Origin of the sequence: Hydrogenophaga sp. A37 (genome assembly GCF_002001205.1) — a bacterium.
Classification (GTDB): Bacteria; Pseudomonadota; Gammaproteobacteria; order Burkholderiales; family Burkholderiaceae_C; genus Hydrogenophaga.
In genome coordinates this window covers 55936-101028 of record NZ_MUNZ01000144.1, presented here as the reverse complement: position 1 = coordinate 101028, position 45093 = coordinate 55936, and the positions used below count along the sequence as shown (strand labels likewise).

Below are 45093 nucleotides of genomic sequence, written 5' to 3'. Positions count from 1 at the left end.
GGTTTTATGGGCCTGCGTTCATTAGCGCCCATGTGACGTCGGTGAAGCTCTGTGCGTTGGCGCACGCACATTTGAAGAACCGACTTTTATGATGGAAATAGGGCTGTGCTCTGTAAGCACAGCCCTATTCCAGTGAACACCTCGCCGACCACGCCACCTCCGCCATCCGCTCCCCAGCGGGATCGGTCGCCGTGGGCCCGTCGGCCTGCCTTGTGGGCATCGGCGGGTGTGGTCGGTCTGCTGGTGGCGGGCATCGCGTGGGGCGAAATGGCCGGTTGGCCTTTTTTGCGACAGCCGATGGAGCGCGCCATGACGGGCGCCGCCAAGGTACCCGTGAGCTTGCAGGGTGCGGTGAAGCTGCACCTCATCTGGCGACCGCGGCTGGAAGTCGGCCACCTGCACGTGGCATCCGACCCCCGCTTCAAGGCCCCGCACCTGCTGGATGCGCAGCGCATCGCGCTGGCCTGGCGCTGGGGCGATGTGTGGCGCTGGCAGCGGGGCGACAGCCTGCACATACAAGCCCTGCGTGCCGACCTGCTCGATGCGCATCTGATCCGCACCGCCGACGGCAAGGCCAACTGGCCGATGGGTGCAGAAAAGACGCCCTCGCCAGAGACCGAGGCTTCTGCCCTGGCGGCGCTGCCGAGTTTCGGCAACCTGACCGTGGGCCAAGGGCAGATCGCCTGGGTTGATGCCGTGCAGGACGCTGACGTGGCCGTGAAGGTGCGGGGCCGCGAAGGCAGCGCGGCCAGCGGCCCGGACACGGGCTACGAGGCCTCCCTCACGGGGCGCTACCGCGCCTTGCCGCTCAAACTGGCGGTGCGCGCCGGCAGCACACTGCCCTTGTTGCAGGACCCGGACACCGCTGCCGACGCCACCTGGGTGCCGGTCCGGATTGAGGGCACGGTCGCGGCCACGCGCGTGCTGTTCGACGGCCAGGCCGCTTCGCTGCTGGGCACGCCGCGAATGCAGGGCCAGGTGGAAGTGGCCGGCCCCTCGCTGGCGGACGCGGCCAAGCCTTTGGGCCTGACCTTGCCACGCACACCGGCATACGATTTGCGCGGTGAACTGCAGCAGGACGCCGGTGTCTGGCATTTCAAGACGTCGCGTGCCCACATCGGCAGCAGCCGCCTCCAGGGCGATCTGCAATACCAACAGCACACCCAGCCGCCGCGCCTCTCAGGCACGCTCACCGGCCCCAGGCTCGCCCTGGCCGATCTGGGCCCCGCCATTGGCGGGGACGGCAAGGAGGACACCTCGACGGCTGGCGGCGACCAGGGCAACCGCGCCCTGCCGCAACGCCGCTTCGACTTGCCCTCGCTGAAAGCCATGGATGCCGACGTCCAGGTGGCGATTCAGGAGCTGGATTTCGGTACCGAGGCGATGGCGCCCATGCGGCAGCTGAAGACTCACCTGCTCCTGGATGAAGGGGTGCTGCGGCTGGAGTCGCTGCAGGCGGTGGTGTCGGGCGGACAGTTCAAGGGCATGACGGCGCTGGACAGCAACGCCAGCCCCGCGAAATGGGAAGCCCGCCTGGCGTTCGAAGGCATCGACATGGCGGGTTGGATCCGCGGTCTGCGCCCCGATTCGGCAGAAGGCAAGGCCCCGCCTGCCACCGCAACCACTGCGCTCAAACGCGAGCGCAAGGAGGCGCGCCAGGGCGGAGAGCAGCCCGTGCAGTCCTACCTCACGGGCGAGCTGGTGGGCAACTTGCATCTGCGCGGGGCCGGCAACTCGACCGCCGCCATTCTGGGCTCAGCCGACGGCCCGTTGTACCTCGCGCTGCGCGAAGGCAGCCTCTCTCACCTGATCACCGAAGCCATGGGCATTGATGTCGCTGAGGCACTGGGGGTGATGATCACAGGGGACCGCCCCTTGCCCCTGCGCTGTGCCCGGTTTGATCTGGTGGCGCGCGACGGCGTCGTCCAACCCACCCAGGCCGTGATCGACAACAAGGACAGCACGGTGTGGGTCACCGGCCAGGTCAGCCTTCGCGACGAGTCGCTGAATCTGCACGTGGTCACTCGGTCCAAAGACTGGTCACCGCTGTCGCTGAGAACGCCCGTTACCGTGACCGGCACGCTGGCCGACCCGGCCGTGGGCATCGAACCCAAGCGGCTCGCAGGGCGCGTGCTCGGCGCGCTGGCCCTGGGGGCGGTGGCAGGCCCTGCGGCCGCCGTGCTGCCGCTGATCGAAACCGGCAGCCCCGGCGCCAAGGACCCGTGCAACCCGCCGGGCGCAGCGGGTGCACCGCCACCGCCACCGCCACCGCCACCGCCTTCGCCTTCGCCTTCGCCACCAACTCCGATCCGAAGGTGACGTGGGCCCATCAGCCCTCCACCCGAAACTGCTTCGCCGCAAAACCCCAGACCATGCGCGACGCGTCCGGCCCCTGCCGGTCGCTGAACGCCTGGCTCGCGGCGCCGCCGCTCCACGCGTGGGCCAGGCCGTTCACGGCAACCAGCGTGGCCACGGTGCTGCCCCGGCGCTTGAAGTCGGTGACCGACATCGGGTAGCGCTTGCCCCGCTGCACGCTGCGCGCCTGGCCCGCCTTCGCCCCGGCCGCGTCGGCCCAGACCTGGGCCGCGGCCAGGCCGTTTTTGGGCGAGACCACGCCGTCGCCGTCGCCGTGGATCACCAGCAAGGGCGGCCAGTGGGCCTCCATCAGGCTCGGCGTGGCCGCCAGCGGCATCGTGGCGCGATGGCCGTGCATAGCACCCAGCGCCGACAGCGAGGAGTGCGCGGTGCCCGGCGGAATGCCCGAATGCATGATCACCGCCTTGAAGCGCCCCGGGTGCCGGGTGACCACCAGGGCGGCCATGCTGGCACCGGCCGACAGGCCGGCGATGGCCACGCGCGCCTTGTCCACCGGGTACAGCAGGCAGACCTGGTCCACCGCCTTCATGATCAGCGCGGCTTCGCCATAGGCACGGCCGCTGCCCGTGTCGAACCAGTTCCAGCAGCCCTGCGCATTGGCGAGACGGTCCTGCTCCGGGTAGAGCACCATGAAACGTTCGCGCATCGCGATGCGGTTCATGCGCGTGCTCGCCGCGAAGCTGTTGGCGTCCTGACCGCAGCCGTGCAGCATCACCATCAGCGGCAGGCGCTCGCCGAACTGAACCTCCGGCGGGCGGTACAGCCGAAAGCGCCGGGCACCGGCCGCGCCCATGGAGACGCCGGGAATCCAGGCCCCGGCACCGGGTGGCGGTGTGCGCCTGGCCACAGCGGGCTTCAAGGCCTTGTTGAGCGCCCGGGTGCCGGACGCGGTCGCCAGCCGCGTCATCGCGTTGAGGCTGCGCTCGAAACTTTTGGCCCAGGTGGACGTGCGTGGTCGTCGTTTCATGTGGGTCATTCTGCATGGCGTGGAACGTCCACGGCAGCCATGTGATGCATGTGCGAAAGCGCACAGACCCTGCGCGCTCACAGGCGTATTTTGGTTCCGCGAACGGCGTGGCGAGCGGGTGTGAAAACGGCCCGGCGCGGCGCTCGCTGGACCCCTTTCCGTGGCACGGCCCCGCGCCGCCCGCTGATCGCTCATCCCCCTCTCAACCCGAGGTTCATCCCATGAAAACAGACCCACAGACCAACGCGGCGCTCTCCCACATCGCCGAGCTGATAGAAGACATTCCGGCCGCCATGCTCACCACGGTGGAGATCGACGGCAGCCTGGCCAGCCGGCCGATGGCGCCACTGAAGATGGACACCAACGGCGCGTTGTGGTTTTTCACCGACCTGCGCTCGCCAAAGGTTGACCACCTGAGCGTGGTCAATCTCAGCTTCTCCGACGCATCGAACGGCACCTACGTGTCGTTGTCGGGCCGCGGCACGATCGACACCGACCGCAGCCGCATCAACAGCCTGTGGACGGCCTACGCCAAACCCTGGTTCCCGGACGGTCCCGACTCGCCGAACCTGGCACTGCTGAAGTTCGTTCCCGACGCAGCGGACTACTGGGATTCGCCCAACAGCAAGATGGTCCGCACTTTCGGCGTGATCGCGTCGATGGTGGCGGGCAAGCCCATCGCGATGGGGGAACATGGCTCGCTCACCGGCCTGTCGGCGGGGGCTTCGGCCGCACCGGTGGCAAAACATGCAGCCTCGGCCAAAGCCGATTGAGCCGGCTGAGCCTGCGAAAGGCCCACTGGGCGCCTACCAGGCCAAGCGCAACTTCGCGCTGACGCCGGAGCCCGCGGAAGGCGGCCCCACCACTGGCCCGTCCGTGGCCGCTGGGTTGAGCTTCGTGGTGCAAAAACACTGGGCCAGCAGCCTGCACTACGACTTCAGGCTGGAGCTCGACGGCACATTGAAGAGTTGGGCCGTGCCCAAGGGGCCCAGTGTCGACCCGAGCGTCAAACGCATGGCCGTGCAGGTGGAAGACCACCCGCTGGCCTATGCGAGCTTTGAAGGCACCATACCGACCGGACAATACGGCGCGGGCAAGGTCATCGTGTGGGACGCGGGCACCTGGCACCCTCTGGAGGACCCGCAACAAGGGCTGCTCGAGGGCAGCCTGAAGTTCGAGTTGCGGGGCCACAAACTGCACGGGCGATGGGCGCTGGTACGCATGAAGGGCAAAGACGAGAAGCGGCCGGCCTGGTTGCTGATCAAAGAGAAAGACCCCCACGCCCGGGCCTCCGCGGAATTCAGCGTGGTCGACGAGCTGCCGGACAGCGTGAAGTCCCTCGGATCCCCTTCCCTCCCCGGCTTGCCCGCCGAGGCCACGCCATCGGTTCTGCCCCGCACGCTGGCGCCCCAGCTCGCCACGCTGGTGACCGCCCCGCCACCGGACGCGGCCGAGTGGCTCTACGAAATCAAATTCGATGGCTATCGCATGCTGGTGCGCAACGACGCCGGGGGCGCGCGTTTCCTGACCCGCAACGGGCATGACTGGACCGACAGGCTGCAGCCGCTTCAAAGCGCCTTCGAAGGCCTCCAGCTCCCGCCGGGCTGGTACGACGGCGAGATCGTGGCGCCCAACGAAGCGGGCATTCCCGACTTCGGCGCGCTGCAGCAGGCGTTCGACACCCAGCAGACGGTCCCTGTGGTGCTGTACCTGTTTGATGTGCCCTACGCCGCGGGGCACGACCTTCGCCACGCCCCCCTGCAAGCACGGCGTCAGTTCCTGAAGGCGCTGCTTGCGGCGTCGAACACGGACCTCGTCCGCTTCAGCGAGGCGTTTGATGCCACGCCTCAGACCGTGGTCGCATCGGCCTGCAAGCTGGGCCTGGAGGGCGTGATGGCCAAACGCCTCAGCAGCCCCTACCGCTCTTCGCGCTCGGCAGACTGGGTCAAGCTGAAGTGCAGCCAGCGGCAGGAGTTCGTGATCGGTGGCCACACCGCTCCCCAAGGTGCTCGCAGCGGCTTCGGCGCGCTGCTGCTCGGTGTGCACGATGCAGAGGGCGCGCTGCAATACGTCGGCAATGTCGGCACGGGCTTCAGCGAAAAGGCCTTGAAAGATCTCAAGAAGGCCCTGGATGCGAGGGCGCGAAGCACGAGCCCTTTCGTCGCCGCCGACTCGAAGATCGACGGCCAGCCACAGTGGGTCGAACCGACCCTGGTCGCCGAGGTGAGTTTCGGGGAGTGGACACACACCGGCCGCATCCGGCATGCCGTGTTCCGGGGCCTTCGGGACGACAAGGACGCCCGCACCATCGTGCGCGAGAAGGCGCTGCGCCTGTCGTCCGCCCCGGCGCCGAACCCTGCGCCTGCGCGCAAGGCGCCTGCCATGTCCAGCCAGGTTCAGGTGACGAACCCGAGACGGGTGATCGACGCCAGCACGGGCACGAGAAAGTTCGAACTGGTCCGCTACTACGACCTGATCGCCGACCTGATGATGAAACACCTGAAGGGTCGACCGGTGTCGCTGCTGCGCGCGCCCGACGGTGTGGGTGGCCAGCTGTTCTTCCAGAAACATGCGGACACCGGGAAGCTGGCCGGCATCAAGCAACTGAGTCCCGAGCTCGACCCCGACCACCCGCCGTTGATCGAGGTGGCCAGCCATCGGGGCCTGCTGTCGGCCGCGCAATGGAACGTGATCGAGTTCCACACGGTGAACGGCAGCGCCGCGTTCTACGAGCACCCGGACCGCATGGTGTTCGACCTGGACCCCGGTGAAGGCGTGGCCTGGTCCCAGGTGCAGGAAGCCGCGGAACTGATGCATGCGTTCCTGACCCAGCTGCGCCTCTCGTCGTTCCTGAAGACCAGTGGCGGCAAGGGGCTTCACGTCGTGGTGCCCCTTAAGCGCCTGCACGACTGGGCCACCGTCAAGGGGTTTTCTCAGGCCGTCGTGGCGCACATGGCGAACACGATTCCGCAGCGCTTCGTGGCCCGCAGCGGCCCGAAGAACCGCGTCGGCAAGATCTTCATCGACTACCTGCGCAACGGGCAAGGCGCCACCACGGTCTGCGCCTGGTCGGCGCGCGCGCGGCCGGGACTGGGCATCTCCGTCCCCGTGACCTGGGAAGAACTGCCCTCGCTGCGCGGCGGCGACCACTGGTCGGTCAAAACGGTTCAAGAACGCCTGGCCGTGGGGAATAAACCCTGGGCCGGCTATGCCAGGTCCGCACGCGGTCTCAAGGCGGCGATGTCAACCCTGGGCCACACGCCGCCTGCGGCCTGAGAGGCTGAGTCGCTCTTGAACCCTCCGCTCTTCATTCACCCACTGTCGGTCCTGTGCCGAACAAGGAGTTCCCATGCCCCGTGTGATCTGGAAAGGCGCCATCACCTTCGGCCTCGTGCATGTGCCCGTGGCCCTGTACCCGGCCTCGCAAGATGTCGGCATCGACTTCGACTGGCTCGACAAACGATCGATGGACCCGGTGGGCTACAAGCGCGTGAACAAGCGCACGGGCAAAGACATCCAGGCCGACAACATCGTCAAGGGCATCAAACAGGACGATGGCGACTACGTGATCCTGAGCGAAGACCAGATCAAGGCGGCCTACCCGAAGTCGACACAAACCATCGAAATCGAAGCCTTCGTCAAGGCCAGCGAGATTCCGTTCACGCTGCTGGAGACGCCCTACTACCTTGAGCCCTTGGGCAAGGGCGAGAAGGTCTATGCCCTGCTCCGGGAGGCGATGTTCGAGGCCGGCGTGATCGGCATCGCTCGGGTGGTGATGCACACCAAGGAGCGCCTGGCGGCGCTGATTCCTTCCGGTGCGGCCTTGGTGCTCAACACCATCCGCTGGGCCAACGAAATCCGCCCCATGGAGGACCTGAAGCTGCCGGCCGAAGGCAAGACCGCTGCAGGCCTGAAACCGGCTGAACTGAAGATGGCCGCACAACTCATCGCCGACATGACCGGCCCTTGGAAGTCGGACGCCTATGCAGAGCAGTTCAGCGATGCCATCGAGGCGCTGGTGAGGAAGAAGGTCGAAGCCGGCGAGACCGAAACGGTGACGAAGCTGGAAGACGCGCCCTCTGAGGCGGTGGCGAGCAACGTGGTGGATCTGACCGAGCTGCTGGCCAAAAGCCTGAGCAAACGCCAGCCCGGAGGCCCCGCCGACGGCACAGCCGCCGGCCCCACGAAGAAGGCCGCGGGCAAGACCCGACGGCGGGCTTGATGCTCCCGGCGAAGGGGCGGGTCAGGGCGGCGGTTCTGTGGAACGTTCTTCGCCCAGCACGATGCGCGCGCCGCGTTGGTAGGTCCAGTAGGCCAGCGCCCAGTTCAGCAGCACGCTGATGCGGTTGCGAAAGCCGATCAGGAAGAACACGTGCGCGGCCAGCCAGAACCACCAGGCCAGCAGGCCCGAGAACTGGAGGCCGCGCAGGTCCACCACCGCCGCCATGCGGCCGATGGTGGCCAGGTTGCCCTGGTCCGCGTACTCGAACGGCCGCGCGCTGCTGCCAGAGAGCCCCGCGCGGATGCTGCGGGCCACATGGGCGCCCATCTGCTTGGCCGCAGGCGCCACGCCGGGCACAGGGCGGCCGTCGGCCCGCGACAAGGCAGCCAGATCGCCGGCGACAAACACCTCCGGGTGACCGGGCAGCGTGAGGTCGGGGTTGACCTTCACGCGGCCGGCCCGGTCCAGCGGCGCGCCCAGCATCGCGCCCAGCGGCGACGCGGCCACGCCCGCGGCCCACAGCACCGTGCGACAGGGCACGAAGTGGTCGCCCAGGCGGTAACCCTGGTCGGTGATGTCGGCCACGGGTGTGCCGCAGCAGACCTCCACACCCAGCGACTCCAGCTGGGCTTTCGTGCGCTGCTGCAAGGCCGGCGGGAAGCTGGCCAACGGCGCCGGGCCGGCCTCAATGAGGCGCACCAGGGCCTGCCGCGGGTCGAACTGGCGGAACTCTTCGCGCAGCGTGTGGCGCGCCAGCTCGGCCAGCGTGCCGGCCAGTTCCACGCCCGTGGGCCCGCCGCCCACGATGGCGAAATGCAGCCATGCCTGCCGTTCGTCCTCGCTGGTGGCGGCCTCTGCCTGCTCGAAGGCCAGCAGCAAGCGGCGGCGAATGGCGAGTGCATCGTCCAGCGTCTTGAGGCCCGGCGCATGGGCGGCCCATTCGTCGTGGCCGAAGTAGGCGTGGGCCGCGCCGCTGGCCACCAGCAGCCGGTCGTAGTGCAGGGTCTGCGGTGCCACGGGTTCGCCCAGTTGAACCGTCTTTGCCGAGACGTCGATGCCGGTCACCTCGGCCATCAGAACCCGCACATTGCGCTGGCGGCGCAGGATGTGCCGCAGCGGCGCGGCGATGTCAGGCGCAGAGAGGCCCGCCGTGGCGACCTGGTACAGCAAGGGCTGAAAGAGGTGGTGGTTGGCCTTGTCGACCAGCGTGATGCGAACCGGTGCCGACGCCAATGCGCGTGTGCACCAGAGGCCGGCAAAGCCGCCACCGATGATCACCACATGCGGCGTGGCCGGGCTCCGTTCAGCATCGGGAAGTGGGTGCGTTGAAATGACGAATCCTTTGAACGGTGGAGGGGCGCATCGGCGGCCCTGGCCCGTTCATTTTCCGTCTCTTGCGCTACGCGTCAACGACATACCGTTCGCAACGCGCTGCGTGCAGCACCTCCTCGGGATGCAGTGCCACCTCGTCGGCGGGCGTTCGACCGCCGAGGGCCTCGGACGGGCAGGCAAACCACTGTGCGGTTTCCCAGGGGTCCAGCACACCACGGAATTCCTTCAGCACCTGCCGGACGCCCGCGCGAAGCGCCATGTCGGGGCCACTGAACTGAAACAGGGGCAACCAGGTCTCGTGTTGCCACTCGAAGTGGACCACCTCACCTTCGACGATCCACCTCGCCAGGGTGCCGATGTTCAAACCGGACCGGCTGGCCAGGAGGGGCATCAGATCGTGCCCCTGAGCCAACCCGCCGCTGAGCCGAAAGCCGTCCAGCATGTTCAGGAATTGTTCGTTCTGGCTCGTGTTCGGGCTACCACCGGCGTCGACGAACGGGGCGGCCCGGAGCATGGACATCTTCTGCATGACTGCCTCCTGTGAAGTGCGCCGAACCTGTGGCGGTCCTGTGTTGATGCGCCGACTTTGAACAGCACCGGTTCCAAGCCTGCATTGGCGCACGGCCTCCACCCCTGGGTCTGTGCGATAGGGGACTGATCGCACCTGTTTGGCCGGGACCACTGCCGCGATGGGTTCGATGCCGCACAGACACCGCCGACACAGGCAAAGAGCATGGCGTTTCCGTGAACCGCGCCACCACAAGGACCCCTTCATGAACACACATTCCATCTGGATCGCTCTCTGTGCTTGTGCGATGGGTCTGAGTGCCTGCGACAAGAAACCCAGCGACCTTCCGCAGCCCACGCTCTCCTCGCCGATGCCGGGCGGGTCTGGCGCGGCCACCGGGCCTGCGACCGACCCGTCGCTGCCATCGGCCGGGTCGGTCTTTCCACCCGGGACCGCAGCCAAGGCCGATCCGGCACTGGGCGAAACGGACGGCACCAGGAAGCCGAAGACAACATCCGACGAGGCGCTGTTGCCCGGGCAGAACAACGATCACTCGGCACCGCTCAGCCCGGCCAAGTGAGCCGCCGGCCGCCACGCCAGCCAACACCCCCATGCCTAGGAGGAACACCATGTCCCTTGCCCACGCTCACAAACCCCGTCTCCCCGACAACGACGTGCCTGAGGAGTTCGAACCGGGCGCGCCGCCCGTCGAACCCGACGAAGGGCCGGTGCCCCCGGCCATCCCGGACGACCCCGAGCACGACCGGATCGTCAACCCCGATGAAACACCCGACATGAAGGCCCGGCCCGGCCCATCCCTGGCCAAGGACGCGGTATGTCCCTGAACCCCAAAAACAAGCGTTCCATTGGACGCCAGGTGGCCACGCCACCGCGTGGCGCGAAAGCGCCGCTGTCGGCGCCCGGATTGCCGTTGCCTCATGAACGCGATGAGACCGTCAACGACACGGCCGAGGAACCCGATCCCAAGATGGTCCAGGCCAAACGCGACCTCGACGCCGGCCTGGTGGACACCGACATGCGCGCGACCCCTGGCCTGGACGCGAAGCGTCGCGCCCGCCAGGTGCCAGGCCCCGGCGGCAAACCACCGTCTGGCGGCTGACCTTCCTTCAACGCCCCCACCACAAGGTTCACCATGAAGACACCCACCACCACCGAGCCCACCGACGACCCGCCGCGCAACCCCATGGGGCTGGCGGAGCAAGCTGCCGCCGCGCAGGCCCTCGCAGCGGCGATGCCGCACAACGCCAACAAGGCGCTGGAGTTCGGCCGCGAGAACGCCGTCACACCGCCGCCTGGCGCCAGCACGCCCAGCCCGTCGCCCGTCGCCACCGCCAGCACCCTGAGCGAGGTCAACATCTCGGCCAAGACCAGCGACCTCGACCGCGTGCGCTCAGACGCGTCGGGCCAGGCGATGACGACGAACCAGGGCGTCTCGATCAGCGACAACCAGCACTCGCTCAAGGCAGGGTTGCGCGGCCCGACACTGCTCGAAGACTTCGTGCTGCGCGAGAAGATCACGCATTTCGATCACGAGCGCATCCCCGAGCGCATCGTGCACGCGCGCGGCTCAGCGGCCCATGGCTTTTTCGAGGCCTACGAACCGCTGACGGCGTACACACGCGCCGCGCCGTTCCAGACCGCCGGCAAGATCACGCCGGTGTTCGTTCGCTTCTCCACGGTCGCCGGTGAACGCGGCTCCACCGACACCGCGCGCGACGTCCGGGGCTTCGCCGTCAAGTTCTACACCCACGAGGGCAACTGGGACCTGGTGGGCAACAACATCCCGGTGTTCTTCATCCAGGACGCGATGAAGTTCCCCGACCTCGTGCACGCCGTGAAGCCCGAGCCGCATCACGGCATGCCGCAGGCCGCCTCGGCGCACGACACCTTCTGGGACTTCGCCTCGCTCAGCCCGGAGACCACGCACATGCTGATGTGGGTCATGTCCGACCGCGGCATTCCGCGCAGCTTTCGCATGATGCAGGGCTTCGGCGTGCACACCTACCGGCTGGTCAACGCGGCGGGTGAGTCGCACTTCGTCAAGTTCCACTGGTCACCCAAGCTCGGCACCCACTCGCTGGTGTGGGACGAGGCCGTCAAGATCTCGGGCGCCGACCCGGACTTCCACCGCCGCGATCTCTGGGAAGCCATCGAAGCGGGCGAATACCCCGAGTGGGAGCTGGGCATGCAGATCTTCACCGAGGCGCAGGCGTCAGGCTTCAGCTTCGACGTGCTCGACGCCACCAAGCTGATCCCCGAAGAGCTGGTGCCGGTGACGCCGGTCGGTCGCATGGTGCTCAACCGCAACCCGGACAACTTCTTCGCCGAGACCGAGCAGGTGGCGTTCTGCACCGCCCACGTGGTGCCGGGCATCGACTTCAGCAACGACCCCCTGCTGGCCGGGCGCATCCACTCCTACGTCGACACCCAGATCACGCGGCTGGGCGGTGCCAACTTCCACGAGATCCCGATCAACGCCCCGCTCGCCGCGCCCCACAACAACCAGCGCGACGGCCTGCACCGCCAGGCCATCCCGCGCGGCCGTGTCGCCTACGAGCCCAACTCGCTCGGCGGCGGTTGCCCGTTCCAGGCCGGTGCCGCGGGCTTCGTGTCGTTTCCGCAACCGGTGGACGAAGGCCAGGGCGACAAGCTGCGCGGCAACCCCGAAAAGTTCGCTGACCACTACACCCAGGCCACCCTGTTCTACGAGAGCCAGACCGCCGTCGAGCAGGCGCACATTGCGGGCGGCTTCCGCTTCGAGCTGAGCAAAGTCACCGTGCCAGCGATCCGCGAGCGCATGCTGTCTTCGCTGGTCAATGTGTCCGAGGCACTCGCCGCCACCGTCGCCGCCGGGCTGGGCATCGCCGTGCCCCCGGCCATGCCGAAGGCGCTGGTGAACCCCGCCGCGCCCGAGGTCACCACCTCGGCCGCGCTGTCACTGACGGCCCGGCCAGGCAGCGGCGGCATCCGTTCGCGCAGCGTGGCCATCCTCGTGGCCGATGGGGTGGACGGCCCGTCGGTGGCCGCCGCAGGCGCGGCGCTGCTGGCCGCCGGCGCCCAGGTGCACCTGATCGCTCCGCGCCTGGGGCCTGTGCAAGCCGGCAGCGGCGACCCGTTCGAAGCCACCAGAACGCTGGAGAACGCGCCACCGGTGCTGTTCGACGGGGTCGTATTGCCCGACGGCGCCAGCGCCGTGGAAGCGCTGGGGGCGCTCGTCGAGGTGATGGACTTCATCTCGAACCAATACCGGCACGGCAAGACCATCCTGGCCCTGGGGGCCTCGAAAGCGCTGCTCAAGCAGGCTGGCGTTGTGCCGACACTGGCGAGCGGCGAGGCCGATCCGGGCATCGTGGTGGGCACCGCTGCCAAAGCGGAGCGCGCGGTGGCGGCCTTCATCACCGCGCTCGGCAAGCACCGCCACCCCGCACGCGAGGCCGGCGCCCTGGCACTTTGAGCGCAGCGCTGGCGGCCGTGGCCCTATCGCTGGTCGAGAAACGAGTGCACCGCCCGCAGCTCGACCTGGAAATCGGCCATCAGCGGGTCGAGCGTCGCGGTCGGTGGCGTCTGGCGTGTGGCGGCGACCGCTTCGATGTCGGCGCAGATCTGAGAGAGGCGCACCGCACCGACGGCCCGCGCGGCCGACTTCAACTTGTGGGCGGCCTGGAACAGGGTCGACCCCTCACCGCCAGCGTGTGCCTGGGCCATGGCCAGCGCCGCGCCCGTCGTGCTCGCGCGAAAGGTTGCCAGCACTTCCTGAACCACCAGCGGGTCGTCGCCAAGCAGACCCGAGAGCACGCTGATGTCGACCGGTGGCGATGAGAGCGCGGCCGTGGGTCCGCGCACGGCTGCGCGCTCTGGTGTGGGCGCTGACGCGGGCCGCAGGTAGGTTTCGATGGCCAGCTTCAGCTGGGCCAGGCGGATCGGCTTGCTCAGGTAGCCGTCCATGCCGGCCTGGTGGCAGCGCAGTTCCTCCTCGCGCAGGGCGTTCGCGGTCAGCGCCAGGATGGGCAGGCGCGCGGCGCCGCCCACCTCCCCTGCCCGCACCTCGGTGGCCAGCGTGTAGCCGTCCATGAACGGCATGTGGAGGTCGGTCAGCAGCAGGGCATGGCCTCCCCGGCGCCAGCAGTCCAGGGCCTCGACGCCGTTGGACGCCATCTCGGCCCGGTAGCCGAGCAGCGAGAGCTGCTGGTTCAACACCTTCTGGTTGATCTCGTTGTCCTCTGCCACCAGGATCAGCGGTTTCACGGCAGGGCGCTTCCCCTCGCCCGGCAGCGCCAGGAGCGGCATCGGCGCGGAGTCCTGCTCGGCGGGCGGCTCGGCGGCGTCTTCCGGCAGTTGGCGGCGTGCCGCCAGGGCCACGCCGTGCAGGAACCGGGCCCGGTGCAGGCTTTCGCCCTCCAGCCACACCTGATCTGGCGCCGGCCGGCGCGGCGGCTGCCGGCGACCGCTCTCGAAGAGCACGAAGCCCAGCGCCAGCTCGGGGCGCTCCGCCGCCACGGCGCGGCAGGCCGAGAGCACCGGGTCGCTGCCGTCGCTGGTGTCGGGAGCGTCGGCGATGACGACGACACAGGGGCCCGGGCCAACGCCGCGCAACCATGCCTGGGTCTGCGCCGGGGTCTGCCCGTGGGCCACGGCGGCGCCCGCGTGACCCAGGTAGTCGCCCAGGTCGCGGGCGGTGCCGGCCGCATCGCCCACCACCAGGCAGGGCAGCCCCGCCAGCGGCCGCGCCACCGATGCCGGTTCTGGTTGTTCGCCGGCAGGCGCCACCGCGATGGGCAGGCGCACCGTGAAGGTCGATCCGGCGCCTGGCGCACTGCGCACCGCCACCTCACCCCCCATCAGCGACAGCAGGCGGCGCGAAATGCTGAGCCCCAGGCCAGTGCCCCCGAAGCGCCGGGTGGTGCTGGCGTCGGCCTGGGTGAACGGCGAAAACAGGCGCGCCTGGGTGGCGGTGTCCATGCCGATGCCGTTGTCCGATACCTCCAGCACCAGCGTGTCGTTGCCGGCAGGTCCCGTGTCGCGCAGCGCGCGCAAGGACACGGCACCGCGGCGCGACCGCCCCTGGCTGAACTTGATGGCGTTGCCGAGCAGGTTGATCAGCACCTGGCGCAGGCGCGCGGCGTCGCCCAGCATGCCCTGCGGCAGGCGCGGGTCGGTGTACAGGTGAAGGCCCACCCCCTTGTTCACGGCCAGCGGGTGCAAGGCATCGCTGACACCTTCGACGACCGTGGTCACGTCCATCGGCCTGTGATCGATGTCGAACTGACCGGCTTCGATCTTCGAAAAGTCCAGCACGTCGTCGACGATGGCCATCAAGGCATAGGCCGACTCGCGCACGGTGTTCACCAGCTCACGCTGCTCAGGGCGGAGCCGGCTTTCTTCCAGCACGTCGATCATGCCCACCACCCCGTTCATCGGCGTGCGGATCTCATGGCTCATCATGGCCAGGAACGACGACTTGGCGCGGTTGGCCTGTTCGGCCAGTTCGCGCGCCCGCTCCAGTTCCAGGGTGCGGTGGCGCACCCGGTCTTCCAGGCTGGCGTTGAGCTCGCGCAGCGCCTGTTCGCTGCGGCGGCGTTCGCCGATGTCGCGGATGACGGAGACGAAGTGCGTGAAGCCCTCGCCGCCCGTGGCCACCGGTGTGATGTCGATCTCCACGGGGTACTCCCGCCCATCCTTGGTGGACCGCATCAGCTCGACGTGCACCGGCGCGAAACGGTCGACCGCGTCGCGGATGCGCGCCAGCTCGGCCGGGTCCGTCGAGGGGCCATCGAGCATGCCGGGCGAACGGCCGATCACCTCCTCCCGCGAGTAGCCGGTCAGGCGCACGAAGGCATCGTTGACGAACACGATGCGCCGGCCGTGCTGCAGTTCGGGTGCCGGCTCGGTGATGAGGACGACGTCGTTCAACTGCGCCACGCTGGCCTCGAGCAGATTCAGCTGCTGGCGCGCCGCGCGCGCGGCGGTGACGTCGCGGAAGTACACCGTGAGCCCGTCCTCTGACGGGTGGCAGTCGACGCCGAACCAGGCCCGCACCGGCGGGTAATAGGCCTCGAAGGTGATGCCCGTTTCCCCGCCCATGGCACGCTGGTAACAGCGGTCGAAGACCGAACCCACCGAATCGGGAAAGATGTGCCACACCACCTGTCCGAGCAGCGTGTCGCGAGACTTTCCCAACAAGCGCTCGGCTTCGCGGTTGACATAGGTGAACCGCCAGTCCCTGTCGAGGGTGTAGAAGCCGTCGGTGATGCTCTCCAGCGTGTTCGTCAGCCGCGCGGCCAGCTTCTGCGTGTCCTGCGCGGCGAGCTTGCGCTCGGTGATGTCCTGCAACGCGCCCTGGATGTACACGATGCGGCCCGCGTCATCCCGGACCGCCTCGCCCATGGTGCGCACCCAGAAGCGGCGGCCGGTGGCCGATATTTTTTCGGCCTCCACGTCGTAGGGCACGCCGAACCTGGCACAGCGCTCGACCGCTTCACGAACCCCGGCGCGGTATTCGGGCACGAAAGAGGCAATGCCCTCCTCCAGCGAGGGCGAGTAGCCCGCCGGTTCGTCGTGCAGACTGGCCACGATGTCGGACCAGTACAGGTGGTGGTTGACCATGTCCATCCGCCAGCCACCCACCTTGGCCACCCGGCCCGCCATGTCCAGCATCGCCTGGCTGTCACGCAGCGCCTGCTCGGCCAGTTTCTGATCGGTGGTGTCCCGGGCGATGCCAATGACACCGATCACCTCGCCCCGGGCGTTGCGGAAGGCGGCACGCGTCGAGTTGAAGATGCGCCGACCGCCGGGGCCCGTGAGCCACTCTTCGGAGGTGCGCGCCCCGCCCGAGGCGAACAGCTGGCGGTCGTTCTCGATGGTCTGCGAGGCCTCTGCGGCAACGTACAGGTCCCGGTCATCGCAGCCGAGCACCTGCTCGACCGTGCGCCCCGTGAAACGGGCCAGAGCGTTGTTGCACAGCAGGTAGCGGCCTTCAAGGTCCTTGACGAAGACGAGGTCGGGCGTGCCGTCCGCCACGGCCTGCAGCAGTTCCGCGCTGCGCAGGGTGGCCTGTTCGGTCTGTGCGCGGTCGCTGACGTCCACCCGGCCCCCCGTCAATGCCTCCAGCTCCTGCTTCACCTCGTGCAGGGTCTCGGTGAGCGCCGCGATGCGCGCCTGGCGGTCGGGGTCGGGGAGCACCAACGTCATCAGCTGACGGCGAGCGGCAGGCTCAGGGCAAGCGCCGGGATCGCTGCACCGCCAGCGACACACCACCAGAGCCGTTGGACCGGCCCGTGCATGCCGTCGGTAGGCTCGTCCTGTCCGGTGGGTGCATCACATTCAGGGCAGGGTATGGCATGGCGGTCATGGGCGTTGGGAGAATGGAACGAACAAGATGGAACGAACAAGGCGACATGGCCTGTCGTCGCAGTTTCAGGTGCCCTTGAGCGCCTCTCGAATGGCTTTGATGCTAGAGATTCACCGGTGATAACCCCATACGTACAAGTACCTAGACCCATGCGATCGAGTCATGCGGGCGAGTCATCCAGGGCCGACTGCTTTTGCGTGTCCGACCGCAGGAAAGCCAGCAGCGCATCGTTGAACGCCTGCGCGTGGGACACGTTCAGGCCGTGTGGTGCGCCGGGCAAGGTCACCAGCTGGCTGTGCGGCACGGCGCGGTGGGTGCGCTGGCCCGAGCCTTCGATCGGCACGATCGCATCCGCATCGCCGTGAATCACCAGTGTGGGCACCCTCACCTTCTCCAGGTCTTCGCGGAAGTCGGTCGTGCCAAACGAGTCCATGCAGGCCAGCGCGGCGTGCTGCGCCGACTGGAGGCACAGGGCGACCGCCTCTTTTCGCTGCGATTCGGTGACCTGAAGCACGCCGTTGGCCGAGAAAAACTCTTCGGTGAAATCATCGAAGAAGGCATCGCGGTCATGCTCCAGTGCCGTCTTCATCTTTTGCGCCGCTTCGGGGGCGAGCGGCCCCTCGGGGTTGTCGGCGGTGTTCATCAGGTACGGCGGAACGGCCGCGGCAAACACCACGCTGTGCAGGCGCGCCTCACCGTGCCGCGCGATGTAGCGGGCCACCTCGCCCCCGCCCATGGAGAACCCCACCAGCGTCACGTCCTGCAGTCCGCACTGGTCCATCACGCGCTCCAGGTCGTCGGCCAGCACGTCGTAGCTGTAGCCCGATGCCGGCTTGTCCGACCGCCCGAAGCCGCGTCGGTCGTAGGCCACCACGCGCAAGCCGGCAGCTTGGAGCACCGGCACCTGCAACGCCCAGGCCTCTGCGGACAAGGGCCAGCCATGGATCAGCACCACCGGGCGGCCGTCGCCACCGCTGTCTTCGATGTGCAGGCGAACCGGCTCGGCCAGCGCAGCGTCGGCGCCGTCCACAGCCTCCAGGTCGACCGTGGCGCCCGCGGCGGCTCCGCCGAGCGCGCCGGCAACGGCACCCAGCGTGGCCCCGGCCACGATCCCCACGGGGCCGGCCATCGCCACGCCGATGGCGGCGCCCGTGGCCGCCCCGGCCACCATGCCACCGCCCACCAGCACCGATTGGCTCTCACGTTCGGCTTCATGGGGTTCCAGGGGCGTCTGTGCGGCCGGGTTCGGGTCCTGCGACGGAATACCGTGCCCGGGGTTGGCCTGCTGGGCCATGTCTTCATCCACGGGGGCGGCGTTGTTTGGCGGGGTGGTCGATGGGCTCATGTGCGTCTCCTGCTTCTGCTTCAGTGGAAGGTGGGAAGAACATGAGGCCCGGTCTGAGTTCACCTGTCTGTGCGCCGCCATACAGAGCTGTTCAGGATCGTGCGTTGGTGCGCTGGCACACCGACAGCGCCTCTTTTGAGCGGTGAAATGATGAAACGAACCCGATGGCTTGTACATGGGATTCGCGTTTGAACGTCCTTCAACATCAGCCCAAGAGGCCACCCATGAACAGCATCATCTACATCGTCGGCCTGGTGGTCATTGTTCTCGCCGCCCTGTCGTTCTTTGGCTTGCGCTAAGGCGACGCTGATAAGTCCCCGTGGATGCAGGCGCCTGCTGTCGGGATGGGCTGCAAGGCGCAAAATGCAGACGGGCCGGGCGGCCCGGCGAGGCTTTGCTACGCCGCAGACCGCCCGAGAGCAAGATGCCCGCGCCACGAGGGACTTATTCAGCGTTGCCTAATGGCCTGTTCACAGACAGCGCCGGACCGCCGTTCTGCGATCAGTCAGGGAATTGCTCGACGGATCCAGACCGTGTAGCCGGCACAACCGCGGCCTGCAACAGCCGCTTGAACTCGGCTACATCACCCGGCCCTGCGCCGCAGCGCGTCAGTCCCGGTCCGGCGCCCCCAGCGGAAAGAACGAGCGGAACGGCCGCGCCTCTTCCACCGCGCGGGCAAAGGACGGGCGGCTCAACAAACGCGCCCGGTAGGCACGCAGCGCTGGGTAGGTCTCAGGGATCTGATGCACCCAGTCCGCGTAAAAGAGCGAGGGCGCGGCGGCGCAGTCGGCCAGTGTGAAGTCGGCACCGTTGGCCCAGGTCTTGCCAGCGAGGTGGCCGTCGAGCCAGGCGTAGGCGCGCTCCAAACGCTCAGCGGCCATGGCCCGCCCTTCTTCGATGGTCATCGGATAGCGCTTGAGCGCGCAGTCCACGGCCAGTTGCATCGCGCTCATCACGTACAGATCGAAGTAGCGGTCGAGGAAGCGCACATCCAGCGCAGCCAACGGGTCGGCGGGCAGCAGGCGCACCGGCCCGGGGTGCGCGAGTTGCAAATACTCAATGACGAGGCTGGTCTCGACGATCTGGCGCTCGCCGTCCAGCAGCATCGGAAATCTGGCGATGGGCCAGCGTCGCAACCACTCGGTCGCGTGCTCCGGCGTGTCGGGCCCGATGCAACGGAACTCGAAGGGCGTGCCGTTTTCGTACAGCGCGATGAGCGCCTTCTGGGTGTAGGAAGAGAAGGGGTGGCCGTAGAGCGCAAGCGACATGGTGGAACCTCGTGATTCAAGTCGATGGTCATCTGAGAACCTTGGAACTCTACAGGACCAACCCGGAACCACGCACCTGGCCTTATGCTTTCCCGGAGGTCTTGCCACCAGGCTGCCCCACCATGCAAAACAACCTGAACCCACCCGCTCCGCGATGGCACAGCCCTTGGCCCTGGCTCACGTGGCTGGTCGGCTGGGCGCTGATGCTGGCGCTCGACCGCCACCTCGATCTGGCCAACCTGGCCATGCTGCTGATGCTGACCTCGGTCGTGGCGTCGCTCTGGCTGCCCGGGGGCATCAGCGCAGCGGCCAGCGCGGCCGGGGTGATGGTCTTCAACTGGGCCTTTGTGCCACCGCGCTTCACCTTCACGGTGGAGCTGCACCAGCACACCCTGTTGCTGCTGGCGATGCTGGTGGCGAACTGGATCATTTCAGGTTTGATGATCCGCCAACGCCAGCTGGCCGACGCTGCGCGCCAGGTGGCCGAGCGCGAGGCTCGCTTGCGCAGCTGGGGCGACACGCTGCGCGACGCGGCCGATCCCGCTGCCCACGCCAGCGCCCTGCACGCCGCGCTGGCCGAGGCCACGCAGGCGCCGGTCGCGGTGTCGGTGCTGCGGGGCCTGGGCGCCCAGCCCGAAGACGACTCCACCCTGCACGTGGGCAACGCCAACGACGAGCAGCGCGCGGGGCTCGCCCTGTGCATCCGCGACGGCCGAGCCATGGGTTCAGGCACCGGCCGCTACGACGAGCTGCCCGACGGCTACCTGCCATTGCGCGGGCGCGGTGTGACGCTGGGTGCGGCGCTGGTGTGCGACATGGCCACGCTGCGCCACGGCCCGGAACTGCGGCCTCACCTGCAAGCCCTGTGCGACCAGATGGGCAGCGCCCTGCACCGCTCGCTGATCACGGCGCAGGCGCAACGCTCCCGCGAACAGGCGCAACTGCAGGCCACGCGCAACGCGCTGTTGGCCGCCATCTCGCACGACTACCGCACGCCGCTGGCCACCATCATGGGAGCGGCCTCAGCCCTGCACGACCAGGCCGACAAGCTCGACGCTGACCAACGCCGCCGCCTGGCCGGTGGCATCGTGGAGGAAGCGGAACGCCTGAGCCGCCTGACCGACAACACGCTGCAGCTGGCGCGGCTGGACGCGCCCTCGGTGCAACTGCGGTGCGACTGGGAATCGGCCGAAGAGATCGTGGGGGCCGTGCTGCGCCGCGCGCGACGCCGCCCCGACGGCGCGCGGGTGAAGGCTTGGGTTGAGCCCGACATGCCGCTGCTGTGGTGCGATCCGATGCTGGTGTCGCAGCTGCTGGACAACCTGCTGGACAACGCGCTCAAGTACAGCCCGAACGGATCACCGGTGGAGCTGCAAGTGCGCCGCCAGGGTGGCGAGGCGCTGCTCAGCGTGTGCGACCACGGCCCGGGCATCGCGCCGGCGTGGCGCGAGCGGGTGTTCGAGGTGTTCCAGCGCGGCGACGAGACCCGCCGCTCCCCCTCGGTGGAGGCCCGCCGCGAGGGTGCCGGCGTGGGCCTGGCGGTGTGCCGCGCCATCGCCCGGGCCCACGGCGGGGAACTGCGCCTGCAGGCCCGCGCGCACGGTGGCAGCTGTTTTGAATGCGCCCTGCCTTTGCGTGAACTGCAGCCCACACCGCCCGAAGAAGGCCCGCCATGAGCCAGCGCATCCTGCTGATCGAGGACGACCGTGAGCTGCGCGCAACGCTGAAAGAAGCGCTCTCGGTGGAGGGCTACGCGGTGCAGACCTCGGCCAGCCTGGCCGACGCACGTGCACTGATGCAGCACGCCAATCCGGACACCGCGCCCGAGCTGGTGCTGCTCGACCTGGGCCTGCCCGACGGCGACGGCGAAGATTTTCTGGCCGAGTTGCGCGGCCAGCGCGGCACACCGGTGATCGTGATCTCGGCCCGCGAGGCCGAGGGCCAGAAGATCCGCCTGCTCGACAGCGGTGCCGACGACTACCTCGTCAAACCCTTTGGCATCGGCGAGCTGCTCGCGCGCATGCGCGTGGCGCTGCGCCACCGGGGCCGGCGCAGCCAGCCGGCGGTGCTGAGCTACCGCCAGGGCGCGCTGGACATCGACCTCACCACCCGGAAGGTGCGCCGCGACGGGCAGGAGGTGCACCTCACCCCAACCGAGTTCAAGCTGCTGGCCCGGCTGGTGCGCCAGACCGGCCAGGTGGTCACGCACCGCCAGCTGCTGGCCGACGTGTGGGGCGCCGAACACACCGAGCAGACGCAGTACCTGCGGCTCTACATGGGTCAGCTGCGCGCCAAGCTGGAGGTGGACAGCGCCGAGCCGCAGCACCTGCTGACCGAGCCGGGCGTGGGCTACCGCATCGCGGAACAGGCGTGAGCCCCCTGCGCCGCTGAGCTGTATCTGCTCTGCCCTTATGCGATCCTGATGCGCGCGGTGCCATCGTGCAGGCCTCGGAAACACCGGAGCCTTCATGAACACCGCAGCGCAGAGCGCCACACCCTCCCACGCCACCGCCGCCCCGGGCGAAGCATCGCCCGCCCGCCAGGGCAAAGCCGCCCTCACCCTGGCCGCGCTCGGCGTGGTGTACGGCGACATCGGCACCAGCCCGCTCTACACCGTCAAGGAAATCTTTGCGCCCCACACCGGCGTGCCGCTGGACGCGCTGCACCTGATCGGGGCCGTGTCCACCATCTTCTGGGCGCTGATGCTGGTGGTCACGCTGAAGTACGTGATCCTCATCCTGCGCGCCGACAACAACGGCGAGGGTGGCGGCCTGGCGCTCACCGCGCTGGCCGCCAAGGCGGTGCAATCGCGCCCGGCCCTGCGCAGTGGCCTGCTGCTGCTCGGTGTGTTCGGCGCCACGCTGTTCTACGGCGACAGCGTGATCACGCCCGCCATCTCGGTGCTGGGCGCCATGGAAGGGCTGGAGCTGGTCACACCCGCGCTCAAGCCCTATGTGGTACCGATCACGCTGGCCATCCTGGTCGGCCTGTTCTTCGTGCAGCGCTTCGGCACCGCCGTGGTGGGCCGCTTTTTCGGGCCCATCATCGTGTTGTGGTTCGTGGTGCTCGGCGTCGTTGGCGCGATGCACATCGCGCAGCAGCCGGCCATCCTGGCGGCGCTCAACCCGCTGCACGCCTGGACCTTCCTGATGGACCGGGGCTGGCACGTGTTCGCCGCCGTGGGCGCCATCGTGCTCGCGCTCACCGGCGCTGAGGCGCTGTACGCCGACATGGGCCACTTCGGCCGCAGGCCCATCCAGCTGGCCTGGACCGGCCTGGTGCTGCCCGGCCTGGCGCTGAACTACCTGGGCCAGGGCGCACTGCTGATCGGCGACCCGAGCGCCATCCAGAACCCCTTCTACCGCCTTTTCCCCGAACCCTGGGTGCTGCCCGCACTGTTGCTCGCCACGCTGGCGGCCATCATCGCCTCGCAGGCCGTGATCTCGGGCGCCTACTCCATGACCAAGCAGGCGATCCAGCTCGGCTTCTTGCCGCGCATGACGGTGCGCTACACCTCGGCGCGCGAGATCGGGCAGATCTACATGCCCGCCGTCAACTGGGCGCTGCTGGCCGGCGTGGTGGCGGTGGTGCTGTTCTTCGGCAGCTCATCGGCGCTGGCCAGCGCCTACGGCATCGCCGTCACGCTGACCATGATGATCACCACCGTGCTCACCTTCTTCGTGGTGCGCGATGGCTGGCGCCTGCCGGCGTCGCTGGCCTGGGGCGCCACAGCCTTCTTCCTCGCCATTGACGCGCTGCTGGTGGCCGGCTGTGCCATCAAGTTCCTCGACGGCGGCTGGTTCCCGCTGGCGCTGGGCCTGCTGCTCTTTGGTGCGATGAGCACCTGGGCGCGTGGGCGCACGCTGGTGTTGCAGAGCATCCGCGCCGAAGGCCTGGTCTTGCAGGACTTCATTGACACGCTGGACCCAAGCACCGTCAACCGCGCGCAGCGCACCGCCGTGTACGCCGTGGCCGACCCGACCACCGTGCCACAGGCGCTGCTGCACAACCTCAAACACAACCAGGTGCTGCACGAGCGCAACGTGATCCTGACCGTGGTGTTCCGCGACGTGCCCTGGGTGCCCGTGGCGCAGCGGCTCGACATCGCGCCGCTGGGCCACGGCTTCTGGCGCGTGACAGTGAATTTCGGGTTCATGAACACGCCCGACGTGCCCAAGGCGCTGGAGCTCGCGCAGGCCCAGGGCCTGCCGATCCCGCTGTTTGAAACCACCTACTTCCTCAGCCGGGAAACGGTGGTGCCCACGCCCGGCGGCGGCATGGCGAACTGGCGCGAACGCCTGTTTGCCACCATGAGCCAGAACGCCGGTGGCGTGGTGGAGTTCTTCAGATTGCCCGGCAACGCGGTGGTGGAGCTGGGCACGCGGGTGCAGATCTGATACGGTTTTGCATTCAAGCGTAGAACAAGGCGCGAAGCCGCAGACAGTGCTACAGCACGGCAAGGCGAAGCAACGCAGTTATACGTTTGAAGGCAACGCCGTATGAAACTGGCTCAGATCGGGTCGCCCAGCACCTTGGAGAGCGCCGCGATGTTGGCGGCGCTGGGCACTTGCGGCTTCATTTCGTCTTCGGCGGCGGTGGCGTTTTCGTGTGCCTGAATGGCATTGACCATGCTGTACTGGTCTTCCCAGCTGATGGTCTTTCCCGGGGGGCAGAGGTCGCGCACGGTGCCGAACCAGTAGTAGCCGTCGTTGCCACCAAAGAGCTTGTCGATGCCGCCGGCGTCGCCGTTTTTGAGGCCGTGGGCGGCGAGGATCTGGTTGAGCTTGTGATGGGAAACGGAATAACGCATGTGGGTCCAGTGGTGGATGTCGATGTGCAGGCTGGCGCGAAGGCCGCCTGGTGAGGTGGGCGATTTTACTGAGGCAAGCGACCGACCTGCCCCACCTTGCCCCAATGGAGGGAAGCCCTTGCGCCTACCGGACAGGCCAGCGTCCCAAAGCCCCGCACAATGGCCGCGTGAAAACCCGCCACTTTGCCCAGCTCGTGGGCCTGTCTGCCCTGTGGGGCGCCTCCTTCCTGTTCCTGCGCATCGCGAGCCCGCTGCTCGGGCCGCAGGTCATGGCCTTTGGCCGCGTGCTGCTGGCGACGGCAACGCTGGCCGTGCTGATGGCGGCGCTGCGCGAACCCTGGCCCTGGCGCCACTGGCGCGAGCTGCTGCGCCTGAGCACGCTCTCGCTGGCCGCTCCGTTCCTGCTCTATGCCTGGGCCGCCCTTCGCCTGCCGGCGGGCTACAGCGCCCTGCTCAACACCACGGTGGTGCTGTTTGGCACACTGGCCTCGGCCTGGTTGGGGCAGGACACGTTGAGCGGGCGCAAGCTGCTGGGTTGCGCGCTGGGTTTCGTGGGTGTGGGGCTGATCCTGCAACTGGGGCCGGTGAAGCCGGACGCGGCCACCATCACCGCGGCGCTGGCCTGCATCGTGGCAGCGGCCTGCTACGGCGTCTCGACGCCGCTGATGAAGCGCGCCACCACCCACATGCAGCCGCTGGCCATTGCGGCGGGCATCAGCGCGGTGGCCATGGTGTTGCTGCTGCCCGGCGCGCTGTGGACGCTGCCGCAAGCCAACTTCACGCCCACGGCCATGGTGGCGCTGCTGATCATGGGCGTGTTCACCTCGGGCCTGGCCTATTGGCTGAACCTGCGCATCATCCGCCACGTGTCGCCGGTCGCCGCCACCAGCCCGGCGTTCCTGATTCCGGTGTTCGGCGTGACCTGGGGCCACATCTTCCTGGGCGAAACGGTGTCGCCGGGCATCTTCGCCGGGGGCGCGCTGGTGCTGCTGGCGACCGCGCTGGTGACGGGCTTCAACCCGCTGCGCCGAGCCGAGATCGACAACCCCAAACCCTGAACCACACGCCAAAAAAGGCGGCTGCCGCAGGCAGTTTTCTTTATGCCCCCGGAGCGCCCCCCAGGCGCCTGAGATGGTCCCGCCCAGGGCACCGCCGGGCCCGCTTTGCCGGACGGCCAGTGCCGCCCCCTGGGGGGTAGCGCGAAGCGCTGCGGGGGGGACTCAGGTCAAACCGCTGCGGGCGCTGGCGCCGCGTGTGCGCCGCCGAGGAACAGGCGTTCGATGTTCGGGTCGGCCAGCAACTCGCTCGCGGGCTTGTGCAGCACAAGGCGGCCCGACTCCAGCGCGATGGCGTAGTCCGACACCTTCAGCGCGCTCTTCACGTTCTGTTCCACCATCAGCACCGTGGTGCCCTGGTCGGCCAGCTTGCGCAGCAGCTTGAACACGTCCTGCACCACGATGGGCGAGAGGCCGATGCTGGGCTCGTCGATCAGGATCACCTTGGGCCGCAGCAGCAGCGCGCGGCCGATCTCCAGTTGCTTCTGCTCACCGCCCGACAGGCTCGACGCCGCGCTGTGCAGCCGCTCCTTGACGCGCGGAAAAAACTCCAGCACCTCGGGAATGCGCTCGTGCGTGGTCTTCATGCCCAGCGTGATGCCGCCCAGCTCCAGGTTTTCGTAGACCGAGAGCTGACCAAACAGGTTGCGCCCCTGCGGCACAAAGGCCACGCCCTGGGCGAGCAACGCCTTCTGGCTGGCACCGGAGATGTCTTTGCCGTCGAGCAGGATGCGGCCCTGGCGCGGCTTGAGCAGGCCGAACAGCGCCTTCAGCGCGGTGGATTTGCCCGCTCCGTTGGGGCCGAGCAGCAGCGTGATCGAACCCCGCTGCGCCTTGAAGCTGAGGTTGTTCAGGATCATGAAATCCTTGTACCCCGCCACCACGTCGTCGAATTCAATGCAGGTATCGGACATGTGTGTTTCCCCTCAGCTTCCCAGATAGGCGTCGAGCACCTGCTTGTTGCCGCGAATCTCGTCAGGCGTACCGATCGCCATGACCTTGCCCTCGACCATCACCATGATGCGGTGGCACAGGTCCATCACGAAGTCCATGTTGTGTTCGATCACCACGAAGCTGCTCCGCTTGCCGAAGCGCGGGTTGCGGTTCAGATCTTTCAGCAGCGTGCTGATGCCGCCCACCAGGCTGGGGTTCACGCCCGCGCAGGGTTCGTCGAGCAGCACCAGGTCGGGCTCACTCATGAAGGCCATGGCGATGTCCACCAGCTTCTGCTGGCCGTAAGACAGTTCACCGGCTTTCTTGTCGGCCACGTGGCGGATGCGGAACTGGTCGATCAGCGCGTCGGCCTTGTCGCCCAGACCCGAATCCCCGGGCGCGAACATGCGGCTGAACATGCTGCCCTTGTGCTCCTGGGCGGCGACGATCAGGTTGTCGCGCACCGTCATCTTGCCGAACACCTGCAGCGTCTGGAAGGTGCGGCCAACACCGCGGCGGTTCAGCTCCAGCGGGCCGAGCTGCGTCACGTCTTCGCCGTTGAGCTGGATCTTGCCTTCGTCGGGCGTGATCTGGCCGAGCATGGAGTTGAACAGCGTGGTCTTGCCCGACCCGTTGGGGCCGATCACACCGAAGATTTCACCGGGTTGCACCTGGAAGCTCACGCCGCCCACGGCCTGTATCGCACCGTAGGCCTTCTTCAGGCCGGTGACCTGCAGCACGGGCGTGCCGGCCGGGCGGTCGTGGTGGTGGGTGTGATGCGCGATGGGCGCGTTGGCGGACACCGAGGTCGTGGTGCTCATGCCTGTGTTCCTTTCGTGGCGGCCTGGGCGGCGGCGCTGCGTGCGGCCGAGGCCTCCCTGGCCTGGCGGCGTGCCTTCAGGCGGTCGGGGATGGACAGCAGACCGTCGGGCAGCCAGATCATCAGCAGCACCACGGCGGAGCCGAAGACGAACAGGTACCAGGCCTGCGCAAAGCGCAGCCACTCGGGCAGGATCACGCCGACAGCCGCCCCCACCACCGGGCCAAGGAAGTAGCCCGGGCCACCGACCACAACCATCAGGTACATCATGATCGAAGCGCCCACGGTGAACGGCGCGGGTTCGATGAACTGCACCAGCGAGGCGAACAGCGCGCCCGCCACCCCGGCGTACACCGCGCCGATGGCGAAGCTCAGCAGCGTGTAGTTGCGGATGTCCACGCCCAGGCTCTCGGCGCGGATCGGGTTGTCGCGCAACGCCGTGAAGGCCTTGCCCCAGGGGCTGCGCAGCAGACCCCACAGCAGCAGGCCCATGAGCACCGCCACCGCCAGCACGAAGTAGTAGTAAGGCACGTTGCCCTCGAGACTGATGCCGAACAGCGACGGACGCGCGATGTTGTTGATGCCGAAGGTGCCGCCGGTGAGCCACTCTTCGTTGCGCATCACCAGCCAGATCGCGGTGTTGAAGCCCAGCGTGGCGAAGGCCAGGTAGATGGCCTGCACACGCAGCGCGGGGAAGCCCAGGATCAGGCCGGTGACGAAGCAGATCAGGGCCGCCGCCGGCAGGCCGATCCAGAAGCTGATGCCATGCTGCATCAGGATCGCCACGGTGTAAGCACCGATGCCGAAGAAGGCCGCGTGACCGAGCGATTTCTGGCCCGCGTAGCCCACCGTGAGGTTCAGGCCCATGGCGGCGACGATGTAGACCAGCCAGTAGGTCAGCAGGTAGACACCGTAGCTCTTGAGGTAGTTGGGCACCACCAGCAGCAGGAGTGCGCTGACGATGACCAGAGGAATGGTGAGCTTTTTCATACCTTGCGCTCCACTTTTTTGCCCAGCAGGCCTTGCGGCTTGAAGAGGATCACGACCATGAAGATGATCAGGGCCACGGCGTCCTTGTAGGCCGGCGAGATGTAGGCCGCAGCGAGGTTCTCGCACACGCCCACGATCAGGCCGCCCAGCAGCGCACCGCGCGAGTTGTTGAATCCGCCGATGATGGCGGCGAAGAAGGCCTTGGTGCCCAGCGACTCGCCCATGTCGAACTTGGCGAGGTAGGTGGGCGTCACCAGCATGGCGGCCGCCACCGCAAGCACCGCGTTGATCGCGAAGGTGTAGAAGATCATGCGCGGCACGTTGATGCCCAGCACGCTCGCGCTCTCGGTGTTCTGCGCCACGGCCTGCATGGCGCGGCCGGTCACGGTCTTGGCGAGGAACGCCTGGGTCGCGACCACCAGCAGCATGGCCAGCACGAAGGTGCCGATGTCCTGCAGCGTCACGGTGACACCGGCGATGTTGTAGATCTTGTCGGCGAACAGCGAGGGGAAGGGATGGGCCTCGGCGCTGTAGCCGGCGCGGATGCCGTTGCGCAACGCGATCGACAGGCCGATGGTGGCCACGACGATGGGCATCATCCCGTACTTGAAGAGCGGATCCACGATGCCGCGCTTGAACACCCAGCCCAGCACGAACACCGCCAGCAGGCAGGCCAGCAGGAAGCTGGGCAGCAGCGGAATGCCGAAGCTGAAAAAGGCCAGCATCATGAAGGCGGGCAGCATCACGAACTCGCCCTGCGCGAAGTTGATGGTGCCGCTGGCCTGCCACAGCAGCGTGAAGCCCAGCGCCGCCAGCGCGTAGATGGCGCCAGTGGACAGGCCACTGAAAAAGAGTTGGAGAAAGTCGGTCATGGGGCAATCCGTCCAGAGGGGCAGCCCCACCGGACCTGCCGGACGGCAGGCCCTGTGGGGAGCCACGGGTTTACTTCTTGGCGGGGGCGGCGACCGGCTTGGCCGGGGCCGCGGCGGCCACGATCGGGTTCAGCGGCGGCAGGGTCTCCACCACCACCTGCTTGCCGTCCTTCACCTCGACCAGGAAGCTCTCGCGATCGATGTCGCCCTTGTCGTCGAAGCTCACGTCCATGAGCACGCCGGGGTGCTGCTTCGCGCTGATCTGCAGGCCCTTCATGGCTTGGGCAACAGCCTTGCGGTCGAGCTTGCCGGCCTTTTCAATCGCTGCTTTCAGCACGTACACGCCGGTGTAGCCCTTGATGCCGTTGTGGTCGGAGATGTACTTGTAGTTCTGGTAGAAGTTGGCCTTGAACTTCAGCATCTCGGGCTTGGGCGCATCCACCGTCAGGCCCACGTGGGCCACTGCGCCGTTGGCGGCGTCACCGGCCAGCTCGATCACCTTCTGGCCGGTCAGCGTGGTCTCGCCGATCACGGGCTTGTTCCAACCCTGCTTGCGCAGTTCGCGCAGCGCGCGGGCCGACTCTTCCTCGTTGGTGTAGACGAAGATCGCGTCGGCGTTGCTCTGCTTGGCCTTGAGCACAGCGGACGAGAAGTCGACCTGGCCCGAATCGGTGGAGATCTCGGCCACGATCTTGGTCGGCGTCTTGGCGAGTTCTTTCTTGATGGCGTCCAGGCCGCCCTTGCCGAAGTCGTTGTTCACGTACACCACGGCCAGTGTCTTGACCTTGCCGCCGATGTAGCGGGCCAGCTTGGGGAAGCTGCTGGACTGGCCAAAGCTGGTGCGGAACACGTAGGGGTTGCCCTGCGCCGTGATGGAAGCGGCTTCGCCACCGGTCCAGTTCGGCACCTCGGCGCGGCGCGACTCGGCCATGCTGACCATGATGGAGCCGGAGAAGACCGGGCCGAAGATGGCGAACACGTCGTCGTCCACAGCCTTCTGCGTCAGGCCCTTGGCCACGCCCGGGTTGGTCTGGGTGTCGCTGGTGACCGATTCGATCTTCTTGCCCAAGATGCCGCCGGCCGCGTTGATTTCCTTGACGGCCATTTCCACGCCGTTCTTGAAGTTGGTGCCAGCCGAGGCACCGCCACCGGAGAGCTCGACGATGTTGGCGATCTTGATGGTGTTCTGAGCCATCGTCAGGCCCGAGCTGACGGCCAGGCTGGCGGCCACAAGGCATTTCAGGGCGAATCGTTTTTTCATGGTGATCTCCGAACTGGACAGGGTTGGGGAGGGTGCCTGAAGGCTGACCGGGGCACGTCGCCCCGCCCCGGCGGACAGCCCGCTTCAGGGAGAGACAAATGTAGCGATTGCCCCGGTGGGAGCTTCAGTGGAATCCCGTGCCGTTGATCATTCAACGAACAGGAACGTGCGTTTATCGAACGGAATATGGGTTAGCCCTAGGAACCCACAACGGCCTGTCGGGGCCGTCAGGGAAGCTGGCGCGGGGTTCAGGGCGGCGCGTGGTTCATGGGGCTTGTCTCCAGAGGTGAGGTGAATCCCGTTGGGCGCAGCGACGTTCTTGCTCGACGTGTTCAGCGCTCAATGGGGCGGTTTTGTGCAGGCGTGTTCAGTGCCGTCCCGCGAGGCTGCGGGCCGCCGCATGGCGGGCCGCGAGGCAACCGAACACCAGGCCGGGGCCAAGGGTGATGCCGGGCGCGGTGTAGACGCCGCCCATGATGGAGTGCATGTCGTTGCCCACGGCGTACAGGCCGGCGATGGGCTCGCCGTTCGCATCGAGCACGCGGGCATCGCCATCGGTGGCGAAGCCGGTGGCGGCACCGATGTCGCCCGGGTAGAGCTTCACGGCGTAGAACGGCGCGGTGGTCAGCGGACCGAGGTTGGGGTTCTTGTGGCCCGCGGTGGCGTCGCCGATGTTCTGCTGGTAGGCCGTCACCCCGCGCTGGAAGTCCGGGTCCACACCGGTCTGCGCACAGACGTTGATCTTCTGCACGCTGGCCTTCAGGCCGGCGGCGCTGATGCAGAGCTTGCCCGCCAGCTCGTCGAGCGTGTCGCCGCGGTTGAGGTAGCCGTCGGCCAGAAACGGCGCCATGTCCTTCGCGCTGGCACCGGGGCGCACCATGCCGATGCCGTACGTCTGAAGGGCGGTCGCGTCGCACACCAGGTAAGCCGGCACGCTGGCGGTGGCTTGCATGGCGAGGCCGAACAGGTGGTACGAGGTGCTTTCGTTGACGAAGCGCTCGCCCGCCTGGTTCACGGTGAGCATGCCGGGCTTGGCACGGTCCATCACGAAATGCGGGAACATGGCCGTGCTGCCGTCGGCCCGCTGGCGCAGCGAGACCGGTGCCCAGAAGGCGTTGCTCAGCGCGCCCTGCCCGTACACCGCGCCCGCGTCTTTGGCCAGTGCGTGCGCCTCGGCGGTGTGGCCGAGAGCGGCCGGGCACCAGTCGATGTCGGCCCCCGGCAGCATCGCGGCACGCAGATCGGGGTGGCGGTTGAAGCCGCCGCTGGCGAGCACCACGCCGCCCTTGGCGGCCACGCTGCGCCACCCGTCTTGATCTGTGCCCTGCCCCCTGAGCACCACGCCGCTCACACCGTGGGCATCGCGTTCGAAGCGCTCGACCGAGGTGTTGAGCACGAGCGTCACATGGGCGTGTGTCGACAGTGAATACAACAGCCGCGCCACCAGCGCGTTGCCCATCACCAGGCGCGTGCCGCGCGGGTGGCTCAGGCGGTCCGCCGCGTGGCGCCCGATGATCTTGAGCGAGTGTTTGAACGAAGCCCACGACTGGGTGAGCGCCAGCAGGTGGTTGATGTCGGTGCGGTCCACCATCATGCCGCCGAGCACGGTGAACTCGGGGATGGGCGGGCGCACGAGCTTGAAGAGGTCCCCGAGCAGGCGTCCGTCAAACGGCAGTGGCTCCAGTGCGCGGCCGTTCAGCGTGGCGCCACCCAGGTCGGAGATGTAGTCCGGGTGTTTGGCGTAGGGCCGGAACTTCACATTGCTGCGGTCTTCGATCTGGCGGATCACCTCGGGGCCGTGGTCCAGAAAGGCCTGGCGCAATGCTAGCGGCGTGCGCTCGCCGATGGCGTTGCTCAGGTAGCGCGCGGCGTCGGCCAGTGTGTCGTTCGGGTTCACGGCGGCCGCGTGGTGCGTGCCCGGTACCCAGGTGGTGCCAGCCGACCACGCCGTGGTACCGCCCACGAACCCGGTGCGCTCGACGAGCAGCACTTGCCTGCCTTCGAGGGCCGCGAACAGCGCCGTCGCCATGCCCGCGCCACCGGCGCCGATCACGACCAGGTCGTGGGTGGCATCGGCGGGGAGCTGGTTCAACGAGTTCAGGACTTGCATGCTCACTTGCCCAGGAGGAAGTCGACCATCAAGTCGCGCACCCGCGCAAACATGTCAGTACCGGTCATCGTGCTGCAGCCCTTGGCCCGCGCCGCCGCGATGAAGGGCGTGATGGCCGGCGCGGTGATCACGCAGCCGCAGAACATGCGGGCGTCGAGCTTCGTCACGTCCAGCGGGTACGGGTCGCTCTCTTTCATGCCCACCGGCGTGGCGTTGATCACGATGTCGAAACCCGTCGGGTCGGCGCTGCCGTGGCCCACCGGGCAGCGGTTCAAACCAGCCAGGCGCTCCACCAGCGCGGCGCGGCGCTGTTCGTCCGGGTCGAAGATGGCGAGTTCGCGGACGCCGGCCATTACCAGCGCGTGCGCGATGGCCGAGCCCGCACCGCCCGCGCCCACCAGCAGAGCCTTTTTGCCCGCCGGCTGGCCACCGTTGTCCTGCATGGCGGTGACGAAGCCCAGCCCATCGAACATGTCGCCGTGCCAGCTGCCGTCGGCGTTGCGGCGCATGGTGTTCACCGTGTGCAGGAAGGCAGCGCGCTCGGAGGTGCTGGCGCAGAGATCGGTGCAGGCGAACTTGTGCGGCACGGTGACGATGATGCCGTCCACGTTGTGTGCCAGCGAGACGCCGCGCACCCAGTCGGCCAGGTGGGCAGGCGCCACGTGGGCCGGCACACAGATCGCGTTGCAGCCGTGTTCGGCAAAGGCCTGCGTCACGCCGGCCGGCGATTTCACCTGGGCAATCGGGTCGCCGACGATGTAGTGGAGGCGGCTGGCGCCGTCGAGGGTGTCGTTCACGGGTCTTGTCTCCTGCGGGTCGGTTCACACCCGTTGTCCGGGCTGTTGGTGCAAATCATATCCAAAACTGGAATCATGTTCAACTATTGAATGTTGTTCTTTTTTTGACTAGACTCCGATCCAGCTGAGCACACAGCCCGCACCACCCCACCACCAGAGACCACCCCATGAACGGCGTCCTCGAACGAACCCTCGGCATCCTCGAACTGCTCTCGCAACACGGCGAAGGCATGGAGCTGGCAGCCGTGGCCGACCAGCTCAACATCCCGCGCAGCGCCGTGCACCGCCTGCTCGCCGACCTGGTGCGGCTGGGTTATGTGCGCCAGGCGCGCGGCCACGGCGACTACCTGCTCACCACCAAGCTGGTCAGCATGGGCCTCTCGTACCTCAGCAACAGCGGCATCGTGGACATCGCGCAGCCGCTGCTCAACCGCCTGGCCGAGCTGTCCGGCGAGCTGGTGCGCCTCTCGGTGGTGGACGGTGAGCGCCTCACCTGGGTGGCCCGCGCACAAGGCGCGCGGCAAGGCCTGCGCTACGACCCCGACATGGGCAGCGACGCCCGCCTGTCGTGTTCGTCGTCCGGCTGGGCCTGGCTGTCCACACTGGACGACAACGCCGGCATGGCCCTGGTGGCGAAACAGGGCCTGGGCCTGCCCGAGCAGTTTGGCCCGGCCGCCCCGACCACCCTGCAAGCCGTGCTGGACGCCGTGCACACCACGCGCGAACGCGGCTACAGCCTGACGGTGGACACCTACAGCCTGGGCCTGTCTGCCATGTCGGCGCCGGTGCGCTTCGCCGGCCAGCCCGCCATGGGTGTGATCACCATCGCCGGGCCCACGGTGCGTTTCACCGTCGAGCGCATGGAAGCGCTGGCGCCCGAGCTGCTGTCCACCGCCTCGCAACTGGCCGCCGCCAGCGGGGCCTCGCCCTTCTTCCAGCTCACGGCCGAGACCGGCGCGCCTGGCGACGTCAAAGGCCGCAAGCCGATCTACGCCGTCTGAACATGACGCCCCCCCGTTGCTTGCTCGCTGCGCGCAGCCGCATACCCCCTCCAGGGGGCGACACCAGCGGCCCGGCGAAGCCGGTTCCGCGGTGTCCCTTGGTTGGGGCATCGCCGTGAGCGACCTCCAATGCGACTTGTTGGTGATCGGCTCCGGCGCGGGCGGCCTGTCGGCCGCCGTGACGGCGGCTCACCTTGGCCTCAAAGTGATCGTCGCCGAGAAGGACCCTCAGTTCGGTGGCACCACCGCCTGGTCGGGCGGCTGGATGTGGCTGCCGCGCAACCCGCTGGCGGTCGAAGCCGGCATCGTCGAGCCCATCGAGGAACCCCTGGCCTACCTGCGCCACGAACTCGGCGACCGTTTTGACGAAGCCCGCGCCCGCGCCTTCCTGGAAGCCGCACCGCGCATGGTGGAGTTCTTCCGTTCAAAAACCGCGCTGCGGTTCATCGACGGCAACGCCATCCCCGATTTCCACGGCCGCACGCCACACGCGTCGCTCGGCGGCCGCTCGCTGTGTGCCGCGCCCTTCGATGGTCGGCGTCTCGGAAAGCGCATTGCCGACCTCAAGCCACCGCTGCCCGAGACCACGCTCTGGGGCATGGGCATCGCTTCAGGCGCCGAGCTGCGCCACTTCTTCAACGCCTTTCGCAAACCGGCCTCGCTCTGGTACGTGACGAAGCGCGTGCTGGCCCATTGGAAAGACCTGCTGCTGCACCGCCGCGGCATGCGGCTGGTGAACGGCAACGCGCTGGTCGCGGGGCTCGCGGTCTCGGCCTTCGAGGCGGGTGTCGAGATTCGAATCAACTGCCCCGCGCGGCGTCTGCTGCGTGGCTCGGATGAAAGAGGCGAACGCGTGACCGGCGCCGTGCTCGCCACACCCGAAGGGGTGATCGAAGTCCGTGCCCGCTGCGGCGTGGTGCTGGCCTGCGGCGGCTTCCCGCACGACGAGCAGCGCAAGCGCGCGTTGCTGCCCCACGCCCCCACCGGGCGCGAACACTGGTCCGCCGCTTCGCGCAGCAACACCGGCGACGGCCTGCGCCTGGGTGAAACCGCCGGTGGCTGCGTGGCCACCGATGGCGCGCAAGCCGCGGCGCTGGCGCCGGTGTCGCTGGTGCCGCTGGTGCCGCGCGCCGATGGCTCGTTCGCGCACTTCCCGCACCTGATCGAGCGCGGCAAGCCCGGCCTGATCGCCGTCACCCGGCGCGGACAGCGCTTCACCAACGAGGCCGACTCGTACCACGACTTCATGCAGGCCCTGCTGGCCGCGCTGCCCGCGGGCGAACCGGTGCAGGCCTGGCTGGTCTGCGACCATGCCTTCATGCGCCACTACGGCCTGGGCGCCGCCAAGCCAGCCCCCATGCCGCTGGGCCCGATGCTCGCCAATGGCTACGTGAAGCGTGGCACCACGCTGGCCGATCTGGCCAGGGTCTGCGGCATCGATGGCGATGCGCTGCGGAAGACGGTGCAACGCTACAACGCGCAGGCGCTCGCCGGCAAAGACGATGACTTCGCCAAGGGCGAGACGCCCTACAACCACATGCAGGGCGACGCGCCCTTTGCGGCCGAACGCGGCTGGCCCAACCCCTGCATGGGACCGCTGGAACGCGGCCCGTTCTACGCGGTGAAAGTGGTGGCGGGCAGCCTAGGCACCTTTGCCGGGCTGAAGACCAACGACCACGCGCAGGTGCTCGACGCACAGGGCCAACCCATCGCCGGCCTCTACGCCGGCGGCAACGACATGAATTCGATGATGGCCGGCCACTACCCGAGCGGCGGCATCACGCTGGGGCCAGCGATGACGTTTGGCTTTCTTGCGGCACACCACATGACAGGCGGAGAGCCCTCACCCTAGCCCTCTCCCCGGGGGGAGAGGGAACAGGACACCGCTTTCTACAAACATTCAACCAAGGACACCCCACATGCACTACGAACTCGCCACCATGACCCTGCCGTTCGGCACCGCCGGCACGGCCGCCCAGAACGTGCAGGCCTACTGCAACGCACCCGAAGCGAAGGGCGAGTTGCTCGCCTGCTGGTTCACCGACATCGGCCAGCTCAATCAGATGATCGTGCTGCGCGGCTTCGCGTCGTTGACCGACCTGCAAGCCGAGCGTGAACGCACACAGAACAGCGCTTCGCCATTCGGCAACGGCGAGATCTTCCAGACGCTGGAGCAGCACAGCTACCAGGGTTTCCCGTGGATGAAGCCGGTGCGCCCGAGCGCCGAGAGCGGCATCAGCGGCCCGGTGTACGAGATCCGCACCTACGGCATCAAGCCGGGCGGCGTGTTGCCCACCATCGACCTCTGGGAACAGCACGTGCCGGCGCGCGATCAGCTCTCGCCCTGCGTGGTCGCCATGGTCGCGCTCGACGGGCCCCTGCGCTTCACCAACATCTGGGCCTACCCCTCGCTGGACGCGCGCAGCAAGGCCCGCGCCGAGGCGGTGGCACAAGGCATCTGGCCACCCAAGGGTGGCCCGGTACACCTGACGACGAACATGGTCTCGACCATCGCGCTGCCGACGGCCGCCTCTCCCTTGAAGTGAGCTGAACATGGCCCGCGTCTATTCACTCGCCTACCTCAGCTCGCACCGCTGCACACCACCCGAAGCGATCCGCGTGGCCGCGGCCAACGGCTACCAGTACGTCGGCCTGCGCCTGTGGCCCAACGCGCCGGGCGCACCACAGCAGTTTTTGCTCGGCAAACCCGAGATGTTGAAGGAAACGCAGGCCGCAATGGCCGACACCGGCGTGGGCGTGTTCGATGTCGAGATCATCCGCATCGGCGAAAACTTCGACCCGCACACCTGGGACGCGCTGTACGACACCTGCGCGGCGCTCAAGGCCAAGGCCATCCTCATCGCCGGAGACGACACCAACGAGGCCCGCCTGACGGCGAACTACGCGCGACTGTGCGAGGTGATGCAGCCCTACGGCCTGACCGCCGACCTGGAGTTCATGCCCTGGACGGCGGTGAAGGACGCGAAGAGTGCACTGCGGGTCGTGCAGAACGCCGGTTCACAGGCCAACGCCGGCATCCTGGTCGACGCGCTGCACTTCGGCCGCTCGACCACCACGCTCGACGACATCCGCGCCATCCCGCGCGGCCTGCTGCACTACGCGCAGATCTGCGATGCCGTGGCCGGCACGCACTTCACCACCGAAGAAATGATCCACACCGCGCGCTGTGAACGCCTGCTGCCGGGCGATGGAACCATCGACGTGCAGGGCCCGTTCGACGCCCTGCCCGCCGACCTGCCGGTGAGTGTGGAGGTGGTGAACTTCGAGCGCGAGAAAACCGCCGACCCCACCGCATGGGCGGGCATCTGTCTGGCCGCGAGCCGCCCGATCGTCGAGCCTCGCGACTGACCTGAAAGACATCCATGGTGATTCCGTTCGATCACATTTCCCGGCTGCCCTTCTTCTTCGGCGCCCGCTGGTTCAGCAGTGCTTGAGCGCAAGCCTCGCTTCGCTCCACCCACTTTGAAAACGCACTGAAAGAACCCCATGGATTTCGCCCTCAACGACGAACAGAAAATGATGATCGACACCATCCGTCGCTTCATCGCCGAAGAACTCAAGCCCCTCGAAGACGCGCTGGAAAACACCGGTGCGCTGCCCGAGGCCGATGCCCGGCGCATCCACGCCAAGGCCAAAGAACTGGGCCTGTACGCGCTCAACATGCCGGCCGAACTCGGCGGTGGTGGCCTGTCGAACCTGGACCGCATCCTTTGTGAAGAGCAGTTCGGCCACACCACCGACATGCTGATCCGCCGCGCCTTTGGCAACGTCTACGAGCCGCTGCTGCATTGCAAGGGTGAACAGATTGAACGCTGGCTCAAGCCTTCCGTGGAAGGCACCCGCACCTGCGCCATCACGATCACGGAATCCGGCGCCGGCTCGGACGCCGCGGGCATCAAGACCCACGCCAAGCGCAACAGCGAAGGCCAGTGGGTGCTCAACGGCAGCAAACATTTCATCAGCGACGGCGTGTGGTCCGACTTCTTCCTCGTCTCGGCCCGTACCGACAGTGCAGCGGGCGAAAAAGAGATCAGCATGTTCATGGTCGACAAGGGCCTGCCCGGCTTCACCGTCGGCAAGGACCAGATGATGATGGGCATCCGCGGAACGCCGCACCTGGAGCTGTTCTTCGACAACGTGGTGCTGGACGACGCCACGCTGCTGGGCGAGCAGGGCCAGGGCTTCAAGCTCGCCATGGGTGCGCTCAACGTGGTGCGCCTGGCGCAGGTGGGCGCGCGCGCCGTGGGCAAAGCCACGCACGTGTGCGAGCTGATGCTGACCTACGCCAATGACCGCAAACAGTTCAACACCCGCATCGGCGATTTCCAGATGGTGCAGCAGATGCTGGCCGACAGCGTGATCGAGATCAACGCCGCGCGCTGGATGGTCTACCACGCGGCCTGGATGCTGGACCAGGGCCTGGACGCGCGCGAACAGATCGCCATGGTCAAGGTGCACGCGGCCGAAACGCTGGGCCGCGTGGTGGACCGCGCGGTGCAGGTGTTCGGCGGCATGGGCTTCTGCAAGGAGCTGCCGATCGAGCGCTACTACCGCGACGCCCGCATTTACCGCATCTTCGACGGCACATCGGAGATTCACCGCGGCGTGATCGCCAAGAGCGCGCTGAAAAAAGGCGCCGTGCTGTTCGACGTGAACCGGTGATCGCCATGAACAGCAAGTTCATGAGCGCTGCCGACGCAGCGAACCTGATCAAGGACAACGACACCGTGGGCCTGATGGGCGGCGGGGGTGGCCTGATGGAGGCGGCACATCTGTTCGAGGCCGTGCAGGCGCGCTTTCTCGCCACACAGGCTCCGCGCAAGCTCACGCTCATGCACGCGCTGGGCATCGGCGACAAGAAGACCAAGGGCATGAACTGCTTCGCGCACGAGGGCCTGGTGAAGAAGGTCATCGGCGGTCACTGGGTCTGGTCGCCGGCCATGCAACAGCTGGCGCTCAGCAACCAGATCGAGGCCTACATCCTGCCCGGCGGCGTGAGCAGCCAGCTCATGCGCGAGATCGGCGCGGGACGCCCCGGCCTGATCAGCCACGTGGGCCTGGGCACGGTCTGCGACCCGCGCTTTGGCGGCGGCCGCATGAACGATGCCGCGAAAGACGAGCTCGCCGAAGTGATCCAGATCGACGGCCGCGAGTGGCTGCGCTACAAGCCCTTCCCCATCCACGTCGCCATCGTGCGCGCCAGCGCCGCCGATGAAGACGGCAGCATCAGCTTCGAACACGAAGCCGCCAACCTCGATGCGCAGTCGCTCGCATTGGCCGCGCGCAACAGCGGTGGCACGGTGATCGTGCAGGTGAAGGAGCGCCTGCCGAAAGGCGCGCTCAAGGCGCGCGAGGTTCGCATTCCCGCCGCCTGGGTGGACGTCATCGTGGTCGACCCGGCGCAGCAGACCAGCTACAACATCCCGTTCGACCCGGCCTTCAGCGGTGAACTCACCGGCGCCGCGCGCCACGCGAGCGAAACGGAAGACCACGCACGCGAACTCGCGGCGTCACAGGAGGCCTTCAGCGAACGCCAGGCCGTGGCGCGCCGTGCGCATGTGGAACTCTTCAACACCGGCAAGCCGCGCCCGGTCATCAACTACGGCGTGGGCGTGCCCGACGCCGTGGCCAAGCTGATCGCGGTGCGCAACGAGCAGCACCGCGTCTACCAGACCATCGAACACGGCACCTACGGCGGCACGCTGATGGACGGCGTGCTGTTCGGTTACGCGCGCAACGCCACGGCCATGCTGGACGCGGCGACGCAGTTCGACTTTTACGGCGGTGGCGGGCTGGACGTGGCCTGCCTCGGCTTCGGCGAGTTCGACGCCGAAGGCAGCGTCAACGTCTCGCGCCTGGGCGGCGTCACCGTCGGCCCCGGCGGCTTCATCGACATCGCGCAGAACGCGAAGAAGCTGGTGTTCTGCGGCACGCTCGCGGCCAAGGGCGTGAAGCTGCAAACCGGCGACGGCCAGATGCGCGTGCTGCAGCAAGGCGGCGTGAAAAAACTGGTGAAGCAGGTCGACCAGATCACCTTCAGCGGCCCCCAAGGCCTGGTGCGCGGTCAGCAGGTGCTCTACCTCACCGAGCGCGGCAGCTTCCGCCTCACCGCTCAGGGAATCGAGCTGTTCGAGATCGCGCCCGGCATCGATCTGCAGCGCGACATCCTCGATCAGATGGACTTCGCACCGCTCGTGGCCCAAGACCTGAAGGTCATGGACGCAGCGCACTTCACGGCCGCCTGATCGGCGTCCGCCAGCCGTTCGCTAACGCTGCGAACGCAGCGTGTCGTAGGCCTCGCTCACGCGCTTGAACTCGCGCTCGGCGAGCTTCTGCACCAGCGGCGGCACATGCCCGAGGCGGTCGGGGTGGTATTGCTGCAGCAACGCGCGGCGGGCGCGCTCCACGGCGTCCCAGGGACTGTCTTCTTCCAGGCCCAACACGGACCACGGCGTGGCTTCGGTGCTGCCGTCCGCCAACGCTTCATCGCCCTCCTCGTCTTCGTCGGCGTGGTCCTCGGCCTCAAGCACCTCAATGCGTTGCACCAAGCACACCGACGCCTGCCAGTGCACCGCGTACTCGGTCTGGCAGGTCGGGCAACGCACCTCGCCCGGGCTGTCCAGCAAGGGAATGCGCAGGCGCTTCTGGCAACACACACAACGCAGGATGGGCGGTTGATGCGGGGCCGCTGGAGACGGCTCAGCGGCAGCCTCGGCGTTCGCACCCAGCGCGGCCCGCAGGCGCTCGGTTTTCGACAGCGGGCGGCAGGCCAGTTCGGCGCGCACCGCCTCACTCACCGAGGCGTTCCCGCCGTGCCCCTGATGCAACACCGCCAGCTCGTCCACGCTCAGCGACTGCAGGGGCCGCGAGCGGTTGGCCGGTGGCAGCAGCACCAGATCGGCCGGCTCGGTGTCCAGCAACTGGCGCACGTGCCAGATGTCTTCGCCCGTCAGCGGCATCGACGCCAGCGCGTCGGCCGGCTCGACCAGACCGGCCAGCATCTCAACAGTCAACGAAGGAAGGTCGAGCAACACGGCGCTGCCCTGGGCCACATCGTCGTCCAGCGACTCGATGGGCCGAAAGCCGATGCGCAGCTGGCTCAGGCTCCAGTAGCTCACGCCCATGGCAGCGGCCAGTTCACCCAGCGACAGGTCCCGCTCTGCCGCGCATTGCATCAGCGCCGCAATCAGCAAGCCCCCCGGGCGCTTCAGGCCGTCGGGATCGATCCGGCCGCTCCAGGGCTCGGGCGGACTTTCAACGGGCCTGTTGGGGAAGGACGACGCAAAAGCGTGGGCGGTGGCAGTGGGCATGGCAAGAGGCTGTTCGGGAAGGACAACCAGGCGAAGACAAAGCGGGATCGTACAGGGTAAACCCGCAAAACCTGGGCATCCGCTGGTCGGTCGGCGCCCCCAATGGCCACCTGCGCCACGGGGCGGCGGCGCTGGCGATGAGCGCCTTCTTGTTTCAGGATGACACCTCCGTGTCGTGTGCCGACATCACCCGTGTGGTGTCCATGAACAGCTCGGCGCACACCCCGCGCAACCAGCGGTTGGCCGGGTCGTGCTGAAACCGGGCGAGCCAGTGTTGTTTGACCACAAAGGTGGGGATCGGCACCGGGCACGGCAGCACCTGGAGGCCGGCCGAACGGGCCAGGGTTTCGCCGATGTGCCGAGGCAGCGTCGCCAGCAGGTCGGTCGTGGACAGGATGGCGGACAGGCCCAGAAAACCCGGCAGCTTCAGGCTGACCTGTCGCTCCACGCCGCGCTCGGCCATGGCCCTTTCCAGCAGCAACTGACCCGTCCCCGACACGATCCCCGCGTGAGACTCGCGCCGGTACTGGGCCAGCGTGAGACGCCCCTGGATGCGCGGATGCCTCGCATTGGCCAGGCAGACCCAGTCCTGAATGAAGAGTGCCTGCTGGAAAAAACCCGCGTCCAGGCGGGGGATGAGCCCCAGCGCCAGGTCGGCCTCACCCGACTCCAGCGCGCGGGCAATGCCCGGGTGGATCGTGGCCGCCTCCAGCTGCACGTGGGGCGCCAGCGCCCGCACATGGGTGAACAGGCGCGGCAGCAAGGTGATGTGGCTCGCGTCGGTCATGAAGATGCGAAACCCGCGCCGGGCCGTGGTGGGGTCAAAGCCCGCCTGCGCCTCGGACAGGCGGCGCAAACCGTCAAGCACCTCGCGCACAGTGCCCATCAGCGCGTCGGTGCGCGGCGTGGGCTGCATGCCCTGCGGCGTGCGCACGAACAGCGGGTCACCCAGCAGCTCGCGCAAGCGGCCCAGCCCGATGCTGATGGTTGGCTGGCTCTGGCCCAGCAGCTCGGCGGTGCGGGTGACGCTGCCGGTGCTGTGCAGCGTGTCCAGCAGCCGCAGCAGCCTGATGTCGATCAGTGGAATGTCCTGGCTCATGTGTGGGTTCGTGTATTGAAGAATGCAATGCAGTGTATTGAATTCATTCGATAGACGTAATGTGGAGGGCCACCCAGAATCCGCCCCATTCCACAGGAGACAGACAGTGAACATCGCGGTATTGGGCGCAGGCGCTCTGGGTTGTGCCATCGGCGGCACGCTGGCGCAGGCCGGCAACACGGTGGTGCTGATCAACCGCAACGCCGAGCAGGTGAACGCGATCAACAGCCACGGCCTGGTGATGCGCACGCCCGCCGGCGAACAGGTGGTGAAAACCACCGCCGCCACCAGCGCCCAAGGCCTGGCGCCGGTGGACCTGGTGATCGTGCTCGTCAAGTCCTTCCACACCGAAGCCGCCATGGGCGCCGCCACCAACCTCGTGGGCCCACACACCACCGTGCTCTCGCTGCAGAACGGCCTGGGCCATGAAGACGTGCTGGCGCAGATCGTGGGCCGCGATCACGTGCTGGCCGGCAAGACCTACGTGGGCGGCGTCATGCTGGCGCCGGGCCACATCATCAGCGGCACCGAAGGCAAAGAAACGCTGATCGGCGAACTCGACGGCAGCCTCAGCGAGCGCGCGCAGCGCATCGCCGCCACCTTCAACGCGGCCGGCCTGGCCACCACGGTGAGCGACAACATCATGGGCACCATGTGGGACAAGCTGCTCATCAACGTGTCCACCGGCGCGGTGAGCGGCATCACCCGCCTGAGCTACGGCCCGCTCTACCAGATCCCCGAGATCGAGGCCACGGCGGTGGCTGCGGTGCAAGAAGCCATGGACGTGGCCGCCGCGAGCGGCGTGCGCCTGAGCTTCACCGACCCACGCGACGCGTGGCGGAAAGCCAGCGCTGGCCTGCCCGCGGATTTCAAGACCTCCATGCTGCAGAGCCTGGAAAAAGGCTCGGTCACCGAGATCGATTTCATCAACGGCGCGGTGGTGCGCTGGGGCCAGCGCTGCGGTGTGCCGACCCCGGTCAACCAGACCCTCGTCGCCTGCATCAAGGGCATCGAACATGCCCTCCCCCACGCTCCGCCGCTGCGCGGGTCGCTGCCCCCCGAGGGGGCGCGTTTCGCCTTGGGGCGGCCCGGCGGCGAAACAGCCTTGCCCCAATAACTTCATCGAGAGACATCCCATGACAACACCTTTCACACCCCCTACCCGCGCGTATGTCGAACATGTGGCCGTGCGCGTCAAAGACATCCACTGGCACATCAAATTCTTCTACGAGGTGCTGGGCATGGACGTGCGCGAGATCGACGGCCCGACCGACGACCCGCGCCAGTACTGGACGCTGGGCGGCATGCAACTCATGGCCACACCCGGCTTCGAGGCACCCCCGAGCAACGACGCGGGCTGGCTGGCCCACCTGGGTGTGATGGTGGACGACCTGGAGGTCGCGCTGAAAGCCGCCGAACCCTGGGGCGTGAAGACCCTGCCGCAAGGCCACAACTGGCTGCAGCTGCCCGACGGCCTGGCCGTGGAGCTGATCCAGGCCGCGCCCGGCAGCGTGGCCGCCGCCCTGGCCGTCAAACCCCGCGCCTGAACCCTCTCCAGCGAGCACCGACCATGAAACTCACCCCACTCGTCATCTCCTTCAACACGCCCGAAAAATACTGGGACGACGCTGCCGAAGGCGACGTCTGCGTCAGCCCGACCTATGAGGTGACTGAGGAGCGCATCAACGCCTACGCCGTGCTCACCGGCGACTACACGCCCGTGCACATCGACGAGGACTACGCGAAGACCACGCCCTTCGGCACCCGCGTGGCGCACGGCCTGCTGGGCCTGTCCATCGCCGACGGCCTGAAGACACAGAGCGAGTACCGCTTCCTGCCCGGCATGTCGCTGGGCTGGACCTGGGACTTCCTGTTGCCCATCAAGATCAACGACACGCTGCACGTGAAGTTCACCGTGACGGGCCTGCGCGCCAGCAAGAGCCGCCCGGGCTGGGGCATCGTGATCCTGCCGTCCGAACTCATCAACCAACATGGCCAGACGGTTCACAAGGGCGAACACCGCCTGATGATCCCCCGCCGTCCAGGCGCCTTCTGAGCGAAACGCGAGCCCACCATGACCCAAGCCCTTCCCCTCGCCGGTATCCGCGTCATCGACTACAGCCACTTCCTGGCGGGCCCCTACGTGGGCCGCTGCCTGGCCGCGCTGGGCGCCGAAGTCATCAAGGTCGAGCGTCCCGGCTCCGGTGACGCCGGCCGCCAGCACGCACACGTCCTGGACGACAAGTCCAGCGGCTACTTCCTGCAGCTCAACATGGGCAAGCAGGGCGTGAGCGTCAACATGAAAGACCCGCGCGGCAAGGCCTTCATGCAGAAGCTGTGCGACAGCGCGGACGTGTTCATCGAGAACTACCGCCCCGGCGCGCTCGACAAACTGGGCCTGGGTTTTGCCGAACTCTCGGCGCGCAATCCGAAGCTGGTGTACTGCTCGATCTCGGCCTACGGCCACACCGGGCCGGACTCCCACCGCGCCGGCTTCGGCCTGATCGCCGAGGCCAAGAGCGGCATCATGCAGATGGTGGGCAACCCCGGCGAAGCGCCGCCGCTGCTGCGCATTTCACTGGGCGACATGTACACCGGCATCCACGCCGTGGCCGCCATCAACGCCG

At 67.7% G+C, this 45093-nt stretch carries 38 protein-coding genes (1 of these 38 only partly in view); 22 read left to right on the top strand and 16 right to left on the bottom strand.

Translation table 11 applies throughout. The features are described from left to right. The first annotated feature begins 309 nt into the window (after window positions 1-309). On the top strand, window positions 310-2319 hold the full coding sequence (locus B0E41_RS20260; RefSeq protein ID WP_143433927.1) for an AsmA family protein: 2010 nt from the start codon (window positions 310-312) through the stop codon (window positions 2317-2319). A 10-nt stretch (window positions 2320-2329) separates the two neighbouring features. On the opposite strand, the gene B0E41_RS20255 is transcribed toward B0E41_RS20260, so the two are convergent. Continuing rightward, complete coding sequence (locus B0E41_RS20255; RefSeq protein ID WP_077333803.1) at window positions 2330-3343, bottom strand: PHB depolymerase family esterase; 1014 nt, start codon at window positions 3341-3343, stop codon at window positions 2330-2332. A 221-nt stretch (window positions 3344-3564) separates the two neighbouring features. On the opposite strand from B0E41_RS20255, the gene B0E41_RS20250 reads away from it, so the two are divergent. The 3 genes from B0E41_RS20250 to B0E41_RS20240 all read left to right on the top strand — a co-directional run bounded on the left by B0E41_RS20250 (window position 3565) and on the right by B0E41_RS20240 (window position 7565). Beyond that, window positions 3565-4116: a pyridoxamine 5'-phosphate oxidase family protein gene (locus B0E41_RS20250; protein WP_077333801.1), complete on the top strand. Its 552-nt coding sequence runs from the start codon at window positions 3565-3567 to the stop codon at window positions 4114-4116. After that, on the top strand, window positions 4091-6619 hold the full coding sequence (ligD, locus tag B0E41_RS20245; protein ID WP_077333799.1) for a DNA ligase D: 2529 nt from the start codon (window positions 4091-4093) through the stop codon (window positions 6617-6619). Before B0E41_RS20250 ends, ligD begins: the two co-directional genes overlap by 26 nt. A 73-nt stretch (window positions 6620-6692) precedes the next feature. Beyond that, complete coding sequence (locus B0E41_RS20240) at window positions 6693-7565, top strand: Ku protein (protein WP_077333797.1); 873 nt, start codon at window positions 6693-6695, stop codon at window positions 7563-7565. A gap of 21 nt (window positions 7566-7586) precedes the next feature. Here B0E41_RS20240 and B0E41_RS20235 read toward each other — a convergent pair whose 3' ends face one another. Further along, window positions 7587-8846, bottom strand: a complete 1260-nt coding sequence (locus B0E41_RS20235; protein ID WP_253195046.1) for an NAD(P)/FAD-dependent oxidoreductase — start codon at window positions 8844-8846, stop codon at window positions 7587-7589. Window positions 8847-8964: 118 nt separating this feature from the next. After that, window positions 8965-9426, bottom strand: a complete 462-nt coding sequence (locus B0E41_RS20230; protein WP_077333795.1) for a hypothetical protein — start codon at window positions 9424-9426, stop codon at window positions 8965-8967. A gap of 244 nt (window positions 9427-9670) precedes the next feature. On the opposite strand from B0E41_RS20230, the gene B0E41_RS20225 reads away from it, so the two are divergent. The 4 genes from B0E41_RS20225 to B0E41_RS20210 are packed head-to-tail and all read left to right on the top strand — an operon-like array spanning window position 9671 to window position 12880. Next, window positions 9671-9985, top strand: a complete 315-nt coding sequence (locus B0E41_RS20225) for a hypothetical protein (RefSeq protein WP_077333793.1) — start codon at window positions 9671-9673, stop codon at window positions 9983-9985. A 49-nt stretch (window positions 9986-10034) separates the two neighbouring features. Continuing rightward, window positions 10035-10250 (top strand): hypothetical protein, encoded by a 216-nt coding sequence (locus B0E41_RS20220; RefSeq protein WP_077333791.1) that lies wholly within the window; start codon window positions 10035-10037, stop codon window positions 10248-10250. Next, window positions 10241-10525, top strand: a complete 285-nt coding sequence (locus B0E41_RS20215; RefSeq protein WP_077333789.1) for a hypothetical protein — start codon at window positions 10241-10243, stop codon at window positions 10523-10525. Before B0E41_RS20220 ends, B0E41_RS20215 begins: the two co-directional genes overlap by 10 nt. Window positions 10526-10558: 33 nt before the next feature. After that, entirely contained in the window at window positions 10559-12880 is a 2322-nt protein-coding gene (locus tag B0E41_RS20210; protein ID WP_077333787.1) for a catalase, read from the top strand. Window positions 12881-12903: 23 nt separating this feature from the next. On the opposite strand, the gene B0E41_RS20205 is transcribed toward B0E41_RS20210, so the two are convergent. From B0E41_RS20205 to B0E41_RS20195, 3 genes are all read right to left on the bottom strand, one after another. Continuing rightward, window positions 12904-16614 (bottom strand): PAS domain S-box protein, encoded by a 3711-nt coding sequence (locus B0E41_RS20205; RefSeq protein WP_077333785.1) that lies wholly within the window; start codon window positions 16612-16614, stop codon window positions 12904-12906. Window positions 16615-16934: 320 nt separating this feature from the next. After that, on the bottom strand, window positions 16935-18119 hold the full coding sequence (locus tag B0E41_RS20200) for an alpha/beta hydrolase (RefSeq protein WP_253195044.1): 1185 nt from the start codon (window positions 18117-18119) through the stop codon (window positions 16935-16937). A 608-nt stretch (window positions 18120-18727) separates the two neighbouring features. After that, the gene (locus B0E41_RS20195; RefSeq protein ID WP_077333783.1) at window positions 18728-19387 is read right to left on the bottom strand and encodes a glutathione S-transferase family protein; all 660 of its coding nucleotides are present in this window, start codon (window positions 19385-19387) and stop codon (window positions 18728-18730) included. A gap of 122 nt (window positions 19388-19509) precedes the next feature. Here B0E41_RS20195 and B0E41_RS20190 point away from each other — a divergent pair, with 122 nt between their 5' ends. The 3 genes from B0E41_RS20190 to B0E41_RS20180 all read left to right on the top strand — a co-directional run bounded on the left by B0E41_RS20190 (window position 19510) and on the right by B0E41_RS20180 (window position 23784). Next, window positions 19510-21063 (top strand): ATP-binding protein, encoded by a 1554-nt coding sequence (locus tag B0E41_RS20190; RefSeq protein ID WP_077333781.1) that lies wholly within the window; start codon window positions 19510-19512, stop codon window positions 21061-21063. Next, a complete protein-coding gene (locus B0E41_RS20185) occupies window positions 21060-21761 on the top strand; it encodes a response regulator (protein WP_077333779.1) in 702 nt (233 codons plus the stop codon). Before B0E41_RS20190 ends, B0E41_RS20185 begins: the two co-directional genes overlap by 4 nt. 94 nt (window positions 21762-21855) lie before the next feature. Next, window positions 21856-23784 carry a potassium transporter Kup gene (locus tag B0E41_RS20180; RefSeq protein WP_077333777.1) on the top strand — a complete coding sequence of 643 codons (1929 nt, stop codon included), beginning with the start codon at window positions 21856-21858 and terminating at the stop codon, window positions 23782-23784. Window positions 23785-23897: 113 nt separating this feature from the next. On the opposite strand, the gene B0E41_RS20175 is transcribed toward B0E41_RS20180, so the two are convergent. Further along, window positions 23898-24197, bottom strand: a complete 300-nt coding sequence (locus B0E41_RS20175; protein WP_077333775.1) for a hypothetical protein — start codon at window positions 24195-24197, stop codon at window positions 23898-23900. 167 nt (window positions 24198-24364) lie between these two features. On the opposite strand from B0E41_RS20175, the gene B0E41_RS20170 reads away from it, so the two are divergent. After that, a complete protein-coding gene (locus tag B0E41_RS20170; RefSeq protein WP_253195042.1) occupies window positions 24365-25255 on the top strand; it encodes an EamA family transporter in 891 nt (296 codons plus the stop codon). A 167-nt stretch (window positions 25256-25422) separates the two neighbouring features. Here B0E41_RS20170 and B0E41_RS20165 read toward each other — a convergent pair whose 3' ends face one another. The 7 genes from B0E41_RS20165 to B0E41_RS20135 form a co-directional block, all read right to left on the bottom strand. After that, window positions 25423-26166 (bottom strand): ABC transporter ATP-binding protein, encoded by a 744-nt coding sequence (locus B0E41_RS20165; protein WP_077333771.1) that lies wholly within the window; start codon window positions 26164-26166, stop codon window positions 25423-25425. Between the two features lie 12 nt (window positions 26167-26178). After that, the gene (locus tag B0E41_RS20160) at window positions 26179-27006 is read right to left on the bottom strand and encodes an ABC transporter ATP-binding protein (RefSeq protein ID WP_253195040.1); all 828 of its coding nucleotides are present in this window, start codon (window positions 27004-27006) and stop codon (window positions 26179-26181) included. Next, window positions 27003-27995, bottom strand: coding sequence for a branched-chain amino acid ABC transporter permease (locus B0E41_RS20155; protein ID WP_077333769.1), 993 nt, complete (start codon window positions 27993-27995; stop codon window positions 27003-27005). Before B0E41_RS20155 ends, B0E41_RS20160 begins: the two co-directional genes overlap by 4 nt. Continuing rightward, the gene (locus B0E41_RS20150) at window positions 27992-28867 is read right to left on the bottom strand and encodes a branched-chain amino acid ABC transporter permease (RefSeq protein WP_077333767.1); all 876 of its coding nucleotides are present in this window, start codon (window positions 28865-28867) and stop codon (window positions 27992-27994) included. The genes B0E41_RS20155 and B0E41_RS20150 overlap by 4 nt, the downstream gene beginning before the upstream one ends. 70 nt (window positions 28868-28937) lie before the next feature. After that, window positions 28938-30128: an ABC transporter substrate-binding protein gene (locus B0E41_RS20145; protein ID WP_077333765.1), complete on the bottom strand. Its 1191-nt coding sequence runs from the start codon at window positions 30126-30128 to the stop codon at window positions 28938-28940. Window positions 30129-30495: 367 nt separating this feature from the next. After that, the gene (locus B0E41_RS20140; RefSeq protein WP_077333763.1) at window positions 30496-32238 is read right to left on the bottom strand and encodes an FAD-dependent oxidoreductase; all 1743 of its coding nucleotides are present in this window, start codon (window positions 32236-32238) and stop codon (window positions 30496-30498) included. 2 nt (window positions 32239-32240) lie between these two features. Next, a complete protein-coding gene (locus B0E41_RS20135; RefSeq protein WP_077333761.1) occupies window positions 32241-33035 on the bottom strand; it encodes a ThiF family adenylyltransferase in 795 nt (264 codons plus the stop codon). A gap of 167 nt (window positions 33036-33202) precedes the next feature. Between B0E41_RS20135 and B0E41_RS20130 the strand changes: the two genes are divergently transcribed. The 6 genes from B0E41_RS20130 (at window position 33203) to B0E41_RS20105 (ending at window position 40302) form a co-directional block, all read left to right on the top strand. Further along, window positions 33203-34036, top strand: coding sequence for an IclR family transcriptional regulator (locus B0E41_RS20130; protein WP_077333759.1), 834 nt, complete (start codon window positions 33203-33205; stop codon window positions 34034-34036). A 115-nt stretch (window positions 34037-34151) separates the two neighbouring features. Next, the gene (locus B0E41_RS20125) at window positions 34152-35888 is read left to right on the top strand and encodes an FAD-dependent oxidoreductase (RefSeq protein WP_253195038.1); all 1737 of its coding nucleotides are present in this window, start codon (window positions 34152-34154) and stop codon (window positions 35886-35888) included. Window positions 35889-35955: 67 nt separating this feature from the next. After that, complete coding sequence (locus tag B0E41_RS20120) at window positions 35956-36582, top strand: NIPSNAP family protein (protein WP_077333757.1); 627 nt, start codon at window positions 35956-35958, stop codon at window positions 36580-36582. Window positions 36583-36589: 7 nt separating this feature from the next. Beyond that, complete coding sequence (locus tag B0E41_RS20115) at window positions 36590-37405, top strand: TIM barrel protein (RefSeq protein WP_077333755.1); 816 nt, start codon at window positions 36590-36592, stop codon at window positions 37403-37405. Between the two features lie 138 nt (window positions 37406-37543). Further along, a complete protein-coding gene (locus B0E41_RS20110) occupies window positions 37544-38719 on the top strand; it encodes an acyl-CoA dehydrogenase family protein (RefSeq protein WP_077333753.1) in 1176 nt (391 codons plus the stop codon). Window positions 38720-38724: 5 nt separating this feature from the next. Next, the gene (locus B0E41_RS20105; protein ID WP_077333811.1) at window positions 38725-40302 is read left to right on the top strand and encodes a CoA-transferase; all 1578 of its coding nucleotides are present in this window, start codon (window positions 38725-38727) and stop codon (window positions 40300-40302) included. Between the two features lie 21 nt (window positions 40303-40323). Here B0E41_RS20105 and B0E41_RS20100 read toward each other — a convergent pair whose 3' ends face one another. Both B0E41_RS20100 and B0E41_RS20095 read right to left on the bottom strand, forming a co-directional pair. After that, window positions 40324-41367, bottom strand: coding sequence for a J domain-containing protein (locus tag B0E41_RS20100; protein WP_143433926.1), 1044 nt, complete (start codon window positions 41365-41367; stop codon window positions 40324-40326). 154 nt (window positions 41368-41521) lie between these two features. Beyond that, the gene (locus tag B0E41_RS20095) at window positions 41522-42466 is read right to left on the bottom strand and encodes a LysR family transcriptional regulator (RefSeq protein ID WP_077333749.1); all 945 of its coding nucleotides are present in this window, start codon (window positions 42464-42466) and stop codon (window positions 41522-41524) included. A gap of 106 nt (window positions 42467-42572) precedes the next feature. Between B0E41_RS20095 and B0E41_RS20090 the strand changes: the two genes are divergently transcribed. The 4 genes in view from B0E41_RS20090 to B0E41_RS20075 are tightly spaced (at most 23 nt apart) and all read left to right on the top strand, a layout consistent with a single transcriptional unit that may run on beyond the window. Continuing rightward, window positions 42573-43583, top strand: coding sequence for a ketopantoate reductase family protein (locus B0E41_RS20090; protein ID WP_077333747.1), 1011 nt, complete (start codon window positions 42573-42575; stop codon window positions 43581-43583). 19 nt (window positions 43584-43602) lie between these two features. Then, window positions 43603-44013, top strand: coding sequence for a VOC family protein (locus B0E41_RS20085; protein WP_077333745.1), 411 nt, complete (start codon window positions 43603-43605; stop codon window positions 44011-44013). A gap of 23 nt (window positions 44014-44036) precedes the next feature. Continuing rightward, a complete protein-coding gene (locus tag B0E41_RS20080) occupies window positions 44037-44522 on the top strand; it encodes a MaoC family dehydratase (RefSeq protein ID WP_077333743.1) in 486 nt (161 codons plus the stop codon). A gap of 18 nt (window positions 44523-44540) precedes the next feature. Continuing rightward, window positions 44541-45093: the 5' end (the start) of a CoA transferase gene (locus B0E41_RS20075; RefSeq protein ID WP_077333741.1), read on the top strand. 668 nt of this gene lie beyond the right edge of the window; only the first 553 of its 1221 coding nucleotides appear in the window; the start codon lies at window positions 44541-44543; its stop codon lies off the right edge, out of view.

Excerpts from the sequence above, each read along its gene's own strand:
- B0E41_RS20260 (WP_143433927.1), top strand. The coding sequence starts at position 310 with ATGACGGGCGCCGCCAAGGTACCCGTGAGCTTGCAGGGTGCGGTGAAG.
- B0E41_RS20255 (WP_077333803.1), bottom strand. The coding sequence starts at position 3,343 with ATGAAACGACGACCACGCACGTCCACCTGGGCCAAAAGTTTCGAGCGC.
- B0E41_RS20250 (WP_077333801.1), top strand. The coding sequence starts at position 3,565 with ATGAAAACAGACCCACAGACCAACGCGGCGCTCTCCCACATCGCCGAG.
- ligD (WP_077333799.1), top strand. The coding sequence starts at position 4,091 with ATGCAGCCTCGGCCAAAGCCGATTGAGCCGGCTGAGCCTGCGAAAGGC.
- B0E41_RS20240 (WP_077333797.1), top strand. The coding sequence starts at position 6,693 with ATGCCCCGTGTGATCTGGAAAGGCGCCATCACCTTCGGCCTCGTGCAT.
- B0E41_RS20230 (WP_077333795.1), bottom strand. The coding sequence starts at position 9,426 with ATGCAGAAGATGTCCATGCTCCGGGCCGCCCCGTTCGTCGACGCCGGT.
- B0E41_RS20225 (WP_077333793.1), top strand. The coding sequence starts at position 9,671 with ATGAACACACATTCCATCTGGATCGCTCTCTGTGCTTGTGCGATGGGT.
- B0E41_RS20220 (WP_077333791.1), top strand. The coding sequence starts at position 10,035 with ATGTCCCTTGCCCACGCTCACAAACCCCGTCTCCCCGACAACGACGTG.
- B0E41_RS20215 (WP_077333789.1), top strand. The coding sequence starts at position 10,241 with ATGTCCCTGAACCCCAAAAACAAGCGTTCCATTGGACGCCAGGTGGCC.
- B0E41_RS20210 (WP_077333787.1), top strand. The coding sequence starts at position 10,559 with ATGAAGACACCCACCACCACCGAGCCCACCGACGACCCGCCGCGCAAC.
- B0E41_RS20205 (WP_077333785.1), bottom strand. The coding sequence starts at position 16,614 with ATGACGTTGGTGCTCCCCGACCCCGACCGCCAGGCGCGCATCGCGGCG.
- B0E41_RS20200 (WP_253195044.1), bottom strand. The coding sequence starts at position 18,119 with ATGAGCCCATCGACCACCCCGCCAAACAACGCCGCCCCCGTGGATGAA.
- B0E41_RS20195 (WP_077333783.1), bottom strand. The coding sequence starts at position 19,387 with ATGTCGCTTGCGCTCTACGGCCACCCCTTCTCTTCCTACACCCAGAAG.
- B0E41_RS20190 (WP_077333781.1), top strand. The coding sequence starts at position 19,510 with ATGCAAAACAACCTGAACCCACCCGCTCCGCGATGGCACAGCCCTTGG.
- B0E41_RS20185 (WP_077333779.1), top strand. The coding sequence starts at position 21,060 with ATGAGCCAGCGCATCCTGCTGATCGAGGACGACCGTGAGCTGCGCGCA.
- B0E41_RS20180 (WP_077333777.1), top strand. The coding sequence starts at position 21,856 with ATGAACACCGCAGCGCAGAGCGCCACACCCTCCCACGCCACCGCCGCC.
- B0E41_RS20175 (WP_077333775.1), bottom strand. The coding sequence starts at position 24,197 with ATGCGTTATTCCGTTTCCCATCACAAGCTCAACCAGATCCTCGCCGCC.
- B0E41_RS20165 (WP_077333771.1), bottom strand. The coding sequence starts at position 26,166 with ATGTCCGATACCTGCATTGAATTCGACGACGTGGTGGCGGGGTACAAG.
- B0E41_RS20160 (WP_253195040.1), bottom strand. The coding sequence starts at position 27,006 with ATGAGCACCACGACCTCGGTGTCCGCCAACGCGCCCATCGCGCATCAC.
- B0E41_RS20155 (WP_077333769.1), bottom strand. The coding sequence starts at position 27,995 with ATGAAAAAGCTCACCATTCCTCTGGTCATCGTCAGCGCACTCCTGCTG.
- B0E41_RS20150 (WP_077333767.1), bottom strand. The coding sequence starts at position 28,867 with ATGACCGACTTTCTCCAACTCTTTTTCAGTGGCCTGTCCACTGGCGCC.
- B0E41_RS20145 (WP_077333765.1), bottom strand. The coding sequence starts at position 30,128 with ATGAAAAAACGATTCGCCCTGAAATGCCTTGTGGCCGCCAGCCTGGCC.
- B0E41_RS20140 (WP_077333763.1), bottom strand. The coding sequence starts at position 32,238 with ATGCAAGTCCTGAACTCGTTGAACCAGCTCCCCGCCGATGCCACCCAC.
- B0E41_RS20130 (WP_077333759.1), top strand. The coding sequence starts at position 33,203 with ATGAACGGCGTCCTCGAACGAACCCTCGGCATCCTCGAACTGCTCTCG.
- B0E41_RS20120 (WP_077333757.1), top strand. The coding sequence starts at position 35,956 with ATGCACTACGAACTCGCCACCATGACCCTGCCGTTCGGCACCGCCGGC.
- B0E41_RS20115 (WP_077333755.1), top strand. The coding sequence starts at position 36,590 with ATGGCCCGCGTCTATTCACTCGCCTACCTCAGCTCGCACCGCTGCACA.
- B0E41_RS20110 (WP_077333753.1), top strand. The coding sequence starts at position 37,544 with ATGGATTTCGCCCTCAACGACGAACAGAAAATGATGATCGACACCATC.
- B0E41_RS20105 (WP_077333811.1), top strand. The coding sequence starts at position 38,725 with ATGAACAGCAAGTTCATGAGCGCTGCCGACGCAGCGAACCTGATCAAG.
- B0E41_RS20100 (WP_143433926.1), bottom strand. The coding sequence starts at position 41,367 with ATGCCCACTGCCACCGCCCACGCTTTTGCGTCGTCCTTCCCCAACAGG.
- B0E41_RS20095 (WP_077333749.1), bottom strand. The coding sequence starts at position 42,466 with ATGAGCCAGGACATTCCACTGATCGACATCAGGCTGCTGCGGCTGCTG.
- B0E41_RS20085 (WP_077333745.1), top strand. The coding sequence starts at position 43,603 with ATGACAACACCTTTCACACCCCCTACCCGCGCGTATGTCGAACATGTG.
- B0E41_RS20080 (WP_077333743.1), top strand. The coding sequence starts at position 44,037 with ATGAAACTCACCCCACTCGTCATCTCCTTCAACACGCCCGAAAAATAC.